This is a genomic window from Bradyrhizobium betae (assembly GCF_004123905.1).
Lineage (GTDB): Bacteria > Pseudomonadota > Alphaproteobacteria > Rhizobiales > Xanthobacteraceae > Bradyrhizobium > Bradyrhizobium betae_A.
The window spans coordinates 1-55,609 of the sequence record NZ_MZXW01000011.1 but is presented as its reverse complement, the minus strand read 5'-3'; the positions used below and the strand labels follow the sequence as shown (position 1 = coordinate 55,609).

Sequence of the window (55,609 nt, the reverse complement as noted above, 5' to 3'; positions counted from 1 at the left end):
TCTCGGCGCACTGGATCCTGACCCAGTACACCAAGGGCGTCTGGGAGCAGCTCGCCGTCTCCGCCGTCGGCATCGTCATCATGATCGGCGCTGCCTGGCTGCTCGACCGCGCCGAACGCGTGCCGAACCTGTTCGTGAAGGTGACGGAGGTCGAGGAGGCCGACACGGCATTGGACCGCGCGCCGGCAGAGGCGCCCGCGAGACCTTGAGCGCGCCAGCCAGCATTCTCGTGGAGACTTCCGACGGAGTGGTTCATGTCCAGACGTTTGCTAATGATCGCCGCCGCCCTGCTGCTCCTCGTTTGTAATGTCTCCGCGCAGGCGCCATCGCCTGAGGCGATGGCCGCTGCACGCAAGCTCGTGGTCACCCTGAAGATCGCGGATCAGTACCGTGCATTGCTGCCGCAGCTCCTGCTCAAGCTCCGGCCGGTGGTGGCGCAGGACAGGCCGGAGATCGAGCGCGACTACGACGCGCTGACGGCGCCCGGCTCGGATATCTACACTCCATACCTCGCCTCGATGACTGACCAGATCGCAGCCCTCTACGCCGCAAGCTTTGGCGTCGATGAGCTGCGCCAGATCGAGGCTTTCTATTCTCAGCCTGCGGGCCAGAAATTCCTGCAGAAGTCCGATGCGCTGGCGCAGGCAGCTGCGCAGATCAGCCAGGACGTCAGCCAGAAGGCCGCCGACGAACTGAAGCAGCGCCTCACCGAGGCGCTGCGCCAGAAGGGACACAAGCTCTGAGAGAGGCGCGAAGACGCCTCACTTCACCAGCGGGCAGCCACCGTCCTTCAGCGGCCGGAACGCCTGGTCGGCGGGGACCTCGGCCAGCAGCTTGTAATAGTCCCACAGGCCCTTCGACTCCTCGGGCTTCTTCACCTGGAACAGGAACATGCTGTGCACCATGCGGCCGTCCTCGCGCAGGATGCCGCTGTCGGTGAAGGCATCCTTCACCGGCAGCTCGCGCATCTTCGCCATCACCGTCTTGGTGTCCCGGGTAGCCGCGGCCTGCACGGCCTTGAGGTAGTGCAACGTCGCGCTGTAGGTCGCGGCCTGGTTCATCGTCGGCATCCGCTTGACGCGCTCCTGAAAACGCTTGCCGAAGGCGCGGGTCTTGTCGTTGAGATCCCAGTAATAGGCCTCGGTGATGATCAGCCCCTGCGCGAGCTTCAGCCCCAGGCTATGCACGTCGGAGATGAACATCACAATGGCCGCGAGATTTTGGCCGCTGGCGACGATGCCGAATTCGCCGGCCTGCTTGATGGCGTTGATGGTGTCGCCGCCGCCATTGGCAAGCCCGATGATCCTGGCCTTGGAGGCCTGGGCCTGCAGCAGGAAGGACGAGAAGTCGGCCGTATTGAGCGGATGCTTGACGCTGCCGAGCACCTTGCCGCCCGCGGCCCTCACGACGTCGCCGGTGTCGCGCTCGATCGAATGGCCGAACACATAATCCGCGGTAAGGAAAAACCAGCTGTCGCCGCCGTTCTTGACGATGGCGCTGCCCACCGTGTGGGCGTTGGCATAGGTGTCGTAGGTCCAGTGCGCGGTATAGGGCGAGCAGGACTTCCCGGTGATGTCGGAGCTCGCCGCGTCCGTCACGATCATGATCTTCTCGTACTGCTTCGACAACTCCATCACCGCGAGCGCGGTGGCCGAGGTCGGCAGGTCGATGATCATGTCGACGCCTTCGGTCTCCCACCATTTGCGGGCGATGGTGGAGGCGACGTCGGGCTTGTTGAGCACGTCGGCCGAGACCATGTCGATCGGCTTGCCGAACATCTGCCCACCAAAATCCTCGATCGCCATCTTGGTGGCTTCGACATTGCCCTGGCCGCCGATGTCGGAATAGACGGAGGAGAAGTCGGAGAGCACACCGATCTTGAGTGGGGTCTGCTGGGCAGACGATGGATCGATGAAAGATGCAGACAGCAGCCCCGCCGCAAAAGCGGCGCGCGCGATCCGATGCATGACATTTCCCCCGATATTATAATTGGTGCACAGGCCCAAGCTTGCTCCGGCGACGCGGCAATTCTTGCGTCATGACGCCGCCGGTCAGGCAATTTGACGCGGCCGGCAGCGCCGACTACCCTTTGCGCAAATCGCAAAGTCTGGGGAGTGGAAATGTCGAACGACACCGCGGCAACCATCGCGAAAGCGCGCGAGCATTCGATCGGCGATCTGCTGCGCCGCTCGGCGGGCCGTGAGCCAAACAAGCTCGCGGTGAGCTGCGGCAGGGTGAGCTGGACCTTCGCCGAGATGGACGCGATCTGCAACCGGCTCGGCCGCGGCCTGCTCGGTCTCGGCGTCAAGAAGGGCGACCGCTTTGCGGTACTCTCGCGCAACTCGCATGCTTTTGCAGCACTGCGTTTCGCACTGGCGCGGATCGGCGCCGTGCTGGTGCCGATCAACTTCATGCTCAATCCGGACGAGATCAATTTCATCCTCAAGAGCTCCGGCGCAAAGCTGCTCGCGACCGGGCCGGATTTCGTCGAGCCCGCGCGTGCGGCGAGCGCCAGGGATTGCGCAGTCGAAAAGATGATCTGGCTGCCGGGCGAGGATCCCGCCACGGCGCCCACGGGCCTCACCACCTTCGACGATCTCCTTGATGCCGACGGCTCGTACCTGGAGGCCTTCGTCGACAGCCGCGACCTCGCGCAGATCGTCTATACCAGCGGCACGGAATCGCTGCCCAAGGGCGCGATGCTGACCCATGAGGCCGTGATGTGGCAGTATGTCAGCTGTATCATCGACGGCGGCATGAGCGTGGATGATAAGTTTTTGCACGCGCTGCCGCTCTATCACTGCGCTCAGCTCGACGTCTTCCTGGGGCCGCAAGTGTATCTCGGCGCCTCCGGCATCATCACGGGCAAGCCGACCGCCGACAACATCCTGGCGCTGATCCAGGCGCACAAGATCACGTTGTTCTTCGCACCGCCGACGATCTGGATCGCGATGCTGCGCTCGCCGAATTTCGACAAGACCGACCTGTCTACCCTGCAGAAGGGCTATTACGGCGCCTCGATCATGCCGGTGGAGGTCCTTCTCGAACTGCAGCGCCGTTTGCCGAATGTCAAATTCTGGAATTTCTACGGCCAGACCGAGATCGCGCCGCTCGCGACCGTGCTGGGTCCTGCGGACCAACTGCGCAAGGCGGGCTCGGCCGGCAAGCCCGTGCTCAATGTCGAGACGCGCGTGGTCAACACGGCGATGGAAGATGTGAAAGTCGGCGAAGTCGGCGAGATCGTGCACCGCTCGCCGCATCTGCTCTCCGGCTATTACAACGATCCCGTCAAGACCGCGGCCGCGTTCACCGGCGGCTGGTTTCACTCCGGCGATCTCGCCACCGTCGATGACGAGGGCCACATCACCGTGGTCGATCGCGTCAAGGACATGATCAAGACCGGCGGCGAGAATGTCGCGAGCCGTGAGGTCGAGGAAATGGTCTACCGCATCCCAGCGGTTTCGGAGGTCGCCGTGGTCGGCCTGCCCGATCCACGCTGGATCGAGGCGGTGACCGCGATCGTCGTGGTCAAGAGCGGCGAGACGCTCGACGAGGACGCCGTGGTGAAACATTGCGCCGGCCAGATGGCGCATTTCAAGGTGCCCAAGCGCGTCATCTTCGTCGACAGCCTGCCGAAGAACCCAAGCGGAAAACTGCTCAAGCGCGAGCTGCGCCAGCGCTTCGTCGGGGCTGATACAATCGACAAGGCGGTTCAGAAGAATTTTGGGACGTGATGCTCTCTCCCCACTTGCAGGGAGGAGATCGCGCTTCAATACTTCTTCACGTGCGTCCCGAACGCCAGCCATAGCGCCATCGACGCAAGGCCGAAGCCGCCGAGCAGCAGGAAGGTGGGGCCGTAGCCGATCCACTGCGCGATCCAGCCGCCGAGCGCGGGGCTGAGGCTTGCGCCGACGCCCTGCACGGTGATGACGGCGCCCTGGCCGAGATTGATGCGGCCGGTGCCGTCGAGCGAGCGGGCGACCATGCCGGGCACGGCGACGGTCTGAAGTCCGGTGCCGATGCCGTCGAGCACCTGCATCGGGACCACGCCCCACCATCCCGTTACGAAGAATGCAAGCACGCCCCGGATTGGCAGAAACATGAAGGACACCAGGATCACCGGCCAGTAGTTGCGCTTTCCCGCGACCTGCATGGCGACCAGGGACGTCACGACCATCACGCCTTGCGCAATAACGACGGTGGTCGCAACGAAGCTCGGACCGTTGGCCTGGCCCTCGGCCACCGCCGCGAGGCTGTAGAGCGGGACGATCGCCGCATTGCCGAGATGGAAGATGGCAAGCGCAAGCGCCAGGACCAGGAGCGGCTTGTGCTTGAGGAGCACGGACATCGCATCCGGCGGGTTCTTGCTCTCGTCTTCCTTGCTGCCGCGAGCCTGGCGATCGTCGATGGCGTTGGCCGGGATCATCAGCACGCAGGCGATGGCGATGGCACCGAACACGGCCGCCAGCACGAACACCGAGACATAGCCGTATTTGTAGCCGAGATAGCCCGACAGTGCCGCGCCGACCATGTTGCCGGCGTGGTTGAAGGCCTGGTTGCGCCCGTTCAGGGCATTGAACCCTTTCTGCTTGGCGATGCCGAGGGTGATGCCGGTGACCGCCGGCACGATCGCAGCGCTCGCCAGCGATTGCGCGACCTGCGAGGCCGTCACCGCCCAGAAATTCTGCGAGATCAGGATGATCGCAGAGGCCAGCACCACGCAGATGCCGGGGATGACGACCCACAGGCGCTTGTTGCGGCTGGAATCGATGAAGCCGCCGATCGGCGTCGTCACCAGCATGCCCGCGACATTGCCGATCGTCATGGCCGTGCCGATCAATCCGCTCGCCCAGCCTCGTTCCTGGAGGAACACGCCGACGAACGGTCCGATGCCCGACTGCATGTCGGCCATGAAGAAATTGAGTGCAAACAGCGGCCAGATTCGAGACGGGGAGGGGCGCGATGTCATCGGGACGCTGAACGACTACCGGCTGAAGGTGGTCTCGTGCAAGCAGGGCTGACAAGACAGGCTGACATGGCCGGCCAACTGGCGCCGGGGCGGACCGGAAAGTAACATGCACCGATCGCGTTGGTTCCTCTGTCCTTGCGATTGGCGGGATCCGAATTACGCCATGGTATCCCGCTCTCCTTTCAGGATCACGATCATGCCTCTCTGGACCTGCGAAACCTGCGGCGCGCAATTTCCGGACAGCAAAAGGCCGCCCGCCACGTGCCCGATCTGCGAGGACGAGCGGCAATATGTGAACTGGAAAGGACAGGCGTTCTTCACGGGCGAAGCGTTGGCGGAACGTCATCGCCTGGTCTTGCGTGATGATCTCGGCCTGACCGGTCTCGCGCTCGAGCCGAGCTTTGCCATCGGCCAGCGCGCGCTGCTGGTCCCTCTGGTGGAGGGCTGCGTGATGTGGGACTGCGTGCCGCTGGCGACGCCGGCGGCGATTGCGCATGTGCGCTCGCTCGGCGGGCTGAAGGCGATCGCGATCTCACATCCGCATTACTATGGCGCGCTCGCCGACTGGAGCGAGGCGTTCGGCGGCGTGCCGGTCTATCTGCATGAAGATGATCGCCAATGGGTGACGCGGCAGCACTCTTCGGTCGTGCACTGGGCCGGCGATCACCACCGCATCTCGGACGATGTCACGTTGTTGCGCACCGGCGGTCATTTCGCGGGCGCCACCATGCTGCATCATGCGCGTGGTGCGGACGGGAAGGGCGCGCTGCTGACCGGCGACATCGCGCAGGTGACAATGGATCGCCGCTTCGTCAGCTTCATGTACTCCTATCCGAACTACATGCCGCTCAATGCCGCCGCGGTGCGGCGGATCGCAGCCGCCGTCGAGCCGCTCGCCTTCGATCGCATCTACGGCGCCTGGTGGGGCCGCAACGTCGCCTCGGGCGCCAAGGCCGCGTTCGCGGCGTCGGTGGCGCGATACATCGCGGCGATCGCCTGAGCGGCCACGGACAGAATCCCGTTGCCCTGGTTATATAACTGTACTATAAGTACAGTTATTAAGCGCGACGCAACGATGCGTTTGCCGGTTCGGCACGATCAATGCATCGTCGTTTCGGCGGGCGCGCTCTGCGGCCGCGTGAGCGGGAACTGGGTCCATGACGGCGCAGCGCGACTACGAGATCTTTGAGGCCGGCGACGTCACGCTTCAATCCGGTGCCCTCTTCCCCGCGTTGAAGCTCGCTTACCAGACCTATGGCACGTTGAGCCCCGCCAAGGACAACGTCATCCTCTACCCGACCTCGTTCAGCGCGCAGCATTTCGACACGGAGTGGCTGATCGGGCCCGAGGGCGTGCTCGACCCCACGCGATACTTCATCATCATCCCGAACCTGTTCGGCAACGGCCTGTCGTCCTCGCCGTCGAATACCGCCGCGCCGTTCCCAGAGGTCACTTATCACGACGCTATTGCCGTTCAGCACCGGTTGCTCACCGAGCGCTTCGGCATCACAAAACTCGCGCTGGTCTATGGCTGGTCGATGGGCGGCATGCAGGCCTATCACTGGGCGGCGCTGCGTCCAGATATGGTCGAGCGGGCCGCGGTGGTCTGTGGCAGTGCGCGCTGCGCGCCTTATAATTATGTTTTCCTCGAAAGCGTGAAGGCCGCGCTCACAGGTGACCCCGCCTTCCGCGACGGCCGCTTCGTCGAGAAGCCTGTCGCCGGCTATCGCGCGATGGGGCGCATCTATGCCGGCTGGGCGATGTCGCACGGTTTCTATCGCGACGAGCTCTGGCGTGAGGCGGGTTTTGCCTCGCTGGAGGACTATCTCGTCCGCGCCTGGGATGCCGCGTTTGCCCGCCGCGATGCCAACGATCTGCTGGCGCAGGTTGGTATTTGGCAGAACGGCGATATCAGCCGTTGCGCGACATTCGGCGGCGATCTCGATCGCGCGCTCGCCGCGATCAGAGCGCACATGCTGCTGACGCCGGGCGAAACCGATCGCTATTTCGATGTCCGCGACAACGAGGACGAACTCGGCAAGCTGGTCAACGCCAAATCCGCTGTGCTGCATCCGATCCCGTCGCTGCACGGCCATCGCGCCGGCAACCCCGTCAACAATCCGCGCGATCAGGCCTTCCTCAAGGCCGAGATCGCAGAACTCCTCAACAGGTAAGGCAGGCATCCAATCATGACTGACGCAATCGTTTCAGAGCCCGGTCATCGCCTGAAGCCGCTGACACCGGCCATGCTGCGCGAGCTGTCGGTCCGTTCCAATGTCCAGGGCGCCGCGCGCAGCCTCTGCCATTACGGCCTGGTCGTGCTGGTCGGCGCGCTGATCTGGAAAGTGACTGCGACCTACGGCGTCCTCTGGGCTCTGCCACTGATGGCCGTACAGGGCTATTTCGTCGCCTTCCTGTTCATGGCGCTGCACGAGACGGCGCACAAGACCGCGTTCCGGAGCCGCGGCCTCAACCTCGCGGTCGGCTATCTCTCGGGCTTCATCATCGGATCGCCCTACGAATATTACTGCCTGTTCCACTGGGATCATCATCGCTACACCCAGGATCCGGAAAAGGATCCGGAGCTGGTCGTCGGCGTGAGGCCCAAATCAGATGCGCAGCTCGCGCTCGCCTATAGCGGCCTGCTCCAGGTCGCGGGCCGCCTTCGGTTCATGCTCCGCCATGCCGTCACCGGCAAGGTCGTCGTGCCCTGGATCCCCGAGAACAAGCGCGGCATCATCGTCACGGAAGCACGCACCTATGCCGCGCTCTATGCGCTGTTGCTCGCGCTCTCGCTGTGGTTCTCCTCGGCGCTGCTGCTCTGGGGCTGGATCGTTCCGTTGATGATCGGGCAATCCTTTCTGCGGCCCTATCTCTATGCCGAGCATACCGGTTGCGATCGCACCCGCAGCGCTTTCGAGAACACCCGCACCACTTACACCGGCGCGGTCGTCAAATGGTTCACGTGGAACATGCCCTATCATGTCGAGCATCACGCCTATCCTTCGATCCCGTTTCACGCGCTGCCGAAGCTGAACGAAATCGTCGACGGCGAGATCGTCTACCGCGGCCGCGGCTACATCCGAACGACGCGCGAGACCTGGGCCTGGTTTCGCCGGCATCGGCCGATTGGTTAAGCCAACGCAAAGCTCCGGCCGCAGCGCGACCGGAGCTTTGTCGTGAAGACGGGATATCAGTAGATCCCGTAGGCGCAGACGTTCACGACGCGAACGCGCAGGCCGTGGCGGGTCTGGACGACGCGCTCCTGATAGCAATTGTTGACGTCGGTGTTGACGTAGATGCCGCCAAAGCCCCAGCCGGGACCCCAGTGATGATGGAAGCCGTGAGCCGAAGCGGCGGTGGGCGCGAGAGCGGCAACGCCGAGCGAGGTGGCGGCGATCAGACCAAGGGCAAGCTTACGAAACATCTTCATTCTCCAGTGTGGCGCAACGGCCGTTGTTGTGTCCCTGCTTCTCGGTCGGGCCGAAATGCGAATGCGTTCACACGGCGGGAGAGGAATCGTGTTTCAGGATTGTTTCGTCGGCTGCGGCAAGGTGCGCCGAGATCAGGCTTTCCGCGCCAGCCGCTTCGCGGCATGGGACGGCGTGCGATAACGCGCCGCCATCGCCTGCGTCATCTCCGCCATCTTCTCGCGGAGATCGGCGGGCTCCAGCACCTCAACCTCGGAGCCGAGCCGCAGCAATTCGGACGCGGCGTGCCATGAGGTCTTGCCGGTCGGCACTCTCGCGATGCGCCAGCCGTCTGCGTCGGCCACGTCTTCGATCTGCGTGCGCGCCCTGACGTAAGGCTGGCTCAGCGCGTCGAGCAGCTTCACGCCGAGCGCCGACAGCCGGACAATCGCGACATTGGGATGCATCTCCGCTTCGAGGCGCAGCGTTGCGTCCCGCCAATAGGCGGCGAGATCGAAATCGGCAGGACGGTCGAAGTGGTCGTCGAGTGCGGTACAGTCGAGCACGCGCGCGATACGATAGGTGCGCACGCTGCCATCGACTTGCCCGGCGAGATACCAGCTGCCGCCCTTCAGCACGAGACCGAGTGGCGCAACGCGGCGCTGCTTCTCGGCGCGCCAGCTCTGGTAGCGGATTTTGATCAGCGTCCCGCGCAGGGCCGCGCCGGCAATGGCGCGCAGATGTATTGGCTCTTCCGTCTCGCCGAACCAGCCGGGCGCGTCGAGGTAAAAACGCTCCTGCATCCGTCCGGCGTCTTCGCGCAAGTTTGCCGGCAGCGCCGCCATCAGCTTGTTCTGCGCGGCGATCATCGCCGCATCCAGCCCTAGCGCCGCGGCCGGGCCGGGGAGCCCGGCGAGGAATAGCGCTTCCGCCTCGTTCTGCGACAGGCCGTTCAGCCGGACGCGATAGCCGTCGAGCAGGCGGTAGCCGCCCTCCGCGCCGCGGTCGGCATAGACAGGAACCCCGGATGCCGCGAGCGCGTCGATGTCACGATAGATCGTGCGCACCGAGACCTCGCAGGCCTCCGCAAGCTCGGGCGCGGTGACCTGCCCCCTGGCCTGGAGGGTGGTGAGGATCGACATCATTCGGCTCGCGCGCATGATCTTTTAAATCATACCTGACACAGGATGTCAGGTATGATCCGCTACAACGCCATCGCCAGCCGGCCAGATGGAGACCTGCCATGACCGATCAAAACCGCATCATTCTGTATTATTCGCCGCAGAGCCGTGCCACCGGCACGCGGGTGCTGTTGGAGGAGCTTGGCGCTCCCTACGATCTCCATGTCCTCAACATGAAGGCCGGCGAGCAGCGCCAGCCCGCTTATCTCGCCATCAATCCGCTCGGCAAGGTGCCGGCGATCCGGCATGGCGAGGCGCTCGTGACCGAGCAGGTCGCCATCACCATCTATCTCGCCGACTTGTTTCCGCAAGCGGGGCTGACACCCGCGCTGAACGATCCGCTGCGCGGTCCTTACCTGCGCTGGATCGCCTATTACGGCTCATCGTTCGAGCCGGCCCTGATCGACAAGTTCATGCAGCGCGAGCCGGCGCCGATCACGCAGTCGCCCTATGCCGATTACGACACCATGCTCGGCGCGCTCGAGGCGCAATTGTCAAAGGGCCCGTATCTGCTCGGCGAGCGCATGACAGCCGCCGATGTTTTATGGGGCGTCGCGTTCAGCTGGACCATGATGTTCGGCATCGTGCCGAAGAAGGACGTCTTCGTCCGCTACGCCGAGCGCATGACCGCGCGGCCGGCGTTCCAGCGGATCACGGCGGCGGATGCCGAGATGGCCGCGGAGCATGCTAAGGCTGTTGGGGGGTGAACGAATCCGGGGTTGCAGATGACGATGCCGATGCACACGACCAACTGCTTCAACACTTTCATCCGGGTTGCTGAAGACTGTCCCGCGCGTACTGGCGAAGAGCCGCCGCTCCGCGGGGGAAAACCGACGGTGGCGTGCCTGCAATACGGGATGATCGCCAAGGCGCCCTACAAATACACGTCCGACGACGTGATCTTCGCGACGTCTGCGCCGGGACGCGAGCTCGATGTGAAGGCGACGAAAACGCAGAAGCATGCGGCCCGTGAAGCGTTCTTCTCCCGGGGGCAGGCGTGCATGAGGGCGTCGAGCCTGGGCAAGCGCTTCGGCTGGGGCGTTCATGCCGACCCTGAGGGCCGGATCGCGATCTACGCCGTCGACAGCAAACGCTACCAGGCGCTCGTCCGCGATTCCAGGCTCACGCAGGTGCGCGCGATGCGGTCGAAGCGGGCGTGATCAGAATTTTGGCGCTCGCTTCTCCGCAAACGCCTTGATGCCTTCCTTGATCTCGTCGCCGCGCATGCTGTCGCGGTGGCGCTGGTCGGCGGCTTGCTCGTCGAGCTCGCCGCGGGCGAATTCGTTGATCGCGCGCTTCATGCCGGCCATCGCCTGCGGCGCGTTGCCGGCGAGGACGCCGGCGAGCTTGTCGACCTCTTCATCCAAAAACTCCACCGGCACCATGGCGGTGAGATAGCCGATCCGCAGCATCTCCGGCGCACTGATCTTCTGTGCCGTCAAAAACAGCTTCTTCGCATTGTCGAGGCCGAGCCGCGTCACGTAGCGTTTGATGCCGCTCCGATAATAATGCAGCCCGAGCCGCGCCGCCGGCATGAACATCTCGGCGGTGTCGACGCCGATGCGGAAATCGCAGGCGAGCGCGAGGTCGGTCGACCCGCCATAGACGCCGCCGTTGAGACGGCAGATCGTCGGCACGCCCAGATCCTCCAGCCGGTTGACGACCACCTCGAACGCGGAGCCCGCGCTCTGCTGCTCGTTCGCACTCACTGCGCGCTCAGCCACCGAGTTGAGATCGTAGCCAGCCGAGAAGGCGCGCCCGGTGCCGGTCAGCACCAGCACGCGGATGGCGGGATCAGATTCGATCCGGTCGAACAATTTGACCAGCTCGCCGAGGTCTTCAGCCTGAAGCCTGTTCAGATGCTTCGGCCGGTTCAAACGGATGATGGCGCGTGCGCCGTTGATTTCGAGCACGGGGCTGGATGCCGCGTCGGTGATGTCCGACATTCTTGTCTCCTTTTATTTGTTTTCGAGCGTGCGCCGCTTCGCCTCGGTGTCGATGGTCTCGGCGAGATCCGGATGCCGTGCCATCAGCACGCGGAAATCGACGAGATCGAGCACCAGCAGCCGCGACACCTTCGTGGTCGAGACATTGGCCCCGCGCATGTTGTTGCCGAGCAGCGCCATCTCGCCGAAGAAGGCGCCTTCGCCAAGCTGCACCTTCTTGCCGGGCAAATCGACCTCGACCGCGCCGGCGGCGATGAAATACATGCAATCACCCTGCGTGCCCTTGCGGATGATCATGGTACGCGCCGGCAGCTCCATGGTGCGCAGCATGTGGGTGACGTCGGCGATGGCCGCAGGCCCCAGCGCCGCGAAGAACGGCACCTTGCTGACGGATTCCCAGGTCTTGAGGAAATTGTCGCGCCTTGTCTCGGCGGCAAAGCCGGTGGCCAAAATACCGGTCCAGGGACCGAACACGCCGAGGCCGGAGATCATCACCAGCGCCGCCACCATGCGTCCGAGCGGCGTCACCGGCACGACGTCACCATATCCCGTCGTTGTCATGGTCACCACCGCCCACCACAGCGCGGCGGGGACGCTGCCAAAGGTCTGCGGCTGCACGTCCCGCTCCAGGAAATATTCGGCGACGGAGGCGAGGAAGACCACCATCAGGAAGATCACGAGCACGCTGAGCAGCGGCCCCGATTCCAGCACCAGCACGCGGCGGAGCTGGCGCAGGCCCGGAATGCCCGGCACCACCTTCAGGACCCAGAGCACGCTGAGCAACCAGGCCGTCCGGGGCTCGGCGCCGAGAAGAAGCGCGGCCGGCACGGCCAGCGCTCCGATCGCGTCGACGATGCCGGCGGCGGAGGACATGTAGAGCGAAAGGCGTCCCGTCCGCGCCATGTGGCGCAGCCGGACGACCCATTCGAACACGAAATAGACGAGGCAGGCCCAGAGCAGGGCATCGACCCAGTGGTGCGCCGTTTCATAGGCCGGGCCAATCGTCAGCAGCACCATGCTGAGCACGCCGACGCTGACTGCCATATAGGCCGCCTTGGTCATGTTGCGGCCGGCCGTGGCGGCCGCGAACTGGGCCAGAGCGGAGATCAGCGGCATGGACATGGGGGAAAGGCGGCTCGGTTTTTGTCTTTTGCGGTCCCGACTGGAACCTCGGCGCCAAAATGCCTGCCCGGGCCGAGGCCGTCAACGATGGGCGTAGCCCGCCCGCGAGCCGTTACCTGAAATGCGGCGGCTCGTCGTAGCCGCGACGGCTGCTGAAGAATAGCAGCATCATCAAGCCGACGCCGACAAGAACGGACAATCCGGCCCCCAGCGCCAGCGCCACATAGCCCTCCGTCGGGATCGGCTCGCCTTCGACCGCCATCGCGGAATAAGCGAAATAGCCAACCGCCGCCAGCATTCCCAGCAGGAAGATGATGAGGAGTGCACGCATGGCGCGGTCTCCGGTTGTATTCGGGAGGCAACGGTTGCAGATGAGGGACGGTTCCCGAATTCGGCCTGGTCGCTTGCGGAAATACCGGCAAGCGCCGCCGCAAGACCTCAAATCGATAGGTCAGGCACTCTGAGCTGTCTTCACCACCACGACATTGCTCTCGTCATGCTGGGGCGGGGCCGTATCCTGGGCGACCTTGTCGGCATCGGCGCAATGGCGTTTGAGATAGTCACGGCGCATGCCGATCTCGTCGCGCACGAACTCGTAGCCGAGCTTGAAAGTGTCGAGCCCGTCGGTACTGATCGTACCGTCCCGCAAGCCGATGACGGCGCCGCGCAAAATGCCCTCCAGCTCGTCCTGGAGACATTCGAGCTGGTCCAGCGAATGGGCGTGCTCGATGCGTTCGCCGACGTCGAGGACGGCGGTAGAAAGCTCGCCAGCTTTCTCCGGCGCGATCCTTGTGATCTTGGCGTAGATCGCCGCGAAGATCGAGCCGATGACGCTGAGCGCGGCGGCGCCCAGATACATCAGGTCGCTGTACTTATCCATGAACGACTTGGTGTCGTCGTTGATGTAGTCGGCGGCGCCCTGATGCGCCATCACGTAGGCGTCCTTCTCGACGGAGGCCGGCTCGATCCTGCTGGCAAAGCCGCTGTCGAGACCGAGCGCGGATTTGTTCTCGTAGACGGTGCGCGCCAGCTCGCCCGCGGTCGCCGCCGACATCTTCGATTGCGTCACCAGCAACCATTCGAGCCCGATCGTGTCGAGATCGTCGTCGGGAATTTCCGGCGATGCGGACAGCGTGCCCGCCGTCAGCGTCTCGCTGGAAATGCCGGGGATCTTGCGCGCCAGCGCCTTCGCCTCGTCAATCGCATTCAGCGTGAAGCCGCCACGTTTGGCGACCTGCTCATAGCCTTTGTCCCGCACTGCCTTCGAGGCGTGAACGACAGCGATCACCGCGCCAAAGCCGCTGGCCGGCGCAAACAGCTTGTCGAGCGTTGCGCCCTGCGGCGCCATCTGGACCATCTTCGCGGCATCAGGCCCGTCGGGAACGTCGAGGATGCTGCGCACGAAGGCGAGCGAGGATTCGCTCTCGGCGAGGACGGCGACCTTCTTCTTCTTGAGCTCGGCGAGTGACTTGATCTTCTTGTTGCCGGGACCGAGCAGGAGCACGAGATCGTGCTCGAGGATCGCGAGCGTGCGCGCCCGCAGCGGCACCTTGGCGTCGGTGCGCAGCACGGTGAGGTCGGCCTGCTTGCGGTCGAACTGCGCGAGCGCCTTGGCGTTGTCTCCGTTGTTGACGATCTTGATCCGGAAGCGCGAGGCATTGTTCTTGAGCAGCGCGGCGAGCTTGGCGGCGAACAGCGCCTCGTCGCTGTTGGGCGTGCCGACGGCAAAGGTCAGCGTCTCCGAATTGTGCAGCCAGGTGCGGCCGCCCCAGACGGTGGCAAGCGACAACAGAAGGGTCAGCACGACGTACAGAAAGACCTGCTGCTGATTGGTCTTGATCACCTTGGGGCGCCGGGATGGCGGCTCGATCGGCGATGAATTGGGGCCTTCAGTACTCATGGCAGCACTCTGGCCTTATGCCGGGGGTGGCGGACGGCTCGCGAATGTGATCGCTGTGCGCGCCCTGTAATTCGTAAACGCCTGAAAAAAGAACGATATTCTCTGCCGTCAAGGATACCGCGACGGTCATGGAAAGCAAATTTCGAGCCGAAAATAACCTTACTCAACTCGACCGCGTCGTTTGGCCATCCTATCACCAGTTAGCCACAGTTGGCGATTTTCCGGTTCCCCCCGGCTGCATTCCGTCGCGGGAGATGTCATAAATCGGAGGCCCGGCGATTTGACCGGTCCAAGAAGAAGTTGCGCTGAACGCTCCAATTTTTCTTGTCACGTCAATGAGGGCGTCAGTTTTGTCGTTTCCACCCATGTCATCGGCGATTCCGGTCGAAGCGCTCATTGGCTGGATGTTGCTGCTCACCTTCAAGCACATCATCGCCGATTTCGTTCTTCAGACCGCCTGGATGGCGCAGGGTAAGGATCAGAAGCACGGCTGGGCCCTGCCGCTTCTGGTGCACTGCCTGATTCACCTTGCGGTTGCGCTGCCGCTGATCCTGATCGTCGCGCCGAAATTCTGGTTCGTGGCGTTCATCGATTTCGTGATTCACATCACTATCGATCGCGCCAAGGGACTGGTCTCGGCCAATTTCGGTGTCGACCTCGCCCATCCCTGGTTCTGGACCCTGATCGGTGTCGACCAGGCGCTGCACCATCTCACCGGCTTCGGCCTGTCGATCTTCATGGCGGCCAACTGAGGCGCCAGCCTCGGCGCCAGGCAATCCTTCAACCGCACAAAAGGTCGTCATGCCCGGGCTTGTCCCGGGCATCCACGTTCTTCGTGCCTCATGGCCAGACGTGGATGGCCGGGACAAGCCCGGGCATGACGCCGCGGAGGCTTTTGCGCGTTCCCCCCGCGCTCCGATTCGCGACTCACGCGCAAGGACTCCGGGTGACTACCGCCCCGGGTGGTTAACCTTTCATTAGAGAATTGCGCTGCATCTTCCCTACACGAGGGAGAACTGCAATGTTTTCAAGCCGTGACGCCTTTGAAAGCGATTTCTGCCCGGTCCAGGACGAACTCCTTGGCGAGATGTATCGCGCCAGCGAGAGCGGCCTGCCGAGGTTGGTTGAGAGTGTTTCCCCTGACGCGCGCGCCAGGTTGGCGCTGTTTTGCTATCGCCGCAGTCATCTGCATTCGCTGGCGGTTGCGATCGCAGGCAGCTGTAACGAGCGCGACCTGATCGAGAATGGTGGCCGTGTCGGCTCGACGCTCTACGCGCTGTCGCGCGAGGGCTCGGCCAAATCGTCGCCGTCGCTGTCGGGGAGCCGCAAGCCGATCACGCTGTCGACCAAGCCGCTCTCGGTGCTCGCACCGCTGGACGACGAGATCGACGACGAGATCAGCGAAGCCGTTCCAGCCTAAGCGCTCGCAAGAACCGGCAGTCCAAATTTTCGCCGCGCCATCGCGCATTCGGCGTCGCCCGGCATGCAGGTGCGGCAAACTTCCGGCCGCACTTCATAGATACCGCAGGCGGTCTGCTTGCCGATCTCTCCCTGCAACGCCGAACAGCGATCGCCTTCGCAGCGCATGCCGGATTGGCGCGCATTGACGAGATCCTCCGGGATCGCAGCAAGCTCCTCGTCGCTCTCGATCGAGAAGCGCGGCCAGTTCTCCGAATAGCCGCAGCAGGCGCCGCAGCTCTGGCAGCAAGTCGAGAGATCGATGGTGGATGTCTCATCCATCGTCATGTGTCCTTTGGCGGGCCCCAGACCAAGCTCTGCCGCCATCTCGCGCGCAGCACGTCGCGCCTTTCAGGATATCTCTCGTCGAGATAGGTCGCTTCCACCACGCGGTCGGTGCGGAAGCTGCGGAAGTCGCCGCGCAGCTCGCACCAGGCTGCGAGCAGGCGCACCGCTTCAAGATAGCCGACCGAGATCGGCCAGATCATGCGCTCGCTGGGGCGGCCCTGCTCGTCACGATAGCGCAGCATGATCTTCTTGCCTTCGTGGATATGGGTGCGCGTACGCGCCATGTCGAGTCGGTCAGGCTCCCTGTTCCAGCTTGGTCGCGCGCGGCTTGCGGGCTCCAGCACGAAGGGACGCAAGCGCTCAGGCACGGTGTCGGCGATCTTGGCCATCAGGTCTTCGGCCGCGCGCGCCAGCGCGGAATCGGCATGGCCCGCGACCCATTGCGCGCCCAGCACCGCCGCCTCGATCTCGTCGGGTGTCAGCATCAGGGGCGGCAGGTCAAAACCCTTTTCCAGGATGTAGCCCATGCCGGCTTCGCCGCGGATCGGCACGCGCTGACCCATCAGCGTTGCGATGTCGCGATAGATGGTGCGCTTCGATGTCTCGAGCTCGGCCGCGATCGCGTCCGCCGTCAGCGGTTTTCGCGTGCGCCTCAGCACCTGGATGATCTGAAACAGCCGGTCGGCGCGTCTCATGACAATTCTCTTCTCGGGGGCGGGTCAGGAAACAGCGTGTTGATGCTGACAGGATGTTGGCAGCAGGGGAGTTCTATACCGGGACAACACATCGACTGAAGGGGATTTGTCCATGATCATTCCAACCCATTTCGGCCCGGCCGCTCCGCTGTGGCGGACACAGCTGTGGTCCACCTGGGCGTTCGGCCGCCTCGTTTCGCTCGATCTCATGGCCGTCGACCTCCGGTTTGCGCTCGCAAGCGTGGTGGCGCGCTCGTTGACCCAGGCCGCGGACGCGCTGGTCCGCCATGTGATGGGCCGCGCCTGGCGGGGGGCGCGTTTCGCAGAAGATATCACGGCTGCTGCCACCATGGTGGCAGCAGCCGGCAGATAGGTTCCGTCAACTTTCGCAGGTTCAGGAGAGCTCGCATGATCACGCTTTACGGCTTTGGCACCGGCTTCGGCCTGCCGGAAATCAGCCCCTTCGTCACCAAGACGGAGGTGCAGCTCAAGATGGCAGGACTGCCCTACCGGAAAGAGCGTGCGATGCCGCCCGCTTCGCCCAAGGGACAATTGCCGTTCATCGACGATGGCGGCGAGGCGGTGGCCGATTCCACCTTCATCCGCGCACATATCGAGCGCCGCTATGGCTTCGATTTTGACGCCGGCCTGTCTTTACAAGAACGCGCGCAGGCCTGGGCGTTCGAGCGCATGATCGAGCATCACGTTTATTTTGCGCTGGTCGGGGCACGCTGGGTCGATCCGGTCAATTTCGCCAAGGGGCCTGCGCATTTCTTCGACGGCGCGCCGGAGCACACCCGCGAAAAACTGCGCGAGGACGCGCAATTCCGCGTCGCCGAGAACTATCTGCTGTCCGGCCTCGGCCGCCACGCGCCCGATGACGACGTCGATCTCGCGGTGCGCTCGCTGTTCGCGCTGTCGGTGCAGCTCGGCGACAAGGCATATCTGATGGGCAACAAGCCCTGCGGCGTCGATGCCACCGCCTTCGGCGCGCTCGCGGGAATCCTGACGCCGTTCTTCGAATCGGCCTTACGCCAGCGGGCCGAGGGATTTGCGAATCTCACCTCTTATGTCGACCGCATGATGGACAATTATTATCCGGAGTTTTCCTGGACCCCGCTGCGGCAGGCGGCCTGAGGCTTCACACGGATCGCATAAGAAAAAGAGCCGGCCCATCAGGCCGGCTCTCGTCGTCTCGAAACTTTCGCCGCGCCTACTTCACCAGCGTGTACTTGCCGTTCTTCACCGTGAGCAGGATGCGCGAGCGGTCGTCCAGGCCGTAGCGGTCCTTTTCGGTGAAATTGTAGACACCCTGGCTTGCGGCGATTTCCCGCTCCGACAGCAGCGCCTGGCGGATCGCTTCGCGGAATTCCGGCGTGCCGGGTTTTGCGGTTTTCAGCGCCGTCGGGATGACGCGCTTCAGGATCTCGAACGCGTCGTAGGAATGGCCGGCGAACTGGCTGCGGCTGTTCGGACCGTACTTGCCCTCATAGGCGGTGTTGAGCGCGAGGCCGGGTTTCTTGGTGGCGGCTTCGTCCGGCTGATCCTCCGGGTCCATCACCGGGCCCGAGGCCATCAGGACGCCTTCCGCGGCCTTACCGGCGATGCGGATGAAGTCCATGCTGGCAGCACCGTGGGTCTGGTAGATCAGGCCCTGGTAGCCGCGCTCGCGCAGCTCGGTCTGTGGCAGCGCGGCCGCGGTGCCGGAGGCGCCGACCAGGATTGCGTCGGGATTGGCGGCGACGAGCTTCAGGACCTGTCCGGTGACCGACGTGTCGGGCCGCGCGAACCGTTCTTCGTCCGCAAGGGTCATGCCCATCGGTACGCCCTGGGCCTTGAAGTCGTTGAACCAGAGGTCGCCGTACGAGTCGGAATAGCCGATATAGCCGACCGTCTTCACGCCCTTCGACTTCATGTGCTCGTAGAGCACCTTGCCCATGATCGGAATCGGCTGCGGCATCGCCACCGACCACTTCATGCGTTCCGGGGTGATCGGGAACGGCGCCAGGCCGAAATGCGGAATGCCGGCTTCGTTGGCGACGTTGGAGACCGCGATCGTCGGCGGCGTCAGCGCCGAGCCCATGATGATGTCGGCCTTGGATTCGGTCACGAAGCGGCGGGCGTTGGTGGTTGCCGTGGTAGGATCGCCGCCGTCGTCGAGCACGATCACCTTCAGCGGCACGCCGCCGATTTCCTTCGGCACGAACTCCAGCGCGTTGCGCTCGGGAATGCCGAGGGCTGCGCCCGGACCGGTCGTGGTGGTGGTGATGCCGATGGTGATCTCGGCGGTCTGGGCCAGCGCAGGCAGCGCCGGCAGGGCAAGCGTCGCCGCAGTGATGGCGGCGGTCAGGTAAAAGCTTTTCATCTATTATTCCTCCCTTGACGTGTTTCTTTGAAAGCAGAAATCGGGGGGTAATTCAGCCCCCTCTTTTGGCGATGCGGCGATTTAGCTCCGGACTTAACTCCCCGTGAATTTGGCTACCATTTCCGCAGGAAACGGTGCCGATTTCAGTTTGTCGGGGTTAACAGGGTCGCGGCCGACCAGGACGCGGGTCTCGAAACCTTCGATGGCGAGATCCTCGCCCTTGTAGACGTTGTGCTTCACCTCAAAACTCGAGCGCTTGATGCTCTCGATCTTGGTCTCGATGGTGATCCAGTCGCCATAGGTCGAGGGGATGTAGAATTTTGACCGGGTGTCGACCATGGGGATGCCCACCAGGCCGTATTTTTTGACCAGATCCTGCTTCGAGAACCCGGCGACCTCGAACAGGGTCGACGTCGAATCGTCGAACATCGCGAAATAACGCGGGTAGTAGACGATGTTGGCGGGGTCGCAATCGCCCCACTGGATCTGGACGTCGCGCCGGTTCACGAACATGTGTCGTGCCCTATTTCGGCGCCATGCGCAGCGAGCCGTCAAGGCGGACCACTTCGCCGTTCAGGTAGGAATTCTCGACCATGTGCAGCGCGAGTGCGGCGAATTCATCCGCGTGGCCGAGCCGGCGCGGGAACGGGATCGCGGCGGCGAGCGAGTCCTGGGCCTCCTGCGGCAGGTTCGCGAGCAGCGGCGTGAGGAACAGGCCGGGCGCAATCGTCAGCACGCGGACGCCGAACTGCGCGAGCTCGCGCGCGATCGGCAAGGTCATGCCGACGATGCCGCCCTTCGAGGCCGAATAGGCCGACTGGCCGATCTGGCCGTCATAGGCGGCAACGGACGCCGTGTTGATGATGACGCCGCGCTCGCCGGTCGCCTGCGGCTCCAGCTTGGACATCTCGGTTGCGGCGAGGCGCAGCATGTTGAAGGTGCCGATGAGGTTGACCTTGATCACCTTGTCGAAATCGGCGAGCGCCATCGGGCCGTCGCGGCCGACCACGCGCTTGGCAACGCCAATGCCGGCGCAGTTGACCAGCACGCGCGGCGCGCCATGGGCCTTGGTTGCCTGTGCGATCGCAGCTTCGGCGGAGGCCGCATCTGACACGTCGCAGGTGATTGCGACGCCCTTGATCTCGGCGGCGACGGTTTCGGCGAGCTTGGCATTGAGATCGCACACCGCGACCCTGGCGCCCTGCGCCGCCAGTTTTCGCGCGGTCGCAGCGCCCAGTCCCGATGCGCCGCCGGTGACGATGGCTGCCTGATCCTTCAACAACATGGCGTTCTCCTGGTACGATGATTTCTTAAGCGACCGATATCACACGGTCCGACGGATTGGCAGCGTAGAGCTCCTCGATCAGCTCACCGCGATGCTCCAGCACCGCACGCTGGTTGATCGAGCCCTTGTCGGTGACCTCACCCTTGTCGATCGACAGCGGCGTATCCAGCAGGATCGCGCGGGTGATCCGCGTCGAGGATCCCGTGGCCGAAGCAAGAAACTGCGTCAGGCGCTCGCGAAAAGCTTCGCGGACCAGCCGGTCGCGGGCGGTGACGGTGAGGTTGTCGGCCGGCAGCGTCGGGTTGATCAGCCGGCAGCCGTCGAGATCGAGCAGCACCAGCGCGGAGACCTCGTCGCGGTTGATGCCGGCGATGACGACGTCGCGCACCAGCGGCGCGCAGGCCGCAACGAAGCGCGCGCGCAAGGGACCAACGCTGACCCAGGTGCCGCTGCCGAGCTTGAAGTCCTCGCTGACGCGGCCGTCGAAATCGAAACCGGCGTTGAGATCGTCGGGATCGGCGGGCTTGAGCGCATCGCCCATCATGTAAAATCCTTCCTCGTCGAAGGATTTTGCGGTGATCTCGGGCTGACGCCAGTAGCCGGGCATCACGTTCGGGCCCTTGGCGCGCACTTCCATCTTGCCGTTGTTCGGCACGAGCTTGGCGACGTTGCCGGACACCGGCAATCCGACATGGCCGGAGCGGCTGGTGCGCGGATTGACCGACATGAAGAACGGCGCGGTCTCGGTCGCGCCAAGGCCGGTCAGCATCGGCACGCGATAACCCTTCTCCTTCACCGCGAGCTCGTCGAGGCTGTCCCAGACGAAGGGCGAGAGCGCCGCGCCCGAGAAGAACATCGCATGCAGCCGGTCGAAGAATTTTGCGCGCAGGCCCTGGTCGTCGCGCAGATAGGGCAGCAGCGACTCGTAGCCCTTGGGGACGTTGAAATAGACCGTCGGCGAAATCTCCTGGAGATTGCGCACGGTCTCCTCGATGCCGCCGGGCATCGGCTTGCCGGCGTCCAGATACATCGAGCCGCCATTGTAGAGCGTCAGCCCGATATTGTGGTTGCCGCCAAAAGTGTGGTTCCACGGCAGCCAGTCGATGATGACGGGCGGCTCGTCCTTGAGGAAGGCGAGCGTTTCGCGCAGCATGACCTGGTTGGCGCAGATCATGCGCTGGGTGTTGATGACGGCCTTGGGATTGCCGGTCGAGCCTGATGTCAGCAGGAATTTTGCGATCGTATCCGGGCCGATCTTGCCGTGCATCGCGTCGAGATCGCTGTGGATCGGCGTCGCCATGAGGTCGGCGAGCAAGGTGACGTCGCGGCCCGGCACATGGCCATAGGACGCAGCGATCTCGGTGCCGAGCGAGACGTTTGTGGCGAGCGCATCCGCAAACTTGTCGGCATCCTCAGCGAAGACGAGGCCCGGCGTCAGCAGCTTCATCAGGTAGGACAGCTTGCCGTAATCCTTCGACACCAGCGAATAGGCCGGCGACACCGGGCAGAACGGAACGCCGGCATAGAATGCGCCGAAGGCCAGCAGCGCATGGTCGATCGAATTGCCGGAGAGGATGACGACGGGCCGTTCGGCGGAGAGCCCGCGCTGGATCAGGCTTGAGGCAATATGCCGGCTCGCGGTGAGCAACTCGGCATAGGTAATCTTGCGCCAGCCGCGGCCGCCTTCGCGCTGCGCCATGAAGACGCGATCAGGCGTCGTCGTCGCCCAATGATGCAAACGGTCGGTGATGCGGACGGGATAATCGCCGAGCGACTGCTTTGGCCGCAGGTAGATCGTGCCGTCGTCGCGACGATCGATGTCGACGACGGGATCGCCGAACGAAATGGGCCGCAGCGGGGAAGTGCTCGCGCCGCGCTCCATGCTGGAAGAGGACGGCTGCGCGCTCATGATTTCGGCTTCACCTTGGCGGTCTTGTGCTCGAGGAATTCGCGGATCCGGCGTTTTGCCTCCTTGTCGCTCTGGGCGACGGTGGCCATCAGCGATTCCATCAGCAGGCCGGTTTGCGGATTGGCCTCCGCGATCATCGGCAGCGCCTGAATCACGGCGAAATTCGTCAGCGGCGCGTTGGAGGCGACCTTGGTGGCAAGCTCCAGCGCCTTGCCGAGCCCGTTGCCGGTCTCAGTCACGTATTGCGCAAAGCCGTAGGAGGCGCCTTCGGTCGCGGTATAGACGCGCCCCGTCAGCATCATGTCCATCATCCTGGCAACGCCGATCAGCCGCGGCAGCCGCACCGAGCCGCCGCCGCCGACGAAGATACCGCGCTGCCCCTCCGGCAGCGCAAAATAGGTCGAGGGCTCGGCGACGCGAATGTGGGCGGCGCAGGCTAGCTCGAGTCCGCCGCCGATCACGGCACCCTTCAGTGCCGCGATCACAGGCACGCGGCTGTACTGGATGCGGTCGAACACCCGGTGCCACATCTGGGAATGGAGCAGACCGCCGGTGGCGTCGTGGTCCTGCAGCTCGGAGAGGTCGAGGCCGCTGGAGAAATGATCGCCGATACCGTGGATGACCACCGCGCCGATATCCTCCGGCAGGGACGTAAAGCACTCCCCGATTTCGAGGATGATGCCGTCATTGAGCGCATTGCGCTTGGCCGGCCGGTTCAGGCCTACGGTCAGAACCCGGTCCGCTCGCTCGATCCTCAACAGCCCGGAGGCGCCCGCGTCAGCGGTCTCGGCGTTTCCCTGTGTCATTTGCGTCCTTATCAGAATAGTTATGTTGTATAACGAATTCTGCGGGAGTCAAGGAGGGGGCGGCTTGGGACTGCATGTGGCGCTCCATATTCGATGTCGTCCCGGCGGAGGCCGGGACCCATACCGCGGAATCCATCAATTGTGGGCGGTCTGAGTACCGAACGACGCGTTTTCGCCAAACCACTCCCTGTGGTTATGGGTCCCGGCCTCCGCCGGGACGACGAGCGGAGATTGAGGCACGGCTAGAACGCGGACCGCTCAAGCCCTCACACCACCTGATGCACGTCGATCACCACGCGATCCGCATGCCGTGCGGCGGAGCCGACAAAAATGTGCTCCATCAGCCAGCGGTACTTCTCATGCCCCGTCTCGAATTTCGGCACGGTACGGAAATAGATCAGCTTGGGATCGACCGGCTCGCCGCGCTTGAGCTTTTGCAGCAGCTCGACCGGGCCGAAGCGCATGCCCTTGTTCTCGACATAGATGATCGCGCCGTCGTCGGTCTCGAAGGCGTATTTGGCTTCGAGATCGATCAGCTCGTTGGGCCGGATAGTCTGGAAGTCGGCGCCGAACGGCAGCACACGGCCGGTGATCGCGCCTGTCACTTCGCCGCCGATGATCGGAATGATGCGGCGGACGCCGATGCCGGTTTCGCCGGCGGTGACGACGTCGCCGATTTTCGCAGTGATGGTGAAGACGTATTTCGTCCCGAGCATCGGTGCGGTCATCGCTTTCCCTCTCTAATGCGCCATCATCCGCGTCGGCAGCCAGGTCGCCAGCAGCGGGAAGGCGATCAGGATCACCAGGCGCACGAGATCGGTCGCCACGAACGGGATCACGCCCTTGAAAATCGTGGAGAAGGACACATCCTTCACCACGCTTTTGATGACAAAGACGTTCATCCCCACCGGTGGATGAATCAGGCCGAGCTCGACGGTCATCACGATGATGACGCCGAACCAGATCGGGTCAAAACCAAGATGGGTGATGACGGGGAAGATGATCGGCACGGTCAGGATGATCATCGCCATGGCGTCCATCAGGCAGCCGAGCACGAGATACATCACCATGATCAGCGCCAGAACGCCGTAGGGGCCGAGGCCGAGGCCGGTCAAAAATTCCGTCACCTTTTGCGGCGTCTGCGTCACCGTGAGGAAGTAGCCGAAAATCAAAGCGCCGATCAGCACAGTGAACACGGCTGCCGCGGTGCGCGTCGCCTGGAGCAGCGAGGCCAGAATCTTCTCGCGGTCGAGGCGGCCCGTGACCACGCCGATGATGAAGGCGCCGGCCGCGCCGACGCCGCCGGCTTCGGTCGGTGTGAAACGCGGCAGGAAGGGCAGGCCGTAGAGGCCGCCGATCACGAAGACGAACAGCAGCACCGGCGCCCAGATCTCCTTCAGCCCGGCGAAGCGCTCGCGCCACGGCAGCACTTTGCCCTTGGGCAGGAAGTCGGGGCGGAAATAGCCGATCAGGAAGATCGTGATCATGTACATGGTCATCGCCAGCAGGCCCGGAATGATGCCGGCGATGAAGAGTTTTCCGATGTCCTGCTCGGTGATGATGCCGTAGACCGCGAGCACGGTGGAGGGCGGCAGCATGGCGCCCAGCGTTCCGCCTGCCGCGATCACGCCCGTGGCAAACGATTGCGGATAGCCGAAGCGGCGCATCTCGGGATAAGCGACGGCGGAGAAGGTCGCGGCGGTCGCAACCGACGAGCCGCAAATCGCGGCAAAGCCGCCGCAGGCGCCGACGGTGGCGATGCCGAGCCCGCCGCGCAGATGCCCGACGAAACCGTTGGCGGCGCGGAACAGCTCGCGGCTCATGCCGGAATTGCTGACGAAGGAGCCCATCAGCAAAAACATCGGGATGACGCCGAAGGTGTAGTCGGTGACCGTGCGCATCGAGGTCTGGCCGACCAGCTTCAGCGCTGCCGTCCCGTTGACGAGATAGGCGAAGCCGGACACGCCGACGAGGCCCATCGCCATGCCGACGGGCACGCGCAGCAGCATCAACGCAAACAGGGAAACGAAGCCGATTAAGGCGACGGCATCGGTGCTCATGATTACTCCGTCGCCTTCAATTTGGGATCGTGCATGTCTTCGGGATGGAAGATCAGGCGGTAGGTGCGGATCGCGATCAGCAGCACGGCCGAGGCGTCACCGACCCAGGCGACCGCGAAGAACGGCCAGGTCGGCATGTGCATGTCGAAGGTGTGGACGTTGTCGTTGTAGGTGCCGCGCACCTTGTCGAACAGCGTCCAGGTCTGCACGGTCACGACGAACAGCAGCACCAGCGTTGCGAACACGTCGATCCAGCGCTGGTAGCGCGGCCCGACATTGCCCCAGACCAGGTCGACCGTGATGTGGGTGCCGCGATAGGAGGTCGCCGCAATGCCCCAGAAGATGAGGATGCCGAGCAGCATGCGGCCGATATCGAACGAGTCGGGGATCGCGTAGTTCAGCGTGTTGCGCAGCAGCACCGACAGGAAGATGTCGAGCGCGACGATGCCGACAAAGCCGGCCGCGATCCATTCGATCGTATCGATGATGCGGTCCATCCAGGAGCGCTTCATGGGAGTTTCCTGTGTGATGTCATTCTCGCTCTCGACCCGGCGGCGGCCCTTCGCCTCTCCCCGCGTGCGGGGAGAGGCCGGAATTTGCGCGTAGCGCGGATTCCGGGTGAGGGGGACTCTCCGCGAGTCCAACTGCCACCGCCCCGCGGAGATTCCCCCTCACCCCAACCCTCTCCCCGCAGGCGGGGAGACGGAGAGGACGCGCCATGCGCCCCTCACCGTTCAACCCGCTCGCAGGAGCACGGCGGCGAGATGCCCCTCGCCGCCGCGCTCCTTTCGACGCAAGGCTACTCCGCCAGCGCGTTGTACTTCTTCAGCGACGCCTTCAGGTCCGCCAGCGCCGCATCCGGATCAGCGCCCGCCTTCTTGGCGCCGTCGCCCCAGGTCTTGACCAGCGGTTCGGCGGCTTTCTTCCAGGCGGCGGTTTGCTCGGGCGTCAGCTTGTACACCTCGTGGTCCGACTCCGCCTTCACCTTGTCGACGCCGGCGTCCTCGAACTTGCCCCAGTGTTCGCCGACCACGCCCGCCATCTCGATCGAGCAGTTCTTGTCGATCGCGGCCTTCTGCTTGTCGGACATCGCGTTGTACTTGTCCTTGTTCATTACGAACACGAAGGTCGTGGTGTAGAGCGGCGCCTCCATGTCGTACTTGGTCACCTTGTCGATGCCGAACAGCACCAGGGAGCCCCAGGGGAAGGTGACGCCGTCGGCAACGCCGCGCTCGATGATGTCGCGCACTTCCGGCGCCGAGGACTGCACATTGGTGCCGCCGAGAGAGGTGACGAAATTCGCCATGGTCGCGTGGGCGGGGCGGATCTTCAGGCCCTTCACGTCCTCCGGCATCACGATCTTCTTGGTCTTGGAATGGAACGAGGAGGGCGAGTGGACGAAGGCGAGGCAGTATTTGACGTCCTTCATCTCCTTCTCGGCATATTTGCGATACCAGGCGTCCAGGCCCATCGATCCGCCCTTGGCATCCGAGATCAGGAACGGCAGTTCGCCGGCGCCGATGATCGGGAAGCGGCCGGGCTGGTAGCCGGGATTGACATAGGTGACGTCGGCGATGCCGTCGCGCGCCATATCGTAATGGTCGAAAGCCTTGCCGAGCTGCTGGGCCGGAAACACCTTGCCAGTGATGGTGCCGCCGGAATCCTTGTTCACCGCGGCCACCCAGTCTTCCAGGGATTTCTGCAGCGGGTGCGACGCCGGCACCCAGTGCGAGACCTTCAGGTCGACGGGCTTGTCCTGCGCAAATGCAGGCGTCACGCTTGCTGCCAGCAGCAAAGCCAGACAGGCTTTTCTCATCACGCGTCTCTCCCTCTTTGTGACTGCGGGCTTCGATGGCCCGGTCTCGTTAATTAACATGTTATCTATTTGGCCGGCGGGTTCAAGCCGGAACTGGCGCGACATCTACGTCAGCCATGTTGCATGGATTTGTCGCAATGCGGCGACGCGCGCTCCCCTTTTGCCCAACCGTTATATGATATAATTATCGTGCGCGGGCGATCGCGACAAGCGAGCCGCGACGAAAGCCTACAGGATCGGGAGGAGCAAGTATTGCGGACAAAAGTCGCAATCATCGGGGCCGGGCCGGCCGGATTGTTGCTTGGGCAACTTCTGCACCAGTACGGCATCGACAATCTCATCCTCGAGCGGCAGAGCCCGGATTACGTGCTCGGGCGCATCCGCGCAGGCCTTCTGGAGGAAGGAACGGTCGCGTTGCTCGACCAGATCGGCGCCGGCGCGCGGGCGCATGCCGAAGGTCTGGTGCATGAGGGCATCGAGCTCGCCTTTGCCGGCCGCCGTCATCGCATCGACATGAAGGCTGCGACCGGCAAGACGGTGATGATCTACGGCCAGACCGAGGTCACGCTCGACCTGATGAATGCGCGCAAGGCCGCCGGCCTGACCACGGTCTATGAAGCAAAGGACGTGCAGCCGCATGATTTCGATGGCAGTCACCCGCGCGTAACCTATAGCAAGGATGGCGTCACCCACACGATCGATTGCGACTTCATCGCCGGCTGCGACGGCTTTCACGGCGTCAGCCGCGCCAGCGTTCCGCCCTCGGCGATCGAGGAGTTCGAGCGGGTCTATCCATTCGGCTGGCTCGGTATTTTGTCGGAGACGCCACCGGTCAGCCATGAGCTGATCTATTCCAACCACGCCCGCGGTTTTGCGCTCTGCACCATGCGCTCGATGAAGCGCAGCCGGCATTACGTCCAATGCTCGCTCGACGACCATGTCGACCAGTGGCCGGACGATCGCTTCTGGGACGAGCTGAAAAGCCGTCTCGATCAGCAGGCAGCGGATAGCCTCATCACCGGCCCCTCGATCGAGAAGAGCATCGCGCCCCTGCGGAGCTTCGTCGCCGAGCCGATGCGCTTCGGCAAAATGTTTTTGTGCGGCGACGCCGCCCACATCGTGCCGCCGACCGGCGCCAAGGGCCTGAACCTCGCGGCCAGCGATGCACATTATTTGTCGAGCGCGCTCCGCGAATTCTACGACGAGAAATCCAATGCCGGCATCGATGCCTATTCCGCCAAGGCGCTGGCGCGCGTCTGGAAAGCCGTGCGCTTCTCCTGGTGGATGACCTCGATGCTGCACAAATTCCCCGACAACGGCACGATCGGTGCGCGCATCCAGGTCGCCGAGCTCGATTACGTCACGCAGTCCCAGGCCGCGATGACGTCGCTGTCGGAGAATTACGTGGGGCTGCCGTTTTAGGGCGGCGAAGACGGTGCCGTAGGGTGGGAAAAGGCGCGAAGCGCCATGCCCACGTCTTCCGACAATTGCGAAGCTCGTGGGCACGCTTCGCTTTGCCCACCCTACGGAACTGCGTTTCAACAAAGACTGTCATGCCCCGCGAAGGCGGGGCATCCAGTACGCCGCGGCCTCTCGATTCAACACTCCGGCCTCTGGTGGCGTGGCGACGGCGCCGCCCGTTTCAAACACCCCCGCAAATCTCGTTTAAAACTTTGTAGGCGGTGAAACCGTCATCGACGTGGCGTTCAATGCCGGCAACGCAGCAACGCGAGATACCCATGATCTCCACGGACATCCCCGCCGGCTTCGAGCCGCTCTTCCGCAAGAGTCCTCTCACCGAGCCCTGGGAGCCGCTCTACTCCAGGAACACCGACAAGGCCGTCATCATCGGCCTGCGGCTGGCAAGGCCGCACACCAACGGCCGCGGCCTGATCCATGGCGGCCTCATCACCGCACTCGCCGACAACGCCATGGGCTATAGCTGCGCCCTGATGACGGACTGGAAAACGTCCTTCGTGACGGTGTCGCTCACGATCGATTTCGTCGGCTCCGCCGAAATCGGCCAGTGGTTGGCGATCGAGAGCGACGTGATCAAGACCGGCAAGACGATCTGCTTCGCGCAGAGCCTCGCAAAGGCCGATGATGTCGTGATCGCGCGGGCAAGCGGGACGTTCCGCGTGGTGCCGAAGAAGGGGTGAGCCCCACTCTCTCCGTGCCCCGGACGCGGTGCGGCGCGAAGTGCCGCTCCGCAGAGCCGGGGCCCATCCATCAGCAATCACCCTAAGGCCTTCTGGGTCCCGGCTCTGCGCAGCAGCGTTTCACGCCGCAGCGCGTCCGGGACACGAGAACTCACCCAAACTTCCACTCCGCCGTCTCCACCACGAGATCGATGAACGTGCGCACCTTGGCCGAGAGCAGGCGCGAGGTCGGGTAGACGATGTGGATCGGCAGCGTCGGATGCTCGTACTTCGCCAGCACGATTTTCAGCCGCCCGCGCCTCAAGCCCTCGGCGGCCTGATAGGCCAGCACGCGCGTCACGCCGCCGCCGGCTTCGGCATATTGCAGGGCGGCGTCGGCGCTGTTGCTGGTGAAGCGTGGCGTCGGCGTCCCCTCGATGTCGCGGCCGTCCTGCACGAAGTGCCAGCTCGCGGATGGGCCGAACGCGATGGTCTCGTGCGCGAGCAATTCCTCCGGCGTCTTCGGCTCGCCGTGACGCTTCAAATAGCCTGGCGTCGCCACCGTGATCCGCCGCATTTCACCGACCTGGCGCGCGACGAGTGAGGAGTCGGCGAGATGTCCAATGCGGACGGCGGCGTCGATGGCGTCCTCGACCAGGTTAACGAGGTTATCCGAGAGCCTGAGCTCGCCGGAGACCTCGGAGTAGCGCTTGAGATACTCGGTCATGACCGGTCCGACATGCAGCCGTCCAAAACCGACCGGTGCCGACACCACCAGACGTCCGCTCGGCCGGTTGCGTTCCTCCCGCGCAAAACCGTCGGCCTCCTCGACATCGGCGAGGATGCGCCGCGCCCGCTCCAGATAGCGTGTGCCGACATCCGTCAGCCTCACCTGCCTTGTGGTCCGCTGCAGCAGCCGTGCGCCGAGATGCTCCTCCAGCGCCGCGATCAGCCGCGTCACCGCCGAAGGCGACAGCCGTAGTTTTCGTGCCGCCGGCGCAAAGCCGCGCAGATCGGCGACGGTGACGAAGACGTGCATGGCTTCAAAGCGGTCCATGGCATTATTGCATATATTGCAACGATGAAGTGTCAAGAAGCTCGATTGTTTTAGACGACGAAAGGTCCATATTTTGGATGAAAGATGCAGACATGCGCCGGAATTCCAGGAGATGTCCCGATGACGGAAACTCACACCTACGCCAGCGACGTGGCCTTTTCGCCGGCGGTGAAATCGATCCAGACCCGAAAGGGGTCCCGCGAAGGCTATGCTCATGCCGAGCAGCGCGGCTGGCGCACCGAGGTCGACGAGAACCTGGCGGCGTTCCTGGCTGACGCCAACAGCTTCTATTTCGCGACGGCCTCGGCCGATGGCCAGCCCTATATCCAGCACCGCGGCGGCCCGAAGGGCTTTTTGAAGGTGCTGGACAAGCAGACGCTGGCATTCACGGACTATGCCGGCAACCGGCAATACATCACGCAGGGAAACCTGTCCGAAAATCCCAAGGCCTACATCTTCGTAATGGACTACGCCCATCGCCGCCGGGTGAAGCTCTGGGGTGAGGCGCGCGTGGTCGAGGACGATGAGGCGCTGACAAACTCGCTGATGCCGAAAGGCTACCGCGCCCGGCCGGAGCAGGTGATCCTGTTCAAGATCACAGCGTGGGATACCAACTGCCCGCAGCATATCCCGCAGAAATTTGATGCGACCGATGTCGCAGCGGCGCTGGCGGCGAGGGATGCGCGGATCGCGGAGCTGGAGGCGGAAGTTGCGGCGTTGAAGGGCGAGAAGACGGCGTAATGATGAGGCCGTAGGAATGGTATCGCCGCATTCTCGGTGTCATGCCCGCGCAGGCGGGGCATCCAGTACGCCGCGGCCCATCGGTCAATCACGACTGCCTCGGAGTACTGGATCGCCCGGTCAAGGCCGGGCGATGACAGCTGAGTTCGAGGAAGCGTCCCGGAACTACAACACACTCGCACCTTCGTGCTGGAAGCCGAGATAACTTGCCGCAACGCGTTCATTCGCCGCGATGTCACTCGCCTTCCCGCTCAGCACGAACTCGCCGAGCTCCATCACATAGGCCTGGTCGGCGATCTTCAGCGCGGCCTGCGCATTCTGCTCGACCAGCAGCACCGAGACGCCGCTGGCGCGGAGCTCGGTGACGATCCGAAAGATGTCGGCGACGATGATGGGAGCGAGACCGAGGCTCGGCTCGTCCAGCATCAGCAGCTTCGGCTCGCCCATCAGCGCGCGGCCCATGGCCAGCATCTGCTGCTCACCGCCGGAGAGCGTGCCGGCGAGCTGCTTGCGGCGCTCCTTCAGCCGCGGGAACAGCGTGTAGACGCGCTCCATCGAGGCCTTGGCCTTGCTTCGCTCGATGCGGAAGGCGCCGAGCTCCAGATTGTCCTCGACATTCATGGTCACGAACAGCTCGCGATGCTCCGGCACGAGGCCGAGGCCCATCGCGACGCGGTCCTCGATATCGAGCCGGGCGAGGTCATGGCCGGCAAAGGCGACGCGGCCCTTCAGCGGCAAAATGCCCATGATGGCGGACAGCAGCGTGGTCTTGCCGGCGCCGTTGGCGCCGACGATGGTGACGATCTGGTTTTGGCCGACCTCGAGCGAGACCGAGCGCACCGCCTCGACCTTGCCATAGGCGACATGCGCGTCGGTGACGGACAACAGCGCGCTCATGCCGCCACTCCGAGATAGGCCTTGATCACTTCGGGGTTGGTCTTGATCGTGGCGGGCGTGCCTTCCGCGATCTTGGTGCCGAAATCGAGCACCACGATGCGGTCGGCGAGGTTCATCACAAAACCCATGTCGTGCTCGACCAGCAGCACGCTCATGCCGCCGTCGCGCAGTTCACGCAAGAGCGCGGCGAGCCGCTGCTTCTCCATGTGGCGCAGGCCCGCGGCCGGTTCGTCGAGCAGCAGCAGCATCGGATCGACGCACAGTGCACGCGCGATCTCGACGATGCGCTGCTGTCCTAGCGAGAGCGAGCCTGCGAGCTGGTGCATCTGCTCGGCAAGGCCAACGCGCTCGATCTGGCGTGCGGCCTCGGCGAGCAGCTTGGCTTCGTCGGCGCGGTCGAGCCGCAGCATCGAGGCGATCGGCCCGGAATGGCCGCGCAGATGCGCGCCGATCGCGACATTCTCCAGCACGGTCATGTCGGGCACCAGCTTCACATGCTGGAAGGTCCTGCTGATGCCGAGCTTGACGATCTCCTGCGGCGGCGCGTTGTCGACCTTCTTGCCGAGCACCGAGATCGAGCCTGACGTCGCCGACAGCACGCCGGTGATCAGGTTGAACGTCGTGCTCTTGCCGGCGCCGTTCGGACCGATCAATGCGACGATCTCGCGGGCCTGGACGTCGAAGGAGACGTTGTTGACCGCGATCACGCCGCCGAACTGTTTTCGCGCCTTCTCGACATGAAGCAGCACGCTGTCCTGGCTGGGCGCGCGGGTGCGCTGCTCCAGCTTCAGCGAGGTGTCCGGCTTTTTGCCATCGGTGCGCTCGGGCAGGAACGACATCAGCCACGGCCAGACGCCGCCGGGCGCGAGCTGAAGCAGCGCCACCAGCATGATGCCGAACACGATGGTCTCGACCTGGCCGGAGCCGGGCAGGATCAGCGGCAGATAGCTTTGCAGCACCTCTTTCAGGACCACGACGATCGCCGCCCCCAGCACACCGCCCCAGACATAGCCGGCGCCGCCGACCACCGCGATGAAGAGATATTCGATGCCGGCCTGCGCGCCGAACGGCGTCGGATTCACGGCGCGCTGAAGGTGGGCGTAGAGCCATCCGGAGAGGCCGGCGAGCACCGCGGCATGAATGAACACCAGCATTTTCGCGCGCGGCGTATGCACGCCGAACGCTTCGGCCGCGACATGGCCGCGGCGCAGCGCGCGAATGGCGCGGCCGGTGCGGGAGTCCAAAAGGTTCACCGTCAGCAGCGCCGAGACGATCACGGCGACCCAGATCGCGTAATAGATCGAGCCGGGCGAGAGCATCTTGAACGAACCGATCGACAGCGGCGGGATCGCCGAGATGCCGTCGTTGCGTCCCAGGAATTCCAGCTTGCTGAAGAGATAAAACAGCCCGAGCCCCCAGGCGAGCGTGCCGAGCGGCAGATAATGGCCGGAGAGGCGGACGGTGACGAGGCCGAGCAGCACGGCCAGCAATCCGCTGACCAGGAGCGACAGCGGCAAGGTCAGCCAGGGCGACAGGCCATAGGCTGTCGACAGCACAGCGGTGGTGTAGGCGCCGAAGCCGACGAAAGCTGCCTGACCGAACGAGGTCAGGCCGCCGACGCCGGTGAGCAGCACGAGGCCCATCGCGACCAGCGCGGTCAGGCCGATATTGTCGAGCAGCACGATCCAGAACGGCGGCATGCCCGGAACAAACGGGATCGCCGCCATCAGAGCTGCGAAGACGAGGATGGGAAGCCGGCTCTGCATCTTGGCCTCAGTCCTTCTCTTCTTCGACCGCGGGCGCGGCGAGCGAGCGCAGCAGCAGCACGGGGATCAGCAGCATGAAGACGATCACCTCCTTGTAGTTGGAGGCGTAGAAGGACGAGAACGCCTCGACGATGCCGACGAACAGCGCCGCGATCGCCGTGAGGGGGTAGCTGACGAGGCCGCCGATGATCGCGGCGACAAAGCCCTTCAGGCCGATCAGGAAGCCACTGTCATAGTAGAGCGTCGTGATCGGCACGATCATGATGCCGGACAGCGCGCCGATCACGGAGGCCAGCAGGAAGGCGATCTGCCCCGATAGGGTGGTGCGGATGCCGGCCAGCCGCGCGCCGAGCCGGTTCACCGCGGTCGCGCGCAGCGCCTTGCCGTAGAGTGTCAGGCCGAAGAACAGCCAGAGCCCGACGATGAAGGCGATGGTGATGCCGTAGACCGTGAGGCTTTGGCCGGTGAAGCGCAGCGCGCCGGCGGTGAAGGAGCCTGACAGCACGGCAGGTCCGCGCTGGCCTTCGGCGCCGAAGAACAGCAGGCCCAGCCCCTGCAGCGCGAGGTGGACGCCGACCGATGCGATCAGCAGCACCAGCACCGAGGTGTGCGCCAGCGGCTGGAACGCAACGCGGTAGAGATACAGGCCGATCATCGCCACGATCACCAGCGACAGCGCGATGCAGATTGCGACTGGCGGCTTCTGGGCGGCGAAGTATATGGTCAGCGCCAGCACGATGGCCGGCAGCACGACATTGGTGAGGAAGCTGCGCAGGATCAGCCGGCCATGCAGCGCCTTGCGGGCGACGAACAGGTCGAAGGCGAAGGCGCCGATGCCGAGCGCCAGCGCGAGCTTGGCCGTGCCCGGCATCTGGCCCGCGGCCAGCGAGGCATAGGTCAGCGCGCCGTAGGTGACGAATTCGCCCTGGGGGATCAGGATGACGCGGGTGACGGCGAACACCAGCACCAGCGCCAGGCCGAGCAGCGCATAGATCGCGCCATTGGTGATGCCGTCCTGCACCAGGAACAGCATGATGGTGGTATTCAAGACCGGACGCTCCCCCTCAAAGATCGGGACCGGCCTCCGCAATTGCGGTGGACGGTCCGCTCACAGCCATTGAAACGCTGACGATATTTGATATGGTCCATAACAATTATCAAATATAACTTCAAGGGTGGGCGGACGACCCGTCCCGAATTTAGCGGGATCACGAGCACGAGGCGATGACCGTTTCCAAAACCGCTGAAAAGTCTTCTGAAAAGCCCGGCGACGCGGCCAAGGGCCGCAAGGACGCGACCGAGGCGCAGCCGGAGGCCCTCCAGCTCGGCGAATTGTCCGAACAGCTCGGCTATGTGCTGAAGCGGGCGCAGCTCAAAGTGTTCGAGAACTTTCTGCGCTGCATGGCCTCGCTCCAGCTCACGCCGGCGCAGTTCTCCGTGCTGTTGCTGGTCGAGAAGAATCCGGGCCGTAACCAGACCGAGGTCGCCTCCACCCTCGGCATCCTGCGGCCGAATTTCGTGGCCCTGCTCGATAATCTCGAGAGCCGCGATCTCTGCGCCCGGATCCGCTCCACCAACGACCGCCGCTCGCACATCCTGGTCTTGACCGACAAGGGCAAGGCCGTGCTGGCGCGGGCGAAAAAGCTCGTCGCCACCAAGCACGAGGCGCGGCTGAACGAGCTTTTGGGGCAAGCCAACCGGGAAGCCTTGCTCGGGATGCTCTCGAAGATCGCGAACGAGTTTTGAGGGGCGGCTGTCATCGTCCGGCTTGACCGGACGATCCAGTACTCCGAGACCGCTGTGATTCATCGATAGGTCGCGGCGTACTGGATTCCCCGCTTTCGCGGGGAACGACACCGTCATTGGGGCAGCCGCCTCAATCCACCAAAATCACGCGAATATCGTTCACGTTCGTCAGCGTCGGTCCCGGCTGCAACAGATCCCCCATCGCCTCGAAGAACGTCGTCGCATCGTTGTTGTCCAGATAGGCCTGCGGCTGAAGCCCCTGCGCCTTCATCTTCGCGAAGGTGGCCGCATCGATCAGGGCGCCGGCGGGGTCGGTGGGGTGGCCGGCACCGCCGTCGGCGCCGTCGGTGTCGCCGGCGAGCGCCGAGATGTTTGGCGTGTCTTTCAACAGGCTCGCCAGCGCCAGCGCGTATTCCTGGTTGGGGCCGCCGCGGCCATTGCCGCGCACGGTCACCGTGAGCTCGCCGCCGGAGAGGATCGCGATGCGCTTGCCCTGCGCGCGCGCATCCAGCGCCAGCTTCGCGTGCGCGGCCGCGACCTCGCGGGCTTCGCCTTCGAGATCGGCGCCGAGATCGATGGTCTCGTAGCCGGCATCGTGAGCGAGCTTCACCGCGGCGTCGAGCGATTGCTTGGGCCGCGCGATCAGTTGGAACGAGGCGCGCGCGAAGGCGGGATCGCCGGGCTTGCAGCTTTCGTTGGCGGGATCGTCGAGCGCGCGGCGGACGGCGTCATCGATGGCGAGCTTGTATTTTGCCACGATCGCGCGCGCATCGGCGAGCGTGGTCGGGTCCGGCACCGTGGGGCCGGAGGCGATCGCGGAGGGATCATCATGCGGCACGTCGGAGATCGCGAGCGTCACGATCTCGGCGGCGTTCCTGCCGGCGCTTGCCAGACGGCCGCCCTTGATACGCGAGAGATGCTTGCGCAGGATGTTCATCTCGCCGATCGGCGCGCCCGAGCGTAAGAGCGCCTTGTTGACCGCCTGTTTCTGCGCAAAGCTGATGCCGTCGACCGGCGCGATCCAGTTCGCCGAGCCGCCGCCGGTGAGCAGCACCAGAAGCAGGTCGTCAGGGCCGGCCTCGCCCGCGAGCGCGAGCGTGTCGGCTGCGCCCTTCAAGCCAGCCTCATCCGGCACGGGGTGACCAGCCTCGACGACCCTTATGCGGCGCGTCGGCACGCCATAGCCGTGGCGGGTGGTGGCGATGCCGACGAGGCGCTCCGGCGCGAGTTTCAGCGTGTCGAGATAATGCCGCTCCGCGGCCGCGGCCATTGCGCCCGCGCCCTTGCCGGCGGCGAGGCAGATCACGCGTCCCTTCGGCGCAGGCCGCAAATGCGGCGCCAGGATCGTGCTCGGATGGGCGGCGGCAACGGCGGCGTCGTAGAGCGCGCGGAGCAGGGGACGGCGGTCGGTCATCACGATGGCTTTCGGCAGACGGAAGAGACTGGCGCTGGAAGCGCTTGTCCCATGCCTACCGCATCGGGCGCGAAAGCGTAAGCAGGCTTTACCATCATTCGATTGTGCAATCGCGTGATCATAATCGGCGCAGCAAAAACCTCCTGCGATCATCTCGCAGGAGGTTGCCGTTATTGCATGTTGGCGTGACTAGCCGCCCACGTCGGCGCTGATCACCTCTCCGAACAGCTCGAACTTCTCACCCTTGAACTTCTCCAGTTGAAGCTGGCTGATCGGCGCGAAATCGGCCGCCGAGGTGTTGATCTTCACGCCCGGCAGCAGCGCCTCGGTGCGGAAGTCCTTCAGGTTCGCCGCCTGCTTCATGACGTTCTCGCGCGTGAGATCGTCGCCGCACTGCTTCAGGACCTGAACGAGCGTCTGGGCCACGGCATAGCCGACGATGGTGCCCTTATCGAGCTTGTCGCCCTCGGGGAAGTATTTGGTCATGAACGCCAAAAACTCCTTCATGCCGGGATCGTTGGTCCACGCGGGATCCGACACGTCCTTGAGATAGTCGGCCGAGATGATGTCCTGGCCGTTCTCGAAGCCGGCGGGCTTCATCACGCTGCCGACCGAGGCCGAGACGTTGTTGAGGAAATGCAGCGGCTTCCAGCCGATCTCTGCATTCTTCTTGATCGCCTGCGCCGCGAATTTCGGCGTCGTGATGTTCATGAACACGTCGGCGCCGGTGGATTTCAGCTTGACGATGTGATTGTCGATGGTCGGCTCGGAGGTCTCGTAGCTCTCCTCCATGACGATCATCGAAGCGGCCTTGGCGCCGAGGCCGTCCTTGAGGCCCTTCAGATAATCCTTGCCGTAATCGTCGTTCTGGTAGAGCACGGCGATCTTCGCGTCAGGCTTGTTCTTCAACAACCACTTCGCATAGATCTGCGTCTCACTCTGGTAGTTGGGCTGCCAGCCCATGGTCCAGGGGAAGTTCTGCGGATCGTTCCACTTGGTGGCGCCGGTCGCGACGAACAGCTGCGGCACCTTCTTCGAGTTCATGTATTTGTGGATTGCCGAGTTCGGCGGCGTGCCGAGCGAATTGAAGATGAACAGCACCTCGTCGCTCTCGACCAGCTTGCGCGCCTGCTCCACCGTCTTCGGCGGCGAATAGGCGTCGTCATAGCTGATGAAGTTGATCTTGCGGCCGTTGATGCCGCCCTCATCGTTGATCTTCTTGAAATAGGCGGCTTCGGTCCGCCCGATGATGCCGTAGGCGGAGGCCGGTCCGCTGTAGGGCATGATGTTGCCGATCTTGATCTCGGTGTCGGTCGCGCCGGTATCGTACTTCTTCTGGGCCGATGCGATGGAGGTCGAGGCCGCAATGAGCGCGAGCGCGAGTGACGCGGCCGCAAGCTTGCCGGTGACAGCGGGCATTCCTATCTCCCTATTTTCTTGGTGTGTGTGCGTCCCTTTTCTTGTGTTGCTTGTTTTTGGCGACGCAGCCGCAATTCAATACGATTTACCCTGTGCCTTCAACAGAAAGCCCCTGCGACGACGCCGCAGGGGCTGCTTCTTTAGTAGTCAGAGGCGGGCGCGATTTCGTGTGCGAGTGCGAGAAGGCGCAGCTGTCTTGGGTTGCTAATTATTATGTAAGCGATCTTGAGTTGATCGACGTCAATGCCCGAGGTCGCTCGAGATGATATCGCCGAACAGCTCCCATTTCTTGCCCTTGAAGCGCATCATCTGGAGCTGCTCGATCGGGGCGAAATTGTCCGCTGCGGTGTTGATCTTGATGCCGGGCAGCAGCGTGTCCGGTTCGAAATCTTTCAGGCTTGCGGCCTGCTTCATGACGTTGTCGCGGGTGAGGTCGTCGCCGCACATTTGCAGCACCTTCACCATGGTCTGGGCTGCGGCATAGCCGAACACCACGCCGGCATCGAGCTTGTTGGCCTTGGGGGCGTATTGCGCGAGGAAGTTATAGAATTTCTTCATGCCGTCATCGGCATTCCATTGCGGGTCGGAGCCGTCCTTGGTGTAGCTCGCCGACAAAATGCCTTGCGAGATCTCGAGGCCCGCGGGCTCCAGCACGCCGCCGACTGAGGCCGAGACGTTGGAGATGATGTGCACCGGATGCCAGTTGATCTCGGCCGCCTTCTTGATCGCTTGTGCCGCGAATTTCGGCGTGGTGATGCTGATGAAGATGTCGGCGCCCGATGCTTTCAATTTCACGACATGCTCGTCGATCGCAGGCTCGGAGGTGTCGTAGCCGTCTTCCATGGCGATCATCGAGGCCTTGGCCCCCAGGCCGTCCTTCAGCCCCTTCAGATAGTCCTTGCCGAAATCGTCGTTCTGGTAGAGCACGCCGATCTTGCCGTCCGGCTTCTCCTTCATGAGGTATTTGGCGTAGATGCGCGCCTCGCTGGCGTAGCTCGGCTGCCAGCCCATGGTCCACGGATATTGCTTCGGGTCGTTCCATTTCGAGGCGCCGCTCGCCACGAACAATTGCGGCACCTTCTTCTCATTCATGTATTTGCGGATGGCGCCGTTGGTGGAGGTGCCGAGCGAGCCGAAGATCAGCAGCACATTGTCGCTCTCGACCAGCTTGCGCGCCTGCTCCACCGTCTTCGGCGGCGAATAGCCGTCGTCATAGGAGATGAACTTGATCTTGCGGCCGTTGACGCCGCCCTCGGCATTGACCTTGTTGAAATAGGCTTCCTCGGTCTTGCCGATCACGGCATAGGCGGAGGCCGGCCCGCTATAGGGCATGATGTTGCCGATTCTGATCTCGGTATCGGACGCGCCGCTGTCGTATTTCTTCTGCGCCAGCGCCGGGCCAACCACCGCAGTGCACAACGCGAATGCGGCCGAGAAAGCCACAGCCTGAAAACGAACAGCGATCATTGTTCTCCTACCCCGGCTGGATCGAGCGCATTGAACAAGATTGACACCGAACGTCAACAGAAAGCCCCCGCGGGCGACCACGGGGGCTTTGTCGATTTGGTCCGAGCTTGAACCGGGCCTGGACTATTGCGTCAGCGTGTCACTCGGAGGCGACGTCGCCGCTGATGATCTCGCCGAACAGTTCCCACCTCTCGCCCTTGAAACGCTGCATCTGGAGCTGCGAGATCGGAGCAAAGTCGGTGGCGCTGGTGTTGATCTTGACGCCGGGCAACAGGGTATCCGGTGCAAAATCCTTCAAGGAAGCGGCCTGCTTCATCAGGTTGGCGCGGGTGAGGTCGTCACCACACATTTCCAGAGTTTTGACCAGGGTCGACGCCGCACCGTAGCCGTAGACCATGCTGGTGTCGGACTTGTCGGCACCGGGCATGTACTTGTCGACGAACTCGTTCCACTTCTTCATACCGGGGTCGTTGTTCCACTGCGGATCGGTGGAGTCCTTGGCATAGGCCGCCGACAGCACGTCCTGCGCGGCGTCGAAACCAGCCGGCTTCATCACGCTGCCGACCGAGATCGAGACGTTGGTGAGGATCTGGAGCGGCTTCCAGCTCAGCTCGGCGGTCTTCTTGATGGTCTGGGCCGCGAATTTCGGCGTCGCGTAGATCAAGAGCACGTCGGGATTGGCGGCCTTGATCTTGACGATGTGGCCGTCGATCGACGGCTCGGAGACCTCATAGCTCTCTTCCATGATGATCATGGACGCGCCCTTGGCGCCGAGACCGTCCTTGGTGCCCTTGAGGTAGTCTTTGCCGAAATCGTCGTTCTGATAGAGGATCGCGACCTTGGCGTTCGGCTTTTCCTTCATCAGCCATTTTGCATAAATCTGCGCTTCGCTCTGGTAGGAGGGCTGCCAGCCGATGGTCCAGGGGAAGTTCTTCGGGTCGTTCCACTTGGTGGCGCCGGTGGCGACGAACAGCTGCGGGATCTTCTTGGCGTTGAGGTACTTCTGGATCGCGCTGTTGGAGGGCGTGCCCAGCGGGTTGAAGACCGCGAGCACCTCGTCGCTCTCGACCAGCTTGCGGACCTGCTCGACGGCTTTCGGCGGCGAATAGCCGTCGTCATAGGTGACAAAATTGATCTTGCGGCCGTTGATGCCGCCCTTGTCGTTGATCATCTTGAAATAGGCTTCTTCGGTCTTGCCGATGATGCCATAGGCCGACGCCGGACCGCTGTACGGCATGATGTTGCCGATCTTGATCTCGGTATCGGTCGCGCCGGTGTCGTATTTCTTCTGGGCGAGTGCTGCGCCGGAGGTGAGGGTCGCGACCGCCGTTACCAGCGCGGTGGTTCGCAGTATTCTTGCGAGAAACAATTTGGTCTCCATCTTTTACGAAGGTTTTCAGTTCTTCCTGAGCTTACCGGCGAGTTGCTGGCCCAGGATTGCGACTTGCCTTGCGCCGTGCGGCACGAGGTAGATGACGGCGAACAGGAGCACGCCGAACACCGCGCCGGAGAGGCCCTTGGAGATGCCCTCCGCGATGTTCGGCACGAAGATGATGAAGGCGGCGCCGACGATCGAGCCGGGCAGCCAGCCCACGCCGCCGACGACCATGCCGAGGAACAGCGAGATCGCGAGCGTGATGGTGTAGCTGTCGGGCGCGACGAACTGCACCGCGATGGCGCCGAGCGAGCCGGCGATGCCGGTGATGGCGGCGGAGACGCCGAAGGCCAGCGTCTTGTACAGCGCGACGTCGACACCCATCGCTGAGGCCGCGATCTCGTTGTCGCGGATCGCCATGAAGGCGCGGCCCGAACGGGACCGCAGCAGGTTCACGGCCAGGATGTAGATCCCGATCACGACCACGAGCGAGAAATAGTAGAGCCACATGTCCTGCGACATCTTCAGGCCGAACGGCGCATCCGGCTTGGTGACGACGAGGCCCTGCACGCCGCCGGTCCAGTGCTCGAGGAAGTTCAGCTTCAGAAGCTGCGGCATCGCGGTGGCGAGCGCGAAGGTCGCCAAAGCGAGGTAAACGCCGGAGAGCCGCAGCGCCGGCTGCCCGAACAGGAACCCGAAGCCGAAGCAGACGATGCCTGCGATCGGCAAGGTCAGCGCGTAATTGACGTCGAAGTGCTCCATCAGCACTGCGGTCGTATAGGCGCCGACCGCGTAGAACGCGCTCTGGCCGAGCGAGAACTGGCCTGAGCCGCCGGTCAGGATGTTCAGGGCCAGCACCGCGAGTCCGTAGATCAGGAGCATCGTCATCTGGAAGATGATGAAGTTCTTGACGAAGATTGGCATGATGATCAGTGCCGCGAGCACCACTAGCGACGTGCCGGTGCCCAGCGTCATCGCCCGCTTCGGAACGGCCTCGACCGCCTGGTGGCCCTCTGCAACGACTTCTTCTGCAGCGCTCATGATCAAACTCGCTTGACGATGTGCCGGCCGAACAGGCCAGCGGGTTTGACGACCAGGACGGAGATGATCAGCGCGAGCGCGATCGGAAGCTTCAACTCGTTGCCGACGCCGGGGATGTAGGTGCCGGCGAGGTTCTCGAAGATGCCGACCAGGAAGCCGCCGACCACCGCGCCGAACGGGCTGGTGAGACCACCGAGAACCGCCGCGGCAAAGCCGTAGATCAGCACGCCGCCCATCATGTTGGGCTCGAGGAATACGACGGGAGCGATCAGCATGCCCGCGATCGAGCCGATCGCGGTCGCCATGCCCCAGCCGAGTGCGATCATCCAGGAGGTGTTGATGCCGACGAGGCGGGCCGATTCAGGCACCGAGGCGGCCGCGCGCATCGCAAGGCCGATGCGGGTGTACTGGAAGAAGAAGTAGAGACCGAGCAGCAGCAGCACGGTGACGCCGATCATGCCGGCCTGGTGGGTCGAGATCAGCTGGCTGCCCAGGAACGGCGCGGAGCCGAACGGGGTCGGGTATTGCTTGATGGTGAAGTCCCAGATCAGGCCGGCCGAGGAGTTGATGATGGCGAACAGCGCGATGAAGCCGGCGACGTTGGTCAGCACCGGCGCCTTCGCCAGCGGCTTGAACAGGATCCGCTCGATCGCGATGCCTGCGATGAAGGACAGCGCCAGCGTGAGGATGAAGGCGGCCCAATAGGGGATGCCCCACTGCATCAACTGCCAGGAGATGAAGGTCGAGAACATCGCCATCTCGCCTTGCGCGAAGTTGAGATGGTCGATCGCCTGGTAGATCATGACCACGGCGAGCGCCATGCAGGCGTAGATCGCGCCCGTGGCGATGCCGGCCAGCACTTGGTTGGTGAAAAGCTCCATCGTGCCGGCTCCTCAGTAACCCAGATAGGATTTGCGGATTTCTTCGTTGTTCGCGATGTCCTTGGCATTGCCTGACATCACGATGCGGCCGGTCTCGATCACATAGGCCTGGTCGGCGAGCTCGAGCGCGAGCTGGGCGTTCTGCTCGACCACCAGGATCGACACCTTGTCCTCGCGGTTGATCTTGCCGAGGATGCCGAACAGGTCGCGGACCACCAGCGGCGCAAGGCCGAAGGAGGGCTCGTCGAGCAGCATCAGCCGCGGCCGCAGCATCAGCGCGCGCGCGACCGCGAGCATCTGCTGCTCGCCGCCGGAGAGCGTGCCGGCCTGCTGGGTGTGGCGCTGCTTCAGCACCGGGAAGTGTGCATACATGCGCTCGATGTCGGAGACGATGCCGGCGCTGTCCTTGCGGGTGATGGCGCCGAGCTGGAGGTTCTCTTCCACCGTCATGGTGGTGAAGGTGCCGCGGCCCTGCGGCACATGGGCGATGCCGAACCGCACGATGTTTTCGGTGGAGCGGTTGTTCAGCGGCTTGCCGTCGAACTCGATCCCGCCAGTGGAGCGCACCATGTTGCAGATCGCGCGCAAGGTGGTGGTCTTGCCGGCGCCGTTGGCGCCGAGCAGCGTCGTCAGCGATCCCTCGTTGAGCGAGAATGACAGGCCATGGAGCGCCTGGACCTGGCCGTAATAGGCGCGCAGGTCCTTGACGTTGAGCAGCGTCGTCATTGGTCCTTGCTCCCGAGATAGGCCTTGATCACGTCGGGGTCCGCCTGCACCTGGGCCGGCGTGCCTTCCGCGAGCTTCTTGCCGAAATTCAGCGCGACGACGTGGTCGGCGATCGACATGACGAGGCCCATGTGGTGCTCGACCAGCAGCACCGTCATGTGGCGCTCGTCGCGGATGCGGCGGATGAGATCGCCGAGCACGTAGACTTCCTCGTGATTGAGGCCGCCGGCGGGCTCGTCGAGCAGCAGGATCTTCGGATCCGCCGCGAGCGCGCGTGCCAGCTCGACGCGCTTCTGCGTGCCGAAGGGGAGGCCGGAGACGACGGTGTGGGCGACGTCCTCGAGCTTGAGATAAGCGAGGATCTCGTGGACCTTCTTGTTGACGCTGGTTTCGCTGCGCCGGACCCAGGCCAATCTCAGGGAGTCACTGATGATGTCGCTGGAGGTCTTCGAATGGGCGCCGACGCGGACGTTGTCCATCACCGAGAGGTTTGGAAACAGCGCCACGTTCTGGAAGGTGCGGCCGATGCCGATCTCGGCGATCCGGTGCGGCGGCCGCGACAGGATGCTCGCGCCTTCCATCAGGATGTCGCCGGACGACGGTTGATAAAGTCGTGAAAGACAGTTGAAGAGCGTGGTCTTGCCGGCGCCGTTGGGGCCGATCAATCCGAGGATCTGCCCCTTGTGCATGTCAAAGGACACACCGTTGAGCGCGACGATGCCGCCGAACACGACGCTGACGTCGCGAACCGCGAGCAGGGGCGATGTTCCCTGCGCGAGCTGTGCCTGCGTCATCTCGTCTCGCCCACGCTGTTGAGTGGACGAAGGGGCGATACGAACCGCTCCTGATGATCACATAGGCTATCTGATCCCCTCGGCCACACGCGCAACTTTTCCTCCTGATTTCAGCTTTTTGCTGACGTCTTTTTTGGAATGCGGCATCAGACCACCAAGTGCCGCTTCGATGTTCCTTACCATCGCAAGCAGACGCGGTCCAATGTCGTTGATCAATCGCTCTTCCGTGAAGCGGAATGCCGGCGCGCCGCAATTGAATGCGTAAGGCCCGGTTCCGTCGTTGAGCTTGAGTGCGACGCCGGCGGCGCCGATGTCGTCGTGCCAGTCACCGACGGAGATCGCGAAACCGTGTTTTGCGACGGTCTCGCCGGAACGCTCGAGGCCATCGCGCATCTTGGGCCAGCGGCTGCCGTAATGTTCGCGCAAGAGACGCGACAGCTCAGCGCGATCCTCGTCGCCGAGCGCCCAGAAATAGGCACGGCCCATCGCGCTGGTTGCAATCGGCACGCGGGAGCCGACGTCCAGTTGAACGCCGACCGTCTCGCTGCCGCGGCTTTGCCCGAAATAGATCATGCTGTGACGGTCGCGGCCGCCGATCGCGACGGCGCCGCCGGTCGCGCGCATCATTTCCTCGCGAAACGGTTCGGACAAATGCCGAACGCCGAGATTGGACAGCGCCGCGTAACCGAGCGCCATTGCGGCCGGCGCCAGTTGGTACTTTTCAAAGCGGGGAACCGGCGTCAGATAGCCGAGCTTGGTCAACGTGTAAGTCAGCCGGGACACGGTGGGCTTGGGCAGGTTGGTCCTGGCTGCGATTTCCTGGTTGCCGAGAAGACCGTCACTGGGCTGGAATGCGCGCAATACATCAAGTCCGCGGGAAAGCGCGACGACGAAATTCCGATCGGTCGCAGTCTTCTTTCCTGTACGCTTCATCCCTGATCTGCTTCTTGCGCGGAGTCGTTGACAATGTCCGTGCTTCAAAATAACCCTGCCGTCAAGATGCGGAATTAAATTCCGCACCGCGAAATCGAACAAAAGTAAATCCCCACCAAGGAGGGACACCGTGAGCGAAGTGGTCAAGCTTGAGCGTCATGATGAAGTCGGGATCGTCACGGTCAACAGTCCACCGGTCAATGCGCTGAGCGCCGTAGTGCGCGGCGGTATTCTGGAATGCATCAAGGCCGCCATCGCCGATCCCGCCATCAAGGGCATCGTGCTGACCTGCGCCGGCCGCACCTTCATCGCCGGCGCCGACATCACCGAGTTCGGCAAACCGCCGAAGCCGCCCGCCCTCAACGACGTGCTGTCCGAGATCGAGAACTCGCCGAAGCCGGTCGTGGCGGCGATCCACGGCACTGCACTCGGCGGCGGCCTCGAGGTCGCGCTCGCCTGTCATTTTCGCGTCGCGGTGAAGGAAGCCAAGCTCGGACTGCCCGAGGTGAAGCTCGGCCTGCTGCCGGGCGCCGGCGGCACCCAGCGCCTGCCGCGCGCGGTCGGTCCCGAGCTTGCGGTCAAGATGATCGTCGGCGGCGATCCCATCGGTGCGACTGAGGCGCTCAAGAACGGCTTGATCGAGGAGATCGTCGAGGGACCGGCCTCCGGCGGCGAGGCTTTCGTGCGCAAATTGCTCGCCGAGAAGCGCCCACTGCGCCGCCTGCGCGACGACGATTCCAAGATCGCGGCGGCCAAGGCCGATCGCTCGATCTTCACCAACGCGGTTGCCGCCATGACCAAGAAGTCGCGCGGCCTGGAAGCGCCGTTCGCGGCGGCCGACGCCGTCGGCTATGCCATCGATTTGCCGTTCGACGAGGGCCTGAAGAAGGAGCGCGAGGGCTTCCTGAAGCTCGTTGCCAGCGATCAATCCAAGGCGCAGCGTTATGCCTTCTTCGCCGAGCGCGAGGCCAGCAAGATCGCGGGCGTCCCTGAGGGCACCAAGGCGCGGCCCGTTAACCGTGTCGCCATTCTCGGCGCCGGCACCATGGGCGGCGGCATCGCGATGTCGTTTGCCAATGCCGGCGTTCCCGTCACGCTGATCGAGACCGGCGAGGAGCAGCTCAAGCGCGGCCTCGGCATCATGCAGAAGAACTGGGAAGCGACCGCGGCGCGCGGCGGCATCCCGGCTGACGCGCCCGCCAAGCGCATGGCGCTGATCAACGGCGTCGTTGGCATCGAGAATGTCGGCGATGCCGACCTCGTCATCGAAGCCGTGTTCGAGACCATGGCGGTCAAGAAGGAAGTGTTCGGCAAGCTCGACCAATACGTCAAGCCTGGCGCGGTGCTGGCCTCCAACACCTCCTACCTGAACATCGACGAGATCGCGAAGGCGACCAAGCGTCCGCAGGACGTGCTCGGCATGCACTTCTTCTCGCCGGCCAACGTCATGAAGCTGTGCGAGATCGTCCGCGCCGACAAGACCGCGCCGGACGCGCTGGTGACTGCCGTGACCATCGCGCGCAAGATTGCAAAGGTGCCGGCCGTGGTCGGCGTCTGCGACGGCTTTGTCGGCAACCGCATGCTGGCCCAGCGCGGCAAGCAGTCGGAGAAGCTGTTGTTCGAAGGCGCCTTGCCGCAGCAGGTCGACGCTGTCGTGACCAAGTTCGGCATGCCGATGGGACCGTTCGCGATGGGCGATCTCGCCGGCCTCGACATCGGCTGGCGCTCGCGCAAGGACCGCGGCATCAAGTCGGAGATTGCGGATGCGCTGTGCGAAGCCGGCCGCTTCGGCCAGAAGACCGGCAAGGGCTACTACAAGTATGAAGCAGGCAGCCGCTCGGCGCTGCCCGATCCGGAGGTCGAGAAGCTGATCGACGAGACGCTGCTGCGTCTCGGCCGCAAGAAGCGCATCGTCAGCGACGACGAGATTTTGGAGCGCATGATGTATCCGATGATCAACGAGGGCGCTAAAATCCTCGAAGAGGGCATCGCGGCGCGTCCCTCCGACATCGACGTGGTCTGGCTCTACGGCTATGGCTGGCCGATCTATCGCGGTGGCCCGATGTTCTGGGCCGACACTGTCGGCCTCAAGCACATCGCCGATCGCCTCGCCTTCTACGCCAAGGAGACCAACGATCCGAGCCTCGAACCCGCGCCCTTGCTGAAGAAGCTCGCGGCCGAAGGCAAGACGTTCGCCTCGCTGGCGGCTGAGTCGAAAGCGGCGTGATGGCCGCCTCATCTCGACCCTCGTCATTCCGGGCTCGCGACTTCGTCGCGCCCCGGAATGCCGGCCTCTGTTAGTTGCGGGCTCAATCAATTCAGAAAATGACCCATCCCGGCGAACAGTTTTATCCCGAAGGAGTGCGCTGGGACGACACCATCGCCCAGGGCTCGCTGCCTGACCTCTTGTCGAAAGCCGCGGCCGATTACGGCCCGCGCACCGCGCTGGAATTCCGGGAACGTCCGATCACCTACACCGAGCTCGCCGCGATGACCGAGCGCGCCGCCGCGGCATTCCTCCGCGCCGGCTGCGGCAAGAACAGCTCCGTCGCGCTGTTCCTCGGCAACACGCCCGATCATCCCGTCAATTTCTTCGGCGCGCTGAAGGCCGGCGCCCGCGTGGCGCATCTCTCGCCGCTCGACGGCGAGATCGCGCTGACCCACAAGGTCTCCGATTCAGGCTCGCGCCTGCTCGTCACCTCCAACCTCGCAGCACTGCTGCCGACCGCGCTGAAGTTTTTGGAGAAAGGCCTGATCGACCGCCTCATCGTCTGCGAGGACGATAATTGGGGCAAGGTCGGCACGCCGCAGGCCGCGATCCCGAATGATCCCCGCATCGTCACGTTCAAGGACTTCGTCGAAGGCGCGTCCGCGCCGACAGAATGGCCGTCGGTGACAGCCGACGACGTCGCGCTTCTGCAATACACCGGCGGCACTACGGGGCTGCCCAAGGGCGCGATGCTCACGCACGGTAATCTCACCTCTGCAGTGTCGATCTACGACATCTGGGGCAAGCCGGCGCGCGCCACGCGCGGCGATGTCATCGAGCGCGTCATCTGCGTGCTCCCGCTGTTCCACATCTACGCGCTCACCGTGGTGCTCTTGTCCACGCTCAGCCGCGGCCATCTGATCTCGCTGCATCAGCGTTTCGACGTCGAAGCCGTGATGCGCGACATTGAAGTCAAGCGCGCCACTTATTTCCCGGGCGTGCCGACGATGTGGATCGCGATCGCCGCACTCCCCGATCTCGACAAGCGCGACTTCTCCTCGCTCAACGTCATCGGCTCCGGCGGTGCGCCGCTGCCGGTGGAGATCGCAAATTTCTTCGAGCGCAAGATCGGCAAGAAGCTGAAGAGCGGATGGGGCATGACCGAGACCTGCTCGCCCGGCACCGGCCATCCGCCGACAGGACCGGACAAGCCGGGCTCGATCGGCTTGATGCTTCCAGGCATCGAGCTCGACGTGGTCTCTTTGGAAAACCCGACAAAAGTGCTGCTGCCGAACGAAGTCGGCGAGATCCGCATCAAGGGCCCGAACGTCACCAAAGGATACTGGAACAAGCCGGAGGGATCCGCGGAGGCCTTCGTCGACGGCCGCTTCCTCACCGGCGACATCGGCTATGTCGACACTGACGGCTATTTCTTCCTGGTCGACCGCAAGAAGGACATGATCATCTCCGGCGGCTTCAACGTCTATCCGCAGATGATCGAGCAGGCGATCTACACCGTTCCTGGCGTGCACGAGGTGATCGTGCTCGGCATTCCCGACCAGTATCGCGGCGAGGCCGCAAAAGCCTTCATCAAGCTGAGGCCCGACGCAAAGCCGTTCTCGCTCGACGAGCTGCGCGCGCAGCTCGCCGGCAAGCTCGGCAAGCACGAATTGCCTGCAGAGGTCGCGTTCGTCGACGATCTGCCGCGCACGCCGGTCGGAAAGCTGTCCCGCCACGAATTGCGCCAGCAGCAAAAACCGTCACAATCGACGAAACTCGTATCGACGATAAGATAAGAATAGGCTCACAAGGAGGATCCGATGGATCTCGCATTCACGAAAGAAGAGCAGGCGTTTCGCGAGGAAGTGCGGTCATTCTTCCGCGACAACGTACCGCCGGATACGCGGCGCAAGCTGGTCGAGGGCCGTCACCTCTCGAAGGACGAGATGGTGACGTGGTGGCGCATCCTCAACAAGAAGGGCTGGGGCGTCAGCCACTGGCCGACGCAATATGGCGGCACCGGCTGGACCAGCGTGCAGCACTACATCTTCAACGAAGAGCTCCAGTCCTATCCGGCGCCGCAGCCGCTCGCCTTCGGCGTCAGCATGGTCGGCCCCGTCATCTACACCTTCGGCAACGAGGAGCAGAAGAAGAAGTACCTGCCGCGCATTGCCAACGTTGACGACTGGTGGTGCCAGGGTTTTTCGGAGCCCGGCTCCGGCTCCGACCTCGCCTCGCTGAAAACAAAAGCCGAGCGCAAGGGCGACAAGTGGATCATCAACGGCCAGAAGACCTGGACCACGCTGGCCCAGCACGCCGACATGATCTTCTGCCTCTGCCGCACCGACGCCAGCGCCAAGAAGCAGATGGGTATCTCCTTCATCGTGTTCTCGATGAAGTCGAAGGGCGTCACCGTGCGCCCGATCCAGACCATCGACGGCGGCGTCGAGGTCAATGAAGTCTTCTTCGACGACGTCGAGGTGCCCTACGAGAACCTGATTGGCGAGGAGAACAAGGGCTGGGATTACGCCAAATTCCTGCTCGGCAACGAGCGCACCGGCATTGCGCGGGTCGGCGTCTCCAAGGAGCGGCTGCGCCGCATCCGCGATCTCGCTGGCAAGGTCGAATCCGGCGGCAAGCCGATCATCCAGGACGCCGCCTTCCGCGAGAAGCTTGCGGCCTGCGAGATCGAGCTGAAGGCGCTCGAGCTGACGCAGCTGCGCGTCGTCGCCGATGAAGGCAAGCACGGCAAGGGCAAGCCCAATCCGGCGTCCTCGGTGCTGAAGATCAAGGGCTCCGAGATCCAGCAGACCACCACCGAGCTGCTCATGGAAGTGATCGGCCCGTTCGCCGCGCCTTATGATGTGCACGGCGACGACGGCTCCAACGAAGCCATGGACTGGACCGCCCAGATCGCGCCGAGCTATTTCAACAACCGCAAGGTCTCGATCTACGGCGGCTCCAACGAGATCCAGCGCAACATCATCGCCAAGGCGGTGCTGGGGCTGTGAATGCTCTCTCCTCTCCCTCTCCCCGCTCTTCGCGGGGAGAGGGTTGGGGTGAGGGGCCTCTCTCCGCGCAATGACTGTCGCGAGAGCGGTACCCCCTCACCCGACGCGTTTCACGCGTCGACCTCTCCCCGCAAGCGGGGCGAGGTGAAGAGGGACCCCGCGCAACGCACACACTGACGACTTGAGGAAACAGAAATGGATTTTGATCTGAACGAGGAGCAGCGGCTTCTCAAGGACAGCATCGACGGCCTGCTGACCGATTCCTACGATTTCGAGAGCCGCAAGAAGTACATGAAGGAGAAGGGCGGCTGGAGCAAAGCCGTCTGGGGCAAGCTCGCCGAGCAGGGCCTGCTTGGCCTGCCCTTCGCGGAAGCCGATGGCGGCTTCGGCGGTGGCGGTGTCGAGACCATGATCGTGATGGAAGCGCTTGGCAAGGCGCTGGTGCTCGAGCCTTATCTCGCGACGGTCGTGATCGGCGGCGGTTTCCTGCGCCACGCCGGCTCCGATGCGCAGAAGGCCGCGCACGTGCCCGGGATCATCGACGGCAGCAAGACGCTGGCGTTTGCTCAGCTCGAAAAGAACTCGCGTTACGATCTCTTCGACGTCGCGACAACCGCGAAGAAGAAGGGCGACGGCTGGATCATCGACGGCGAAAAATTCGTCGTGCTCAACGGCGAGAATGCCGACACGCTTGTCGTCACCGCGCGCACCAAGGGTGATCGCCGCGACAAGACCGGCATCGGCGTGTTCCTGGTGCCCGCGAGCGCCAAGGGCGTGACCAAGAAGTCCTACCCGACCCAGGACGGCCTGCACGCCGCCGACATCACTTTTACCGGTGTCGAAGTCGGTAGCGATGCGGCGATCGGCAATCCCGACGACTCCCTCGCTCTGATCGAGCGCGTGGTGGACGAAGCCCGCGTCGCGCTCTGCGCCGAGGCGGTCGGGCTGATGGACGAGTCGCTCAAGACCACCGTCGAGTACATCAAGACGCGCAAGCAATTTGGCGTTGCGATCGGCTCGTTCCAGTCGCTGCAACATCGCGCCTCCGACATGTTCGTCGCCGCCGAGCAGGCCCGCTCGATGTCGATGTTCGCGACCATGGCGGGTGATTTCGAGGACGCCAGGGAGCGCTCCAACGCGATCGCCGCGGCCAAGGCGCAGATCGGCAAATCGCTGAAATTCGTGGGACAGCAGGCGATCCAGCTCCACGGCGGCATCGGCATGACCATGGAGGCGAAGATCGGCCATTACTTCAAGCGCCTCACCATGATCGAGAACTCGTTCGGCGACACCGACTATCACCAGCGCCGCGTCGCGGATGGTGGCGGGTTGATCTAGTCGAACTAGACCCCACGAAGACTGTCATGCCCCGGCTTGACCGGGGCATCCAGTACGCCGCGGCAGTAGTTTGTTCACACAACTCTAGCCGCGGGTACTGGATCGCCCGATCAAGTCGGGCGATGACATCGAATTTGCGGACGCAGGAGCAAACAACAATGAAAAACACCCCGTTCGATCTCACCGGCAAGGTCGCCATCGTCACCGGCTCCAGCCGCGGCATCGGCCGCTCCTCGGCCGAGCTGCTGGCCAAGCTCGGCGCAAAAGTCGTGGTCTCCTCGCGGAAAGCGGAAGCCTGCAAGGAGGTCGCCGACGGCATCGTTGCGGCCGGTGGCGATGCCACCGTCATCCCCTGCAACATCGCCCGCAAGGCCGAGGTCGAGGCGCTGATCTCGGGCACGATCAAGCATTACGGCAAGATCGACATCCTCGTCTGCAACGCCGCGGTGAACCCTTATTACGGCCCGCTGCTCGACATCACCGACGAGGCCTTCGACAAGATCATGGGAAGCAACGTCAAGAGCAACATCTGGCTCTCCGCGCTCGCGATCCCGCAGATGGCGGAGCGAGGCAATGGCTCCGTCGTCATCATCTCCTCGATCGGGGGCTTGCGCGGCTCCACCGTGATCGGCGCCTACGGCATCTCGAAGGCCGCCGACTTCGCGCTGTGTCGTTCTCTCGCCGGCGAATGGGGCCCGAAAGGCGTCCGCGTCAACTGCATCGCGCCCGGCCTGGTCAAAACCGATTTCGCCCGCGCGCTGTGGGAGGACGAAGCCATGCTGAAGCGCCGCACCGCCACCACGCCGCTCCGCCGCATCGGCGAACCGGATGAGATCGCCGGCGCGGTGGCGTACCTTGCGTCCGATGCATCGAGCTTCATGACCGGCCAGACCATCGTCATCGACGGCGGCGTGACCACGGCGGCGACGTAAGCGGATCGTGTCCCGGACGCATTGCAGCGCGGAGCGCTGCGATGCTGAGCCGGGACCCAGTATGGCCCCGGCTCAGCAGCGCACCGCCAAGGTGCTGCGCTGCGTCCGGGGCACGAGACCGAGACCAACCTTGACCTTCGGCCTCCAATCCGCTCCCTTTGGCGCGACACAATGATCCCATCAGGGATAACGCCAGGGTAAGCTTCCATGTCTTTCGTCCTCGCCATCGACCAGGGCACCACCTCTTCGCGCGCGATCGTCTTCCGTAGCGACATCTCGATTGCGGCCCGCGCGCAGCAGGAGTTTCCGCAGCATTTCCCGGCCTCGGGCTGGGTCGAGCACGAGCCGGAGGACATCTGGACCTCCACCGTGATGGTGTGCCGCGACGCGATCGAGCAGGCCGGCATCTCCGCGAAGGACATCGCGGCGATCGGCATCACCAACCAGCGCGAGACCACCGTGGTATGGGACCGCGCCACGGGGCAGGCCGTGCACCGCGCCATCGTCTGGCAGGATCGCCGCACCGCCGACATCTGCGCAAAACTGAAAGCCGACGGCCGCGAGCCGGTGATCTCGCAGAAGACCGGCCTGATCATCGATCCCTATTTCTCGGGAACCAAAGTCGCCTGGATCCTCGACCACGTCCCCGGCGCGCGCGGCCGCGCCGCGCGTGGCGAACTGATGTTCGGCACCATCGATTGCTATCTGCTCTGGCGCCTCACCGGAGGCAAGGTGCACGCCACCGACGCCACCAACGCTTCGCGCACGCTGCTGTTCAACATCCACACCGGGCAGTGGGACGACGAGTTGCTGGAGATCATCGGCGTGCCGCGCTCGATGCTGCCCGAGGTGAAGGATTCTTCCGCCCGCTTCGGCGAGAGCACGCCGGACCTGTTCGGTGGCGCCATTGCGATCTCAGGCATCGCCGGCGACCAGCAGGCCGCGACCATTGGGCAAGCCTGCTTCCGCCCGGGCATGATGAAATCCACTTATGGCACCGGCTGTTTTGCCCTGCTCAACACCGGCACCACGCCCGTCGTGTCGAAGAACAAGCTGCTTACCACCGTCGCCTATCAGCTCGACGGCAAACGCACCTACGCGTTCGAAGGCTCGATCTTCGTCGCAGGCTCGGCCGTGCAGTGGCTGCGCGACGGCCTCGGCATCATCAAGCACGCCGCCGAGACCGGACCTCTTGCCGATCAATCCGACTCCATGCAGAGCGTCTATCTCGTCCCCGCCTTCGTCGGCATGGGCGCGCCCTACTGGAATCCACGCGTTCGTGGCGCGCTGTTCGGCCTCACCCGCAACACCGGCCCCGCCGAGCTGGCCCACGCCGCGCTGGAGAGCGTCTGCTACCAGACGTTCGACCTCTGGGCCGCGATGCGCGCGGACTGGCCGAGCTCGGAAACGGCCAGCGTCGTGCTCCGCGTCGACGGCGGCATGACCGCGTCGGACTGGACCATGCAACGCCTCGCCGATTTGCTCGACGCGCCGGTCGACCGCCCCGTGATCCAGGAGACCACGGCACTCGGCGCCGCCTACCTCGCCGGCCTCCAGGCCGGCGTGTATCCCGAGCCGACAAAATTTGCCGACAATTGGCGCCTCGAGCACCGCTTCAAGCCGAACATGAGCCAGGCGACGCGAGAGCGGAAGCTCGCGGGCTGGGCAAGGGCGGTGAAGGGCGTGCTGGCGAGCGACGAGGGGGAGTGAGTGATCCTTCCCGACGGCTATTCCGATGTGCCCGCCGGCAAGATCGCTGCGGTCGTCACCCATCTCGAGATGACTGCGCCTCCCGCGCGCCGCGACGATCCGCCCGGCAGTTGGACCCTCCGAAAGGTCGATATGCCTGCGCTCCCCTGGTACCGCGACCTCTATCGCCGCGTCGGCGAGGAGTGGCTGTGGTTCTCGCGGCCGCGTATGGACGACGCGCCGCTCGCCGCGGTCATTCACGCGCCTGGTATCGAGGTCTACGCCCTGGCCGTCGACGGCCGCGATGAAGGCCTGCTGGAGCTGGATTTTCGCGAGGCTAGCCAATGCGAGCTGGTCTATTTCGGTGTCACCGCAGGCTTGATCGGCACGGGCGCCGCGCGTTTCCTGATGAACCGCGCCCTGGAGCGCGCGTGGTCTGGCGATGTGCGTCGCGTCTGGGTGCACACCTGCACCTTCGATCATCCGTCAGCCGTCGCGTTCTATCAGCGCTCCGGCTTCCGCCCGTTCCGACGCCAGATCGAGATCGCCGACGATCCGCGCCTCGACGGCACGGCGCCGCGCGATGCGGCACGGCATGTGCCGATCATCGAATAGCGCGCAGCCGCCTCCCCACCGTCATTGCGAGCGCAGCGAAGCAATCCAGACTGTCTCCGCGGAGGGATTCTGGATTGCTTCGCTGCGCTCGCAATGACGGAGCGTGGCAGCTGCCCCACCCCTTCACATCGGCCCCCCCACAGCCGGCAGCACCGTCGCGGAGTGCGCCCGGGCGCCCACACTGCCCCAACCCACCCACACCCCCCAGCC

At 63.9% G+C, this 55,609-nt stretch carries 55 protein-coding genes (1 of these 55 cut by a window edge); 23 read left to right on the top strand and 32 right to left on the bottom strand.

The genetic code is table 11. The features are described 5' to 3' along the window. Positions 1-209: the 3' portion of an OpgC domain-containing protein gene (locus tag B5V03_RS05825; RefSeq protein ID WP_129268324.1), read on the top strand. Its footprint begins 997 nt before the window's first position; the window shows 209 of its 1,206 coding nt (coding positions 998-1,206); its start codon lies off the left edge, out of view; it ends in the stop codon at positions 207-209. 45 nt (positions 210-254) lie between these two features. Next, entirely contained in the window at positions 255-743 is a 489-nt protein-coding gene (locus B5V03_RS05820) for a DUF2059 domain-containing protein (protein ID WP_129268323.1), read from the top strand. 18 nt (positions 744-761) lie between these two features. Here B5V03_RS05820 and B5V03_RS05815 read toward each other — a convergent pair whose 3' ends face one another. Further along, positions 762-1,967, bottom strand: a complete 1,206-nt coding sequence (locus B5V03_RS05815; protein WP_129268322.1) for an ABC transporter substrate-binding protein — start codon at positions 1,965-1,967, stop codon at positions 762-764. 153 nt (positions 1,968-2,120) lie between these two features. Between B5V03_RS05815 and B5V03_RS05810 the strand changes: the two genes are divergently transcribed. After that, positions 2,121-3,734 carry an acyl-CoA synthetase gene (locus B5V03_RS05810; RefSeq protein WP_129268321.1) on the top strand — a complete coding sequence of 538 codons (1,614 nt, stop codon included), beginning with the start codon at positions 2,121-2,123 and terminating at the stop codon, positions 3,732-3,734. 35 nt (positions 3,735-3,769) lie between these two features. Here the strand turns inward: B5V03_RS05810 and B5V03_RS05805 are convergent, their stop codons facing one another. After that, the gene (locus B5V03_RS05805; RefSeq protein ID WP_245502168.1) at positions 3,770-4,912 is read right to left on the bottom strand and encodes an MFS transporter; all 1,143 of its coding nucleotides are present in this window, start codon (positions 4,910-4,912) and stop codon (positions 3,770-3,772) included. Between the two features lie 253 nt (positions 4,913-5,165). On the opposite strand from B5V03_RS05805, the gene B5V03_RS05800 reads away from it, so the two are divergent. The 3 genes from B5V03_RS05800 to B5V03_RS05790 all read left to right on the top strand — a co-directional run bounded on the left by B5V03_RS05800 (position 5,166) and on the right by B5V03_RS05790 (position 8,106). Continuing rightward, positions 5,166-5,969 (top strand): MBL fold metallo-hydrolase, encoded by an 804-nt coding sequence (locus B5V03_RS05800; protein ID WP_129268319.1) that lies wholly within the window; start codon positions 5,166-5,168, stop codon positions 5,967-5,969. A gap of 157 nt (positions 5,970-6,126) precedes the next feature. Next, positions 6,127-7,143: an alpha/beta fold hydrolase gene (locus tag B5V03_RS05795; RefSeq protein WP_129268318.1), complete on the top strand. Its 1,017-nt coding sequence runs from the start codon at positions 6,127-6,129 to the stop codon at positions 7,141-7,143. Positions 7,144-7,158: 15 nt separating this feature from the next. Then, positions 7,159-8,106, top strand: coding sequence for a fatty acid desaturase (locus B5V03_RS05790; protein ID WP_129268317.1), 948 nt, complete (start codon positions 7,159-7,161; stop codon positions 8,104-8,106). A gap of 56 nt (positions 8,107-8,162) precedes the next feature. On the opposite strand, the gene B5V03_RS05785 is transcribed toward B5V03_RS05790, so the two are convergent. Both B5V03_RS05785 and B5V03_RS05780 read right to left on the bottom strand, forming a co-directional pair. Next, positions 8,163-8,396 carry a hypothetical protein gene (locus tag B5V03_RS05785; RefSeq protein WP_129268316.1) on the bottom strand — a complete coding sequence of 78 codons (234 nt, stop codon included), beginning with the start codon at positions 8,394-8,396 and terminating at the stop codon, positions 8,163-8,165. 138 nt (positions 8,397-8,534) lie between these two features. Continuing rightward, a complete protein-coding gene (locus B5V03_RS05780; protein WP_129268315.1) occupies positions 8,535-9,539 on the bottom strand; it encodes a helix-turn-helix transcriptional regulator in 1,005 nt (334 codons plus the stop codon). Between the two features lie 83 nt (positions 9,540-9,622). Here B5V03_RS05780 and B5V03_RS05775 point away from each other — a divergent pair, with 83 nt between their 5' ends. Then, positions 9,623-10,267, top strand: coding sequence for a glutathione S-transferase family protein (locus B5V03_RS05775; protein ID WP_129268314.1), 645 nt, complete (start codon positions 9,623-9,625; stop codon positions 10,265-10,267). Positions 10,268-10,285: 18 nt separating this feature from the next. Next, positions 10,286-10,720, top strand: a complete 435-nt coding sequence (locus tag B5V03_RS05770; protein ID WP_206736122.1) for a DUF6157 family protein — start codon at positions 10,286-10,288, stop codon at positions 10,718-10,720. Here B5V03_RS05770 and B5V03_RS05765 read toward each other — a convergent pair whose 3' ends face one another. The 4 genes from B5V03_RS05765 to B5V03_RS05750 all read right to left on the bottom strand — a co-directional run bounded on the left by B5V03_RS05765 (position 10,721) and on the right by B5V03_RS05750 (position 14,528). After that, positions 10,721-11,506 carry an enoyl-CoA hydratase/isomerase family protein gene (locus tag B5V03_RS05765; protein WP_129268313.1) on the bottom strand — a complete coding sequence of 262 codons (786 nt, stop codon included), beginning with the start codon at positions 11,504-11,506 and terminating at the stop codon, positions 10,721-10,723. Positions 11,507-11,518: 12 nt separating this feature from the next. Next, positions 11,519-12,628, bottom strand: a complete 1,110-nt coding sequence (locus tag B5V03_RS05760) for a cyclic nucleotide-gated ion channel (protein ID WP_129268312.1) — start codon at positions 12,626-12,628, stop codon at positions 11,519-11,521. A gap of 112 nt (positions 12,629-12,740) precedes the next feature. Continuing rightward, a complete protein-coding gene (locus B5V03_RS05755) occupies positions 12,741-12,959 on the bottom strand; it encodes a hypothetical protein (protein WP_129268311.1) in 219 nt (72 codons plus the stop codon). A 120-nt stretch (positions 12,960-13,079) separates the two neighbouring features. Then, a complete protein-coding gene (locus B5V03_RS05750) occupies positions 13,080-14,528 on the bottom strand; it encodes a TAXI family TRAP transporter solute-binding subunit (RefSeq protein ID WP_129268310.1) in 1,449 nt (482 codons plus the stop codon). Positions 14,529-14,932: 404 nt separating this feature from the next. Between B5V03_RS05750 and B5V03_RS05745 the strand changes: the two genes are divergently transcribed. After that, positions 14,933-15,280: a DUF3307 domain-containing protein gene (locus B5V03_RS05745; RefSeq protein ID WP_050994376.1), complete on the top strand. Its 348-nt coding sequence runs from the start codon at positions 14,933-14,935 to the stop codon at positions 15,278-15,280. A gap of 269 nt (positions 15,281-15,549) precedes the next feature. After that, positions 15,550-15,948, top strand: a complete 399-nt coding sequence (locus B5V03_RS05735) for a hypothetical protein (protein ID WP_129268307.1) — start codon at positions 15,550-15,552, stop codon at positions 15,946-15,948. Here the strand turns inward: B5V03_RS05735 and B5V03_RS05730 are convergent. Together B5V03_RS05730 and B5V03_RS05725 are read right to left on the bottom strand one after the other, a co-directional pair. Continuing rightward, complete coding sequence (locus B5V03_RS05730) at positions 15,945-16,268, bottom strand: YkgJ family cysteine cluster protein (protein ID WP_164987807.1); 324 nt, start codon at positions 16,266-16,268, stop codon at positions 15,945-15,947. The two genes, B5V03_RS05735 and B5V03_RS05730, sit on opposite strands and share 4 nt — an antisense overlap. Before the next feature lie 2 nt (positions 16,269-16,270). After that, positions 16,271-16,969: a helix-turn-helix transcriptional regulator gene (locus tag B5V03_RS05725; RefSeq protein ID WP_129268305.1), complete on the bottom strand. Its 699-nt coding sequence runs from the start codon at positions 16,967-16,969 to the stop codon at positions 16,271-16,273. Positions 16,970-17,081: 112 nt separating this feature from the next. On the opposite strand from B5V03_RS05725, the gene B5V03_RS05720 reads away from it, so the two are divergent. Both B5V03_RS05720 and B5V03_RS05715 read left to right on the top strand, forming a co-directional pair. Then, positions 17,082-17,342: a hypothetical protein gene (locus tag B5V03_RS05720; RefSeq protein ID WP_129268304.1), complete on the top strand. Its 261-nt coding sequence runs from the start codon at positions 17,082-17,084 to the stop codon at positions 17,340-17,342. 35 nt (positions 17,343-17,377) lie between these two features. Beyond that, positions 17,378-18,106: a glutathione S-transferase family protein gene (locus B5V03_RS05715; protein ID WP_129268303.1), complete on the top strand. Its 729-nt coding sequence runs from the start codon at positions 17,378-17,380 to the stop codon at positions 18,104-18,106. Between the two features lie 76 nt (positions 18,107-18,182). On the opposite strand, the gene B5V03_RS05710 is transcribed toward B5V03_RS05715, so the two are convergent. From B5V03_RS05710 to B5V03_RS05670, 9 genes are all read right to left on the bottom strand, one after another. Further along, positions 18,183-19,334: an ABC transporter substrate-binding protein gene (locus B5V03_RS05710; protein WP_129268302.1), complete on the bottom strand. Its 1,152-nt coding sequence runs from the start codon at positions 19,332-19,334 to the stop codon at positions 18,183-18,185. 93 nt (positions 19,335-19,427) lie between these two features. Continuing rightward, complete coding sequence (locus tag B5V03_RS05705; protein WP_129268301.1) at positions 19,428-19,847, bottom strand: acyl-CoA thioesterase; 420 nt, start codon at positions 19,845-19,847, stop codon at positions 19,428-19,430. Positions 19,848-19,857: 10 nt separating this feature from the next. After that, a complete protein-coding gene (locus tag B5V03_RS05700; protein WP_129268300.1) occupies positions 19,858-20,619 on the bottom strand; it encodes an SDR family NAD(P)-dependent oxidoreductase in 762 nt (253 codons plus the stop codon). Between the two features lie 25 nt (positions 20,620-20,644). Beyond that, a complete protein-coding gene (locus B5V03_RS05695) occupies positions 20,645-22,528 on the bottom strand; it encodes a feruloyl-CoA synthase (protein ID WP_129268299.1) in 1,884 nt (627 codons plus the stop codon). Further along, on the bottom strand, positions 22,525-23,334 hold the full coding sequence (locus B5V03_RS05690; RefSeq protein WP_129268298.1) for a crotonase/enoyl-CoA hydratase family protein: 810 nt from the start codon (positions 23,332-23,334) through the stop codon (positions 22,525-22,527). Before B5V03_RS05690 ends, B5V03_RS05695 begins: the two co-directional genes overlap by 4 nt. 266 nt (positions 23,335-23,600) lie before the next feature. Then, complete coding sequence (locus B5V03_RS05685) at positions 23,601-24,062, bottom strand: DUF3237 domain-containing protein (RefSeq protein WP_129268297.1); 462 nt, start codon at positions 24,060-24,062, stop codon at positions 23,601-23,603. A 12-nt stretch (positions 24,063-24,074) separates the two neighbouring features. Then, complete coding sequence (locus tag B5V03_RS05680) at positions 24,075-25,394, bottom strand: TRAP transporter large permease (protein WP_129268296.1); 1,320 nt, start codon at positions 25,392-25,394, stop codon at positions 24,075-24,077. Positions 25,395-25,396: 2 nt separating this feature from the next. After that, the gene (locus tag B5V03_RS05675) at positions 25,397-25,906 is read right to left on the bottom strand and encodes a TRAP transporter small permease (protein ID WP_129268295.1); all 510 of its coding nucleotides are present in this window, start codon (positions 25,904-25,906) and stop codon (positions 25,397-25,399) included. A 287-nt stretch (positions 25,907-26,193) separates the two neighbouring features. Then, entirely contained in the window at positions 26,194-27,210 is a 1,017-nt protein-coding gene (locus B5V03_RS05670; RefSeq protein ID WP_129268294.1) for a TRAP transporter substrate-binding protein, read from the bottom strand. Positions 27,211-27,462: 252 nt separating this feature from the next. Between B5V03_RS05670 and pobA the strand changes: the two genes are divergently transcribed. Together pobA and B5V03_RS05660 are read left to right on the top strand one after the other, a co-directional pair. Continuing rightward, the gene (gene pobA / locus B5V03_RS05665) at positions 27,463-28,632 is read left to right on the top strand and encodes a 4-hydroxybenzoate 3-monooxygenase (RefSeq protein ID WP_129268293.1); all 1,170 of its coding nucleotides are present in this window, start codon (positions 27,463-27,465) and stop codon (positions 28,630-28,632) included. A gap of 317 nt (positions 28,633-28,949) precedes the next feature. After that, the gene (locus tag B5V03_RS05660) at positions 28,950-29,369 is read left to right on the top strand and encodes a PaaI family thioesterase (protein WP_129268292.1); all 420 of its coding nucleotides are present in this window, start codon (positions 28,950-28,952) and stop codon (positions 29,367-29,369) included. Positions 29,370-29,520: 151 nt separating this feature from the next. Here B5V03_RS05660 and B5V03_RS05655 read toward each other — a convergent pair whose 3' ends face one another. After that, positions 29,521-30,405, bottom strand: coding sequence for a LysR family transcriptional regulator (locus B5V03_RS05655; protein WP_129268291.1), 885 nt, complete (start codon positions 30,403-30,405; stop codon positions 29,521-29,523). A 120-nt stretch (positions 30,406-30,525) separates the two neighbouring features. On the opposite strand from B5V03_RS05655, the gene B5V03_RS05650 reads away from it, so the two are divergent. After that, entirely contained in the window at positions 30,526-31,146 is a 621-nt protein-coding gene (locus B5V03_RS05650) for a pyridoxamine 5'-phosphate oxidase family protein (protein WP_129268290.1), read from the top strand. A 165-nt stretch (positions 31,147-31,311) separates the two neighbouring features. Here the strand turns inward: B5V03_RS05650 and B5V03_RS05645 are convergent, their stop codons facing one another. From B5V03_RS05645 to B5V03_RS05635, 3 genes are read right to left on the bottom strand one after another with little or no spacing between them, the layout of a single operon-like run. Beyond that, entirely contained in the window at positions 31,312-32,043 is a 732-nt protein-coding gene (locus B5V03_RS05645) for an ABC transporter ATP-binding protein (protein ID WP_129268289.1), read from the bottom strand. After that, a complete protein-coding gene (locus B5V03_RS05640; protein WP_129268288.1) occupies positions 32,040-33,809 on the bottom strand; it encodes a branched-chain amino acid ABC transporter ATP-binding protein/permease in 1,770 nt (589 codons plus the stop codon). The genes B5V03_RS05645 and B5V03_RS05640 overlap by 4 nt, the downstream gene beginning before the upstream one ends. A 7-nt stretch (positions 33,810-33,816) precedes the next feature. After that, positions 33,817-34,857 carry a branched-chain amino acid ABC transporter permease gene (locus B5V03_RS05635; protein WP_164987806.1) on the bottom strand — a complete coding sequence of 347 codons (1,041 nt, stop codon included), beginning with the start codon at positions 34,855-34,857 and terminating at the stop codon, positions 33,817-33,819. Between the two features lie 176 nt (positions 34,858-35,033). On the opposite strand from B5V03_RS05635, the gene B5V03_RS05630 reads away from it, so the two are divergent. After that, positions 35,034-35,555, top strand: coding sequence for a MarR family winged helix-turn-helix transcriptional regulator (locus B5V03_RS05630; RefSeq protein ID WP_129268287.1), 522 nt, complete (start codon positions 35,034-35,036; stop codon positions 35,553-35,555). A 130-nt stretch (positions 35,556-35,685) separates the two neighbouring features. Here B5V03_RS05630 and B5V03_RS05625 read toward each other — a convergent pair whose 3' ends face one another. From B5V03_RS05625 to B5V03_RS05585, 9 genes are all read right to left on the bottom strand, one after another. Then, complete coding sequence (locus B5V03_RS05625; RefSeq protein WP_129268286.1) at positions 35,686-36,969, bottom strand: glycerate kinase type-2 family protein; 1,284 nt, start codon at positions 36,967-36,969, stop codon at positions 35,686-35,688. Between the two features lie 189 nt (positions 36,970-37,158). After that, positions 37,159-38,388, bottom strand: a complete 1,230-nt coding sequence (locus tag B5V03_RS05620; protein WP_129268285.1) for an ABC transporter substrate-binding protein — start codon at positions 38,386-38,388, stop codon at positions 37,159-37,161. Positions 38,389-38,628: 240 nt separating this feature from the next. Next, the gene (locus tag B5V03_RS05615; RefSeq protein WP_129268284.1) at positions 38,629-39,855 is read right to left on the bottom strand and encodes an ABC transporter substrate-binding protein; all 1,227 of its coding nucleotides are present in this window, start codon (positions 39,853-39,855) and stop codon (positions 38,629-38,631) included. 139 nt (positions 39,856-39,994) lie between these two features. After that, entirely contained in the window at positions 39,995-41,224 is a 1,230-nt protein-coding gene (locus B5V03_RS05610; RefSeq protein ID WP_129268283.1) for an ABC transporter substrate-binding protein, read from the bottom strand. A gap of 27 nt (positions 41,225-41,251) precedes the next feature. Then, a complete protein-coding gene (locus tag B5V03_RS05605; RefSeq protein WP_129268282.1) occupies positions 41,252-42,271 on the bottom strand; it encodes a branched-chain amino acid ABC transporter permease in 1,020 nt (339 codons plus the stop codon). A gap of 2 nt (positions 42,272-42,273) precedes the next feature. Then, on the bottom strand, positions 42,274-43,152 hold the full coding sequence (locus B5V03_RS05600) for a branched-chain amino acid ABC transporter permease (protein WP_129268281.1): 879 nt from the start codon (positions 43,150-43,152) through the stop codon (positions 42,274-42,276). A 12-nt stretch (positions 43,153-43,164) separates the two neighbouring features. Further along, on the bottom strand, positions 43,165-43,878 hold the full coding sequence (locus tag B5V03_RS05595; RefSeq protein WP_129268280.1) for an ABC transporter ATP-binding protein: 714 nt from the start codon (positions 43,876-43,878) through the stop codon (positions 43,165-43,167). After that, positions 43,875-44,672: an ABC transporter ATP-binding protein gene (locus B5V03_RS05590; protein WP_129268279.1), complete on the bottom strand. Its 798-nt coding sequence runs from the start codon at positions 44,670-44,672 to the stop codon at positions 43,875-43,877. The genes B5V03_RS05595 and B5V03_RS05590 overlap by 4 nt, the downstream gene beginning before the upstream one ends. A gap of 66 nt (positions 44,673-44,738) precedes the next feature. Continuing rightward, positions 44,739-45,605, bottom strand: coding sequence for an IclR family transcriptional regulator (locus tag B5V03_RS05585; protein ID WP_164987813.1), 867 nt, complete (start codon positions 45,603-45,605; stop codon positions 44,739-44,741). Between the two features lie 130 nt (positions 45,606-45,735). On the opposite strand from B5V03_RS05585, the gene B5V03_RS05580 reads away from it, so the two are divergent. The 7 genes from B5V03_RS05580 (at position 45,736) to B5V03_RS05550 (ending at position 55,399) form a co-directional block, all read left to right on the top strand. Beyond that, positions 45,736-47,832, top strand: coding sequence for a 3-hydroxyacyl-CoA dehydrogenase NAD-binding domain-containing protein (locus B5V03_RS05580; RefSeq protein WP_129268278.1), 2,097 nt, complete (start codon positions 45,736-45,738; stop codon positions 47,830-47,832). A 98-nt stretch (positions 47,833-47,930) separates the two neighbouring features. Then, complete coding sequence (pimA, locus tag B5V03_RS05575; protein ID WP_129268277.1) at positions 47,931-49,610, top strand: dicarboxylate--CoA ligase PimA; 1,680 nt, start codon at positions 47,931-47,933, stop codon at positions 49,608-49,610. A gap of 24 nt (positions 49,611-49,634) precedes the next feature. Continuing rightward, positions 49,635-50,825, top strand: coding sequence for a pimeloyl-CoA dehydrogenase large subunit (gene pimC / locus B5V03_RS05570; protein ID WP_129268276.1), 1,191 nt, complete (start codon positions 49,635-49,637; stop codon positions 50,823-50,825). A 195-nt stretch (positions 50,826-51,020) separates the two neighbouring features. Next, on the top strand, positions 51,021-52,163 hold the full coding sequence (pimD, locus tag B5V03_RS05565; RefSeq protein WP_129268275.1) for a pimeloyl-CoA dehydrogenase small subunit: 1,143 nt from the start codon (positions 51,021-51,023) through the stop codon (positions 52,161-52,163). 158 nt (positions 52,164-52,321) lie between these two features. Further along, a complete protein-coding gene (locus B5V03_RS05560; RefSeq protein ID WP_129268274.1) occupies positions 52,322-53,095 on the top strand; it encodes an SDR family NAD(P)-dependent oxidoreductase in 774 nt (257 codons plus the stop codon). Between the two features lie 207 nt (positions 53,096-53,302). Continuing rightward, on the top strand, positions 53,303-54,805 hold the full coding sequence (gene glpK / locus B5V03_RS05555) for a glycerol kinase GlpK (RefSeq protein ID WP_129268273.1): 1,503 nt from the start codon (positions 53,303-53,305) through the stop codon (positions 54,803-54,805). After that, the gene (locus tag B5V03_RS05550; protein ID WP_129268272.1) at positions 54,806-55,399 is read left to right on the top strand and encodes a GNAT family N-acetyltransferase; all 594 of its coding nucleotides are present in this window, start codon (positions 54,806-54,808) and stop codon (positions 55,397-55,399) included. It begins immediately after the preceding gene. The last annotated feature ends 210 nt before the right edge of the window (positions 55,400-55,609 follow it).

What these genes read in the sequence shown, in the direction of transcription:
- B5V03_RS05820 (WP_129268323.1), top strand. Translation starts at nt 255, where the DNA reads ATGTCCAGACGTTTGCTAATGATCGCCGCCGCCCTGCTGCTCCTCGTT.
- B5V03_RS05815 (WP_129268322.1), bottom strand. Translation starts at nt 1,967, where the DNA reads ATGCATCGGATCGCGCGCGCCGCTTTTGCGGCGGGGCTGCTGTCTGCA.
- B5V03_RS05810 (WP_129268321.1), top strand. Translation starts at nt 2,121, where the DNA reads ATGTCGAACGACACCGCGGCAACCATCGCGAAAGCGCGCGAGCATTCG.
- B5V03_RS05805 (WP_245502168.1), bottom strand. Translation starts at nt 4,912, where the DNA reads ATGGCCGACATGCAGTCGGGCATCGGACCGTTCGTCGGCGTGTTCCTC.
- B5V03_RS05800 (WP_129268319.1), top strand. Translation starts at nt 5,166, where the DNA reads ATGCCTCTCTGGACCTGCGAAACCTGCGGCGCGCAATTTCCGGACAGC.
- B5V03_RS05795 (WP_129268318.1), top strand. Translation starts at nt 6,127, where the DNA reads ATGACGGCGCAGCGCGACTACGAGATCTTTGAGGCCGGCGACGTCACG.
- B5V03_RS05790 (WP_129268317.1), top strand. Translation starts at nt 7,159, where the DNA reads ATGACTGACGCAATCGTTTCAGAGCCCGGTCATCGCCTGAAGCCGCTG.
- B5V03_RS05785 (WP_129268316.1), bottom strand. Translation starts at nt 8,396, where the DNA reads ATGTTTCGTAAGCTTGCCCTTGGTCTGATCGCCGCCACCTCGCTCGGC.
- B5V03_RS05780 (WP_129268315.1), bottom strand. Translation starts at nt 9,539, where the DNA reads ATGCGCGCGAGCCGAATGATGTCGATCCTCACCACCCTCCAGGCCAGG.
- B5V03_RS05775 (WP_129268314.1), top strand. Translation starts at nt 9,623, where the DNA reads ATGACCGATCAAAACCGCATCATTCTGTATTATTCGCCGCAGAGCCGT.
- B5V03_RS05770 (WP_206736122.1), top strand. Translation starts at nt 10,286, where the DNA reads ATGACGATGCCGATGCACACGACCAACTGCTTCAACACTTTCATCCGG.
- B5V03_RS05765 (WP_129268313.1), bottom strand. Translation starts at nt 11,506, where the DNA reads ATGTCGGACATCACCGACGCGGCATCCAGCCCCGTGCTCGAAATCAAC.
- B5V03_RS05760 (WP_129268312.1), bottom strand. Translation starts at nt 12,628, where the DNA reads ATGTCCATGCCGCTGATCTCCGCTCTGGCCCAGTTCGCGGCCGCCACG.
- B5V03_RS05755 (WP_129268311.1), bottom strand. Translation starts at nt 12,959, where the DNA reads ATGCGTGCACTCCTCATCATCTTCCTGCTGGGAATGCTGGCGGCGGTT.
- B5V03_RS05750 (WP_129268310.1), bottom strand. Translation starts at nt 14,528, where the DNA reads ATGAGTACTGAAGGCCCCAATTCATCGCCGATCGAGCCGCCATCCCGG.
- B5V03_RS05745 (WP_050994376.1), top strand. Translation starts at nt 14,933, where the DNA reads ATGTTGCTGCTCACCTTCAAGCACATCATCGCCGATTTCGTTCTTCAG.
- B5V03_RS05735 (WP_129268307.1), top strand. Translation starts at nt 15,550, where the DNA reads ATGTTTTCAAGCCGTGACGCCTTTGAAAGCGATTTCTGCCCGGTCCAG.
- B5V03_RS05730 (WP_164987807.1), bottom strand. Translation starts at nt 16,268, where the DNA reads ATGGATGAGACATCCACCATCGATCTCTCGACTTGCTGCCAGAGCTGC.
- B5V03_RS05725 (WP_129268305.1), bottom strand. Translation starts at nt 16,969, where the DNA reads ATGAGACGCGCCGACCGGCTGTTTCAGATCATCCAGGTGCTGAGGCGC.
- B5V03_RS05720 (WP_129268304.1), top strand. Translation starts at nt 17,082, where the DNA reads ATGATCATTCCAACCCATTTCGGCCCGGCCGCTCCGCTGTGGCGGACA.
- B5V03_RS05715 (WP_129268303.1), top strand. Translation starts at nt 17,378, where the DNA reads ATGATCACGCTTTACGGCTTTGGCACCGGCTTCGGCCTGCCGGAAATC.
- B5V03_RS05710 (WP_129268302.1), bottom strand. Translation starts at nt 19,334, where the DNA reads ATGAAAAGCTTTTACCTGACCGCCGCCATCACTGCGGCGACGCTTGCC.
- B5V03_RS05705 (WP_129268301.1), bottom strand. Translation starts at nt 19,847, where the DNA reads ATGTTCGTGAACCGGCGCGACGTCCAGATCCAGTGGGGCGATTGCGAC.
- B5V03_RS05700 (WP_129268300.1), bottom strand. Translation starts at nt 20,619, where the DNA reads ATGTTGTTGAAGGATCAGGCAGCCATCGTCACCGGCGGCGCATCGGGA.
- B5V03_RS05695 (WP_129268299.1), bottom strand. Translation starts at nt 22,528, where the DNA reads ATGAGCGCGCAGCCGTCCTCTTCCAGCATGGAGCGCGGCGCGAGCACT.
- B5V03_RS05690 (WP_129268298.1), bottom strand. Translation starts at nt 23,334, where the DNA reads ATGACACAGGGAAACGCCGAGACCGCTGACGCGGGCGCCTCCGGGCTG.
- B5V03_RS05685 (WP_129268297.1), bottom strand. Translation starts at nt 24,062, where the DNA reads ATGACCGCACCGATGCTCGGGACGAAATACGTCTTCACCATCACTGCG.
- B5V03_RS05680 (WP_129268296.1), bottom strand. Translation starts at nt 25,394, where the DNA reads ATGAGCACCGATGCCGTCGCCTTAATCGGCTTCGTTTCCCTGTTTGCG.
- B5V03_RS05675 (WP_129268295.1), bottom strand. Translation starts at nt 25,906, where the DNA reads ATGAAGCGCTCCTGGATGGACCGCATCATCGATACGATCGAATGGATC.
- B5V03_RS05670 (WP_129268294.1), bottom strand. Translation starts at nt 27,210, where the DNA reads ATGAGAAAAGCCTGTCTGGCTTTGCTGCTGGCAGCAAGCGTGACGCCT.
- B5V03_RS05660 (WP_129268292.1), top strand. Translation starts at nt 28,950, where the DNA reads ATGATCTCCACGGACATCCCCGCCGGCTTCGAGCCGCTCTTCCGCAAG.
- B5V03_RS05655 (WP_129268291.1), bottom strand. Translation starts at nt 30,405, where the DNA reads ATGGACCGCTTTGAAGCCATGCACGTCTTCGTCACCGTCGCCGATCTG.
- B5V03_RS05650 (WP_129268290.1), top strand. Translation starts at nt 30,526, where the DNA reads ATGACGGAAACTCACACCTACGCCAGCGACGTGGCCTTTTCGCCGGCG.
- B5V03_RS05645 (WP_129268289.1), bottom strand. Translation starts at nt 32,043, where the DNA reads ATGAGCGCGCTGTTGTCCGTCACCGACGCGCATGTCGCCTATGGCAAG.
- B5V03_RS05640 (WP_129268288.1), bottom strand. Translation starts at nt 33,809, where the DNA reads ATGCAGAGCCGGCTTCCCATCCTCGTCTTCGCAGCTCTGATGGCGGCG.
- B5V03_RS05630 (WP_129268287.1), top strand. Translation starts at nt 35,034, where the DNA reads ATGACCGTTTCCAAAACCGCTGAAAAGTCTTCTGAAAAGCCCGGCGAC.
- B5V03_RS05625 (WP_129268286.1), bottom strand. Translation starts at nt 36,969, where the DNA reads ATGACCGACCGCCGTCCCCTGCTCCGCGCGCTCTACGACGCCGCCGTT.
- B5V03_RS05620 (WP_129268285.1), bottom strand. Translation starts at nt 38,388, where the DNA reads ATGCCCGCTGTCACCGGCAAGCTTGCGGCCGCGTCACTCGCGCTCGCG.
- B5V03_RS05615 (WP_129268284.1), bottom strand. Translation starts at nt 39,855, where the DNA reads ATGATCGCTGTTCGTTTTCAGGCTGTGGCTTTCTCGGCCGCATTCGCG.
- B5V03_RS05605 (WP_129268282.1), bottom strand. Translation starts at nt 42,271, where the DNA reads ATGAGCGCTGCAGAAGAAGTCGTTGCAGAGGGCCACCAGGCGGTCGAG.
- B5V03_RS05600 (WP_129268281.1), bottom strand. Translation starts at nt 43,152, where the DNA reads ATGGAGCTTTTCACCAACCAAGTGCTGGCCGGCATCGCCACGGGCGCG.
- B5V03_RS05595 (WP_129268280.1), bottom strand. Translation starts at nt 43,878, where the DNA reads ATGACGACGCTGCTCAACGTCAAGGACCTGCGCGCCTATTACGGCCAG.
- B5V03_RS05590 (WP_129268279.1), bottom strand. Translation starts at nt 44,672, where the DNA reads ATGACGCAGGCACAGCTCGCGCAGGGAACATCGCCCCTGCTCGCGGTT.
- B5V03_RS05585 (WP_164987813.1), bottom strand. Translation starts at nt 45,605, where the DNA reads ATGAAGCGTACAGGAAAGAAGACTGCGACCGATCGGAATTTCGTCGTC.
- pimA (WP_129268277.1), top strand. Translation starts at nt 47,931, where the DNA reads ATGACCCATCCCGGCGAACAGTTTTATCCCGAAGGAGTGCGCTGGGAC.
- pimC (WP_129268276.1), top strand. Translation starts at nt 49,635, where the DNA reads ATGGATCTCGCATTCACGAAAGAAGAGCAGGCGTTTCGCGAGGAAGTG.
- pimD (WP_129268275.1), top strand. Translation starts at nt 51,021, where the DNA reads ATGGATTTTGATCTGAACGAGGAGCAGCGGCTTCTCAAGGACAGCATC.
- B5V03_RS05560 (WP_129268274.1), top strand. Translation starts at nt 52,322, where the DNA reads ATGAAAAACACCCCGTTCGATCTCACCGGCAAGGTCGCCATCGTCACC.
- glpK (WP_129268273.1), top strand. Translation starts at nt 53,303, where the DNA reads ATGTCTTTCGTCCTCGCCATCGACCAGGGCACCACCTCTTCGCGCGCG.